We start from the raw sequence: 55,811 nt of genomic DNA on the forward strand, positions 1-55,811 counted from the left end.
CGAGCGCTGCACCGATCGCGAATCCAAGGAAGCTGAATGCTGCCAGCGTTACGACGCGGTGGACAAAGACGTCATTCGGCTGGGCCGCAATCAACGATACGGGGTGCGGGCCGGCATTAACGATCGCCGCAAGCAACCATTCATAGAGCAGATCCGCCCCCAGAAGGAACAGCACGGCGAGCGTGATCGCTGCTGTCAGGGCGAAACTGTTTTTGGGTCGGATCATGGCAATTCCGTAGCGAGGCTATGCATCAGAATCGCAATACCGGAATCTGCGAGGCCAGTTCGCGTTTTGTCTGTTCGATCTGCGCAACGGTGTCCAGCATGACAAGCTCGCGAGTCGTGCTGTTGTACTTCGCCATTGCAGTCGGTACGGATCGCCCACCATTGGTCGCAAGGAAGACGACACGCGGATTGGCATACAGCGTGACGGACGGCAGAGGATCAACGCCCAGTGTGTAGAGCGAGAATGCGTGGCTTGCGTGCTCGTTTGTCAATGCCGACGGCACCAGATGGCCGATTTCTGGCAGTGTCTGTAAGACCTTGGGATATCCGGCATAATCGAGGACCAGCTTGCTTTCACCATTTGGTCGGGTCGTCACGCCGATGCCAAGCGCGCCTTTGGCGCTGTCCCAAAGCGACATATTGTCCGTCACCAGCTTACCGTCAATATCGATATCACTCAGCTGATAAATCTGGAGTACGACGCGATAGATCTGCTTGTTACTTGGGTCGATCGTGTTGGCAAACGATGGTAAGCCAAGTTTCGGAATAATGGCTTCGATGATCAGGTACAGGCCTGTCGGCGTGCCATAGGGTATGGATGCAGTCATGGTTATTTTCCGTCAAGGTTAAAGCATTTAACTCGCCATCGGAGCCCGGAAGTTTTCGATGGCGCTTCTGATCGGCTGCGGATACTTCATTGACACGTAGAGGAATGCTGAAGATATCACCGCATTCATCCCAAAAAAACGCGTTAGTGACAATGATTGAGTCAGTCCCACTGCGTGGGGCGTTTCTTCCAGGTGCTGGGTAAAATGCCTGCGGCTGCAGAGCTGGTTGATCATGCAACGAACCCGCAACCCGACAAACTGGCGGTGCGGGCGATGGTCAACCGGCGCCACTCACATCGGGCGCCGAACCAAGCCGGTCTGCGAGCACGATCAACGGCATGACAAAGATCACCTTGCGCAGGCTGCTGCCTGGTCCATGTGGTTGTGCGCGGAAATGTCCGCGCCGCCAGTGCGTCCGGCGCTCGCCCCCCGTCCTGCTCATGTGTGCCTGTCGAGGTCCCGGCATCATCCGGGTGAGTTGGCAGCACTTCCGGGCCGATGATATAGCGGTCGTACAACCTGTCGATGCTGGCGAGGCGCTCGGCGCGTTTGCGTTTTCCGAGACCCTTGAGCTCGCGCGGCGCTGCGCTCCAGGCATTGTCCGCGCGCATGGCAGCGGTGCCGGTCGAGAGATAGAGGAGGACCTTGATCAGGTAGTTCAGGGTGTGTTGCCAGAAGTGCAGTTCGTGTTCACGGCCAGCCCGGTCCAGATGCCGGCGGACAATGCCGTCGATTGTTTCATCGCCGTTATGTTCCACATGCCGATACACCAGTCCTCAAGCTCGTTTGGGGCCACGGGTGGCTGTCCCGACCAGATGCGCATCGTTACACCCGGCGCGATGTCGCGGCAACGGGCGCAGCCTTGCACGAGTGCTGCAAACAGGCTGAGCCCGAAAGCGACTTCTGTGCTTGGACAGTCCTCGGCCGAGAGCACGTGATGATCACCGGGGTTGAATGTCAGCATGCCTTCCCTCGCTTCGTTATGTCTGTCGCGCCGGATGCCGGCGCGACAGGATCATCGCCACTGTTCCACCGCGATCTCCACGCGACGGTTGCGTGCCCGTCCTTCACGCGTGTGGTTATCATCAAGCGGTGACGATTCGCCACTGCCGCTGACCGTGATGCGCTCGGGTGAGACGCCGGCACTGGCCAGCGCATGCATGACGCTTTGCGCGCGTAGCGTCGAGAGCGCCTGGTTGGAGAGTCCACCGGGTCTTTCAAAGGGCGTGTCGTCGGTGTAGCCGGTGAGATGAACCAGCACGTTTGCGGGCTCTGCCGCGATTGCCGCTCCGACCTGGGTGACTGGCGGTACGGCAGCCGGATTCAGCGTGTACTGTCCGGGCGCAAACATGCCGTCGATGCGGATCGCGAGACGGGAATGATCGTCGTTCTCGTTGAGTGACACCGCATTGCTGTCACCGCTGTGGGCCAGCCGGCTGTGAATTCCCGCAGCAATGACCTGAAGGCTGCCGGCCTGGCTCTTGTCCTGTGCACGTCGTGCGCACAGGCCATAGCCGCCGGCGCCCAGAAGCCCCGTGATGAGGACCGCAGCGAGTGCGCCAGCGACGTAGCGGCGGCGATCGGGGCTCCCCGGACGGGACCGGCCTGGACTGCCGGTGGCGCGCCGTTTGGACGGGCCCATCCTGAACGCCACGTCGGCAACATCATCCGCCGGTGTCCTGCGTGGGGACGCGCCTGGCTCGGAGCGCGCGGTGCGCGGCGTCTCGAAGACGGTGTCCTGCGCGTCATCCGAAGTCGATGCGGCCGCGTTTGGGTCATCCCGCCTGTGTCCTGCCGCGCCTTTGGCGCGCGGGGCTTCCTTTGCCTTGCTGATTGTCTGGTCCAGGTTCCTGAGGACGGCCTTCAGCGTGCGCGCGCCATCCGGTGTGCGACGGTAACGGCCCTTGAAGCCGCACGCGAGGATCTGCTGGAACACTGCCAGCAACTCACCGTTCGAGGTGGGGTGGCGCATGGCGCTGTCGATCAGATGAAAGACGCGGTCCGCTCCCTGACGGTCGTAGCCCAGTGTGGTGGCCAGGCCGTTCGCGCTCCATTCGGTCCCTGTCGCTGCGCCTTTGCCCCACGCTGTCTGCATGGCCGCTTCATCGAGCGCCGTGCACAGGCAGTAGCGCGCGTTGTCCGCATCCGCGCGGGGCAGTTTCAGAGCCGCGCACACGCGCTCAAACATCTTCGCTTCGCTAAGGAGCCATTGCCGGCGCGCGAGGACGTCATCTGCAGCGAGTTCTGCTGGCGTGGTCCGCAGTGCCTGCAGCAGCGGTCTGGCCGCCTCGAGCATGGGGTGAGGCGCGGCGGCGGCCGCCTGCAGCCGCTCGCCGTAGGACAGCGGAATATCGAACGTACCCCCGAACATCTGGGTCTGCTCAGTCTGTCTCATCGCGCGTCCTCAGTGCGCAGCCGCGGGCATCGCGGGTACGGGTGCACCTGCAGGTGGCAGGCCTGTCGGCGGACCGCTGTCCGGCAGGCTGAGCATTGGCATGGAGCTTGGGCAACGGAACGTGGTGAGCACGTCGCTCGTGAGCGGATTGGCCACACTGCCTGCACTCGCCAGATCGAGCACAGCGCGTCGTCCGTCGAAGTCGAAGGCGACGCGCGTGCGCCCGGGTGTGGCTGTCTGGATCGCTTCGCCCTTGTGGATCAGGCGCATCAATGCCCACGGACCGTCGGTCGAGATGGTCGAGGTATCGGGCTTGATGCGGGGGCTGGCCGTGATCTCGGTGTGCACGCCGCCACGCGGGCCCGGCCAGCTGACGCTGAGCGGCGTGACGGGCCCATGCTGGTACAGGGTGCTCTGGCCGTCGATATCGATCGACAGGCTCAGGATGGTCGGATCCATTTCCGGCACACGCACTTCGGCTTTCCACTGCAACTGCTTGCCCTGCTCACCGAAGAAGACATCGCGGATGGCCTTCGCATGCTCGAAGGGCTCGAGATCCGGGCCTTGAACGGGCTCGGTGGCGCCTGGCAGCGTGCGGTATCGCCAGGGTTTCGCGGAGGTATCGACGAAGGGCGCAAGATTCTTGGTGAAAAAGTCGTCGATCACGCCGCCCTGCGCGAACACGCGGGTGAAGTCATCGATGCTTACGTCACGTTTGCTGCTGGGGGAGAACGGATAGTTGCCTTCCACCGTGAGACGGCAGGTGTCGCTCACGACGCTCTGCATCTGACGCGAGAGCAGCTGGCCGATGCCCAGGTTCACTTCGCGCGAGCCCTGCACGGACAGGCCGAGCAGCACCGCCCGGAAGGGCGCGGGCATCGTGTTCGCCGCCATCTTGAGCTTTGCAGCGATGTCGCTCGCAGGTGGCATGCTGTTATTGCTGATCGCGTTATCCGCCACCGTAAGCGCGGTGTAGTAGTCGTTGAGCATGCTCGACACGCCGTCGAGGCCTGTCTTGTCGGCCGGGGTGGCGGATGCGTTCCCGCTGTCCGGACCACTGCCGGAGACTTCCGCGCTACCGGTCACCATCTCCCGCAGTGCGGCGAAGTGGCTGTCGACGAGTTCACGCTCGATGCGCTCTTCCGCCCGGATACCGAAAGCGCCTCCCGTCTTCTGGTTGAGCTTGTCGGTGGTTTTCTGGAGCAGCGAACCGTCACTGGCGATGGGCTGTGTGAGCGTTGTCTCATGCACGACCGCCCGCGCCAGCCTCGCCAGAGGCGAGTCAGGCGCTGCGAGCTGACGCAGCACCTGCAGGTTGAACGACAGGCTCGTGCCCGTCACCGTGCGGATGTCGCCAAGGAACGCATCCCATTGCTGGGCGTACTCGGTGAGGTAGAGCCGGCGGATTGCTGCAGTGACCGCGTCGTCCCCGTCGGCAACTGAACTTACGAGATCAGCTGTTTTTTTTTGAGCCTCGCCCAGATACGAGCGTCCCATCACCCACGCATCGTCATCACGCGCGGCCTGCGCAAACTCGCGCAGGCGCTTGTCGAACAGGTTGCGATAGCCGTCGAACGTGAAGAGGCCCGGCACGCCGCGCGAAAGCGGGGCGCCGCTTGCCCGCGTGAACACGGTACCCGCCTGGGGACCCACGGCGCGCAGCAGTGTGAACTCGTCGGGCGCTTCCTTCTGCATGTCCGCTTTCGCGCGATCGTAAATCCGTTGCGTCGCGTTACTCGAATCAAGGAAAGCGCGTGCCTGCTGGATCAGGCCATCGTTGCGGATCAGCGGCGACTGAACAACGTGCTCACCGGAGAAAAGTTGCTGCAGGTGTTCGATCATCGTGGCCCGGCCGCCGAAGATCGAGGCGCTGTCGGTCTTCGCCCAGTCGTCGAGCACCCAGGCCTTCACGTCGCCGGCATTGAATTTCGCCTTGTCATACAGCATGAGATACACGCGCAGCGCGTCGTAGGTTCCTTTGGCATCTTTCACGGCCATCGACTGCGAGATGACGTCTTCCATGCGACGCACGATCTGTGGCACCAGCAGGTTGTTTTCGAGCGCAAGATAGGTATCGTGGCTCGCGTCGACGATACGTGGCGCAGTGTAGAGACCATACCGGTAGCCGCCGTCAGGGTCGGAAAGATCGAGACCGGTGAGTGTGGGCAGATAGCGTGCCTCGCTGAGCGTATCCGGGACGGTTTCAGGTTTCGGGTCGCGATAGAGCTGCGTCACCTTTGCCGTGAGTGCCTGTGTCTTGCGCTGGATTACCGCCAGGTAGTCGCTGTTGTTGCCAAAGCTTGTGCGCAGACCCATCGCGAGCCACACAAAGAGCAGCACGGCGAGCGCGTGGCCGATCAGTCGCAGCACGCGGAAGCGGTATTCCCAGCGCAGGTTGGGGCTGACCAGGTGCGCTTCCGGGAAGACAATCTTCGTGAACAGGTCGTGCAGGAAATAGCTCAGATGGCCTTCGGCGCGCACCGGATGTGTGGCGAGACTCCGGTTCAGCCCCGTGGCCAGGCGCTCCACGACTGTGAGCGGCTCCGCCACGACGGCTGAACCACCCTGGACGGCGCTCGTGAAATACACGCCGCGCAGCGTCGCATGCAGTTGAGTGTCGTCGTAGCGCGAGTCGATGAAGAGTTGCGAGAGCAGGTCGACAAGTGGTGCCGTGAGCGCGGAGAACGCCTCAGGCAGTGCCGCGAGGCGCCGCCTGCGTTCTGCATCGTATTCATCTTCCAGACGCGTGTTCACGCTGCTGGTCAGGCGGCCCGCGAGCTGGCGCAACTCGCCTTCACAGCGCATGGACAGGTTGGCCTGCGCGGCGCTGCCCGTGAGCGGCAAGGTGAAGCCCCACATCTGGGCGCGCGTTTCCTCGGTGAGCGAGCTGAAGTAGTCGGTAAAGCCCGGCATGCGGTCCATCTGGGTGATGATCAAATAGACCGGAAACCGGATGCCAAGCGTTGCGCGCAGCTCGGCCAGTCTGGCACGCAGCGCTTCGGCCTCTTCCGCACGCGCTGCGGGGTCCGGCGAAGTGAGCACATCGAGGTTGACCGAGACGATGGCGCCGTTGATCGGTGCGCGTGGCCGGTGGCGGCGCAGCAGTTCGAGAAAGCCCGCCCACTCTGCCGCATCGACGCGTGCGACGTCCGTGACGGCGGGCTTGCCGGGCGATGGCGCTGTGAGCGCCGTCGTCGCTGTGGAGGTCGCTGGGAACGATGCAGCCGCGCTGGGCGCCACAGTGGTGGCGATCTGCGCCGGCGCAGCGACGTCCCCTGCCTTTGCGTTCGCGATGCGCTGCGGCTCCAGCAGGCCCGACGTCACGGACATGCCGTGACGTGTATAGTGCCCCGCCGTGTCGATCAGGACCGCGTCATTGGTCAGCCACCAGTCAACGCTCTTCGTCCCTGCGGGTGCACCCGAGGTGCGATGCGTCGCAGCGCCCAGCGGGAAGGGCAGGCCGGCGTTGAGCAGTGCGCTCGTCTTGCCCGACGCGTTCGAGCCAAGCGTGACGTACCACGGCACTTCGTAAAGGTAACGTGTGCCCTGGAAGAGGCGGCCGGGACCACGCGCGCCCGTGCGCATGGCCTTCAGGCGCGCGAGCGCAGCATTGAAGCGCTGCTCGACATCCTTCAGACGATCCGCGGCAGGCGACGGCTCCTTGCGTGATCCGAAGGCCAGTGCCTTCTTCAGGAACGTTTCGTCGCTGCGCATCCGGTTCCAGAGCCACCACAGGCCCCATACTGCGAAGCACGCAAGGACGACCACGATCGCGACAACACGCGCAGCAACGGACGCAAACGGGGAACTCGTGCCGAAACTCAGCAATGGCGCGGCGTACCAGATCAGCAGACAGACGAGCGCACCAACCGCGAAACTGGTGGTGAGTCCCGCGATCCACAGCAGGACCGCTGCGAGCATCAACGCAATGACGATCACGCGCAGGCCGGCACTGGCCAACGGCTTGAGGCCACCAAACGCGACGAACGGTCCGAGAAACCAGATGAGCAGTGCGAGAACCAGCAGCACCAGTAACGCCAGGAACCAGCGCGACCACAGAAACGACAGCTTCTTCATTCCAGCATCCTTCGCATTCAAGGCGTAACGGTAATTTCAACGCGGCGGTTCTGCGCGCGTCCCTGCGGCGTGGCGTTGTCCCCCAGCGGATTGGCTTCGCCCTTGCCGATCGCCTCCAGGCGTGCGACGGGCACGCCATCGGCCTGCAGCATCTGCATGACCTGGGTGGCGCGTTCTTCCGAGAGTTCGTCGTTCGAGGCGAACTGGCGGCTCCTGATCGGAATGTTGTCGGTGTAGCCCGTGACAGTGACCTTGCCTGGCACCTTGAGCACCTCGTTGGCAATCTTTGCGATCAGCGGCCCCATCGACGCGTTCACGGTGACACCGCCCGGTGGGAACATCGAGTCACCACGGAACGTCACCGAGCTATGGCGAGCATCCTCGTCGACGCTCACCGTGCCGGCAGCGATCTCGTTCCTGAGCAGTTCCTTCAGGTGCGGAAGACGCGGCGCCGGCGGGGGCGTGAGACGGCCGATGTCGATGATCTGCTTTTCGACGATGGCGCTCTGGTCGAGCAGGTGGTACTTGAACCAGCCGAAGAGGCCGGCCAGGATCAGGCCGAGCACTACGAATGTGATCCAGACCGGAAAATCGTAGAACGACATGCGCCGGTGGCCGGCGTCCGAAGCGGCCCGCGGTGAAAGCGCAAGGGGGACGCTGCCGCGTTGCGTCTGGAGTTCGGTATAGATTCGCTGACGGATGGCGTCGTGCTTGCGCGGACCGTCGGCATCATGCCGGTAACGCCCCATGAAGCCCAGGCTCAGGATCCGGTAGATGACTTCGAGCAGGTCGAGATGTTCACGTGGTTCGCTCATCAGGCGCGAAACCAGCAGATAGATCTTGTCACCGCCATGCCGGTCTTCGTGAAACTCGGTGGCAAGGCCGTTCTTGATCCAGTCCAGACCTTTTTCACGCTCGCCCCATTCTGTCTGCATGGCTGCGTCGTCCAGCGCCGTGCACAGACAATAACGGGCACCGATCATGTGGTCGCGACGGATGTTGGCCTGCTCACACAGTCGCTGGAATGCACGTACCTCCAGCTTGAGCAACTGGTGCAACTGATCGATACCGCGTTGATCAAGCTCGGCCGGCATGTCGGCGAGCGCGCGCAGCAGCGGGCGCGACGCTTCAAGCAGTGGATTCTGCGCCTGCCCGATCGCGCGAAGCCGGTCGACTGGCGCTTCCCCGGCGGGTATCGAGGACAGCAGGCCCGATGTCACGGGCATGCCGGGTGCCGGATCCAGATCCGGGCGGCCCGGCATGCTCCGGGTTGCCTCTGCGTTCACCATTCTTCCCCCTGATTTTTTTTAGCGTTGCGCGGCAGGCCGGGTATTCCGTCGCCTGCCTTTCTGATTCCGATGGTGATTCAGCGCACACCCCACAATTCAAGTTTCAGCCCCGGGAAGTCACCTGCCACGTGCAGGGCAATGCCACCGTGCGCCACTATCGCGTCCCATAGCGGACCGCTGCGTGCAAGTTCGTAGTAGATGTAGCCCGCATTGAACGGAATCTGGCGCGGCGGTACCGGGAGTGACTGGAGGGGGACACCGGGCAGATGCGCGCGCACGAGATCCGGCAGACGCTCCGAAGGCCCGACCTTTGCCTGCGTGGCGAACTGCTTCTCGAGTGCATCGGCTGGTAGCTGCGCGGCGACGGCGAGCACGACGGCCGTGAAGCTGCGCAGCTCGCCGGGATCGACAACGGCATTGCGCATGCCGTAGCCCGCATCCTTGAGCGGGATGCTCTGCGCGCTGCGCACGAGCACGGCATTGAGCAGCCAGTGCGCGTCGTCAACGAGTGGCTTCAGGCAGATGTGCGGCTCGATGTGCTGATAGGCGGGGTGCGAATCGAGCGGCCGGCGGGTTTCCGGGCGAACGTAGGTGGAAAGCTCGCCCGCCATGCTCAGCAGCACGGCGTACAGTTCCGCGGGCGACGTTGTCGGCACGCGGCGAAGATGTTGCAGGAGCGGCTCGTAGCGGTTCAGCGTCTGCAGCAGGAGATAATCCGACACCTCCGCGACCGAGCCAGCCTTGCCATCGCTGCCGGTGAGCCGTTTGGCGAGTGCATCGGCGCGCAGACGCGTGAGTTCATGAATCTTTGCGAGCCAGCTCACGAGAAGTTCGCTCGCGCCGTAACCCGCAACGGGTGGAATCAGTGCTTCGTCCAGTTCGATGCTGCCGTCAGCACGCAGCGTTCTGACCTTCGTGAGTGGCAGGCCGATCCATGCATCGGTCATTTCCTTCTCGGGGACAAGCCGCAGGCGCAGGTTCGCTAGTTGAACTGCACGCGGTCCCTGGCCGACCGAATTCGTGTCCCGCAGATCCGTTGAGAACACGCTGTAGCGTGCGAGCGAATCCGGAGAATTTTCAAAGCTCGTTTCCTCGCCATTGGGCACACGAATGGGCACGGCCAGATGAATGGTCTGCTCGAGGTGCTCCTGACGGATGGTCAGCGGCGCCGGAGGCGGCGTGCTGCCCGGTGCGTCGAAGGGGGTGCCATCGGCGAAGACGCCGCTCGCGGACTTGACGATCACCTTGCCGAGCGACAGCGCTTCCTGATCGATCGAGTAGTGTGAAAATCCGAAGAAAAACGGCGAGAGCGGCGCGGCCCGCCGGTGGGCGAACTGCTCGAGATAGCGCTCCTGCTGCTGGAAAGCCTGCGGGCGCAGGAACTGTCCTTCGCCCCAGACGACCTTGTTGTGCCAGCTCATGGGATTCTTCCGTTACTTGCTGCTCTGTTGTGCATCGGTAATCTTGATCGCGTTCGCGTCAAGACTGATGATGAGTTTTACCTTTGGGCCGCGGTGATACCACGCGGCGGTCGGTGACGGCGGCAGCGTCCAGGTGGCGCGCCAGACCGAGTTGGGGAGATCACGATAGGCCGCGATCACACCCAGTGTTGTCGTTGCCTGATCTGCATTGCGCGCGATGGCCTTCTGGTCACCCGGGCGCAGCTGGAACTGGTCGCGTATCACCAGATCGTCGGCGAGCACGACCTTGTCCTTCTCCTGCAGGGAGAAAAAATCGGCACTCGTGAAGGCATCCGGATTCTTCAGTTCGTAGATGCGAACCACGATCGGCGCCGCGCGTTGCTGATCATCCGGGTTGACACCCGACGAGGCCTTGATCGACAGATCCAGCTTGACCGGTTCGTGGGCGACTTTCGAGGTGTCGCTGGTGGTGCATGAGGCGAGGCCCAGCACCAACAGACAGGCTGTCGCGGTGGCTCGGATAGACAGGGTCATCGGAAAGAACGGGCGAGTGAAAAGGCGAGAGTGGCCCGAATGTGAGTCCGGGCCACCGACTTCAGGAAGCGATCAGCCTTCCTTGTTGAGCTTGATGTCATAGCCGGCGGTGACTGCGCCGCCGCTACCGCCCTGGGCGTTCTGCACGACGTATTCCTGCTTGACCTTGGCGAACGACAGACGGACCTGCTCGGTAATACCGTTGTCCGCATTGCTGCCCGACGGCGCGACCTGGGTGACGATCACGTCGCTCATGGTGATCTTGAGGTACTCGAGCGGATTGCCGCCGGCCTTGCGGATCGTCAGTACCGCGAGGTCGATGTGCTTGCCGGTCAGGCAGTACTTCATGAGATTCGGGCTTGCACGGTCCACCAGGTGCACGAACGTCAGGTCGTCAACGGTGGCCTTGCCGGCGCCACCGCCCGAGCCCATATGCATGTTGGACTGCTGGGCGATGTGCCAGCTCCAGCTCTTGACTTCGATTTCGTTCTTGTGGGCCGAATCCTGCGATTCGCCATCAATGCCGTTGATCTTGATGAAGATATCCTGCGCCATCTGAAACTCCTTCGTTGGAAAAGTACTGCCTTACCCTGCGGCTGAATGAGCCGTGGTCTGTTGACTACCTTCCTGCAAACAAAACTTCATTTCCCCTGCACCTTGCCGGTCACTTCAGGCGGCTTCCTTGACCGACGGCAGACGCGCCACCAAGCGCAGCGAAACCGTCAGGCCCTCGAGCTGGAAGTGCGGACGCAGGAAGAATTTCGCCTGGTAATAGCCGGGTTTGCCTTCCACTTCTTCCACGACCACCTCGGCTGCCGCAAGCGGCCGACGTGCCTTCGTCTCCTGCGACGAGTTGGCCGGATCGGCGTCCACGTATTCCATGACCCATTCGTTGAGCCAGCGCTGCATGTCCTCGCGCTCACGGAAAGCGCCGAGCTTGTCGCGCACGATGCACTTGAGGTAGTGTGCGAAACGTGAGCAGGCGAAGAGGTACGGCAGGCGGGCAGACAGATGGGCGTTGGCCGTCGCGTCCGGATCGGTGTACTCCGCAGGTTTTTGCAGGGACTGCGCACCGATGAACGTTGCATGATCGGTGTTCTTGCGATGCACGAGCGGGATGAAACCGTTTTTCGAGAGTTCCGCTTCACGGCGATCCGAGATGGCAATCTCCGTCGGACACTTCATGTCGACGCCACCATCATCAGTCGGGAACGTGTGGCACGGGAGGTTCTCGACCGTGCCACCCGATTCCACGCCGCGAATCAGCGAGCACCAGCCATAGAGCTTGAACGAGCGGTTGATGTTCACGCCCATCGCGTAGGCAGCATTGCTCCACGCATAGTTGCGATGATCCGGACCGTTCGTGTTTTCCTCGAAGTCGAACTCGTCGACCGGGTTTGTGCGCGCGCCGTACGGCAGACGCGACAGGAAGCGCGGCATGGCAAGGCCAATGTAACGCGCGTCTTCACTGCCGCGCAGCGAGTTCCAGGCCGCGTATTCGAGGTTCTGGTTGAAGATCTTCGTGAGGTCACGCGGATTGGCCAGCTCCTGCCACGACTCCATCTGCAGCACGGAGGGCGAGGCGCCCGAGATGAACGGCGTGTGCGCCGAGGCCGCGATCTTTGCGATCGAGCCGAGCAGATCGACGTCCGGCGGCGTGTGATCGAAGTAGTAGTCGGCAACGAGGCAGCCGTAGGGCTCACCACCGAGCTGACCATACTCCTCTTCGTAGATCTGCTTGAAGAGGGGACTCTGATCCCACGCGAGTCCCTTGTAGCGCTTCATCGTGCGGCGCAGTTCCTCCTTCGAAACGTCCATGAAGCGGATCTTCAGGCGCTCGTCGGTTTCGGTGTTCGAGACAAGGTGGTGCAGGCCACGCCACCCCGATTCCAGCTTCTGGAAATCGCTGTGGTGAATGATCAGGTTGATCTGCTCAGAGAGCTTGTGGTCGATCTGGGAAATGATCGCTTCGATGCTCTTGTAGGCGTCGTCGCTGATCGTGATGGATTGCGCCAAAGCCTGTTCGGCGAGCGTGCGCACGGCATAGTCAACCGACTCGCGCGCGTGGGCGGTCTTCGGCCGGAATTCCTGCTCAAGCAGTTGTGAAAAGACGTCTGCCGATTGCGCGGCGCCTGCGGCCTGGTGAACCTCTTTTGCTTCCATGATATTCCTTCGTTATCCTGCTTAAGTGAAAGTCGCCCCGACCAGGTGGTACGAGTGGTCCCAGGGATTCAGGTGGCCGGATTTTCAGCGTTCGGATCGTTTTCGATCGTGGGCTTCGGCGCCGAGGCGAGAGAGCGGAGCAGTGCCGGGTCGGCGAGCAGCTTGTTGATGAGCGCTTCGGCTCCCGACTTGCCGTCCATGTAAGTCTGCAGATTGGCGAGTTGCGTGCGCGCGGCGAGCAGCTGGTTGAGCGGTTCCACTTTTTTTGCGACCGCCGCAGGCGAGAAATCGTCAATGCTCTCGAAGGTCATGTCCACCATGAGCTGCCCTTCGCCAGTGAGGGTGTTCGGCACCGCAAAGGCCACGCGCGGCTTGATCGCCTTCATGCGCTCATCGAAGTTGTCGATGTCGATGTCGAGGAAGCGTCGGTCTGCGACCGCGGGCAGCGGTTCGACGGGTTTGCCGGACAGGTCGGCGAGCACCCCCATGACAAAGGGGAGCTCGACTTTCTTTTCCGAACCGTAGACCTCAACGTCATACTCGATCTGCACGCGTGGGGCGCGGTTACGTGCAATGAACTTCTGCGAATTGTTGGTGACGGACATGCATGAACTCCGTAGGCGTGGAAGGGGCCGATCAGACTGGATCGACCGTGGCGTGGGAAAGAACTTCGGGCTCGGTAGTGAACGTCAGTGCCTGCAATGGCGGCGCTGTCTGATCGTCCACATCAATTGCGATCGAGGTGAGTGCCTGTTTCGCTGCCAGCGCGTCCAGCCACAGGCCTGAGAGCCTGGGCAGGATATGCTGCTCGACAAAGCCGATCAGTACACGTGCTCCCGTTTCTTCGACAAGGCAGCGTGACACCACGTAGTCGACGACGCGCTCGCTGTAGGTGAGCACGACCGCCTGGTTGTCTGCCATGCGGCGCACCAGACGATCCATATGCAGGCGCACAATGTCCGCGAGTGTCCCGCGAGCAAGCGGCCGGTAGGGCACGACACTGACGCGCCCAAGAAAGGCCGCGGGGAAAGTCTTCAGCAGTTCAGGCACCAGCGCGCTACGTAGCGCATCCTGGTCAGGCGAGAGCACCTCATCTGCGCATAGGTTCATGATGAGTTCTGCGCCTGAGTTGCTGGTCAACAGGATCGTCGTATTGCGAAAATCAATGAAGCGCCCATCACCGTCTTCCATGTAGCCCTTGTCGAAAACCTGGAAGAACATTTCGTGGACGTCGTGATGTGCCTTCTCGATCTCGTCGAGCAGCACGACCGAGTAGGGACGCCTGCGCACCGCCTCCGTGAGCACACCGCCTTCTCCGTAGCCGACATAGCCCGGCGGTGCTCCCTTGAGCCCGGAGACGGTGTGCGCCTCCTGATACTCGCTCATGTTGATCACGATGAGATTCTGTTCACCGCCGTAGAGTGCTTCGGAGAGCACCAGCGCGGTTTCAGTCTTGCCCACACCTGATGGGCCGGCAAGCAGGAAGACACCCAACGGCTTCCTGGGGTCAGCCAGTCCTGCCCGCGCAGTCTGCACACGTTCGCAGATCTGGAGCAGGGCGCCTGTCTGGCCGATGACCCGCGTTGCGAGCGTGGACGGTAACGCGCGCACCGCAGCGATCTCGTCCTTGACCATGCGGCCGGCGGGAATGCCCGTCCAGTCCGAAACAATCTGTGCGACGATCGCCTCGCTGACCTCCGGGAAGACCATTGGATTTTCCCCCTGCAGCTCACGCAGCGTCTGCTCGAACGCGCGAAGGTTCTCGCGGCCTTCGGCACGCGCCTGTTCACCGTGGCGCGCAAGGACTTCCTCCCGTGCTGCGAGCAAGGCCTGCGCTGCAGAGACCTGCTTCTGCCAGTTGGCTTCAACGGCCTGCTCTTCGGTCACGAGAACATCAATACGAGCCTGCGTCTCACGCACAGCAAGACTCACGTCGAGACCAATTCGTGCCTCCCGCGTAAGCAGTTCAAGTTCGACGCGCGCGGCTGCAGAACGCTGCCGCACATCCTGCAACTCGCCAGGTGCCGTGTGCTGCGAGAGCGCCACGCGAGCGCAGGCGGTATCGAGCAGGCTGATCGCCTTGTCGGGCAGTTGACGCGACGGGATATAGCGGTGGGATAGCGTGACAGCCGCCCGGATTGCCTCGTCGCGCAGGGTCACGCTGTGGTGCGCGGCAAAGATGCCTGCGAGCCCGCGTACCATGTCGATGGCCTTCGCCTCTTCGGGTTCGGCAACCTGCAGAACCTGGAAGCGTCGGGTGAGCGCGGGATCCTTCTCGATGTGCCGCTTGTATTCCGACCAGGTGGTTGCACCGATGGTGCGTATCGTGCCCCGGGCAAGTGCCGGTTTGAGCAGGTTGGCGGCGTCTCCCGTTCCAGCCTGACCACCCGCACCCACGAGCGTGTGGATTTCATCGACGAAGAGGACGATCGGCACCGGCGATCTGGCGGCGGACTCCAGCACATCCTTCAGGCGCTTTTCAAACTCACCCTTCATACTCGCACCGGCAAGCAGCGCCCCAACATCGAGCGCCATGAGACGCACACGTGCCAGTTGCGGCGGTACCTTTCCCTTTGCAATGTCCAGCGCAAGTCCTTCGACCACCGCGGTCTTGCCTACTCCAGCTTCGCCAGTGAGCAGGGGGTTGTTCTGCCGACGCCGCAGGAGGATGTCGGTCATCGTACGGATTTCGTACTCGCGACCGACCACGGGATCGATTTCGCCGGCGCGCGCACGCGCCGTGAGATCCTGGCAATACTGTTCGAATGAGCCGTTGCCCGATGTACTGGCAACGGATTGCGACGCTTCCCCGGGTGTAGCTGAGGAGAAGTCGCTGTTGTCGTACGGGAGCTCCGCCGCCTCGGGCGACCCGTCGATCCACAAAGGCAGTTTGCTCGCGAGATCTTCGGAAGAGATCTGGCCGAACGCAGGCGAGACACCGAGGAGCACTCGCCGCAGTTCGGGCGAGTCGAGCAACGCCGCGATCAGCCACGCGCTCCGAATGCGCCGCTCGCCATACCGGAGCGAGCTGATCACCCACGCGCGTTCGATGGCCTGTTCGATGTCGTAGGAGAAGTCACACATCGATGTGGCGCCAGCGGGGAGTGCAGCGAGCGCGCGCACGATATCCTGTTCAATGACGTCGCGCTTGATTCCGGCATGGTGAAGAATGCGATGCAGGTCACTGTCGGGCAATTGCAGAAGCTGGTTCAACCAGTGCGCAATCTCGATATAACGATTCCCTCTGAGCTTGCAAAACGCACTCGCCGATTCGATGCTGCGATACAGCGTGACGCCAAGTTTGCCGAACAGTGCGCGGCGTGGAATTGCCATAGATTCAGCCTTTTATAGAACCGGTTCTTCAGGTCGGCCGTCACCGGGACTGCCTGCCTGTTAAATCACTCGCGTTCCATGCACGTGCGCTTAGGACTATTCTAGGAGTCCATATCGTTTATGCAGAATGACCCACTTCATGGAAAGCTTTGCGTCGATTATCAACATCAATACTCCGGCCCGTCAATTTCATTTCGATGCGTGCCATAATCAACGCACATCTTGTCCGAAAGCAGGTTATTCGCCGGAAATCGAATTAGAATCCGTGAATCTTGATTTGCACCAAGATGACTTCGATATATTTGAAATAGTAAAAAAGGGCTGATGATAGGTTTCGGCATGGTTATCCGATAACTCTAGCTGGTAATCCCTACGTGAGTGTCGGTGCATTTTCAGAATTGTCCTGGGTATATATCTTCTTCAGTGCCAGATTCCCGAATTTTTACTCTAATAGAACTACGAACCATGTCGTCTCGGAAAATCCACAAGGTGGACGTGATGACTGGAATTATGTATTAATGATCTGGAGTCCTGGAGATTGAATGCCAGTCGACTCAGACGTCGGGGGGCTCCCCGGCTACGGGACGTACGTGACCGGTGAATCAGCTATGTGGATAACCAGGTTCTTTCGCAGCAGGGTCTCGACAATCGAGCGCAACGATGAGCCCACCGGGCTATCGCAGCTTGCTCGCGGCGTTTCTGTCGTATCAGAACCTGCATCACGACGTTTCGATGCAGGTTCTGATGATCCAGCGAACGTGCGTGTCGATGTCGCATCGCGTGGCACAGAAGAAGACCCGATCCTTGATCTCCTTGGATCACATCTGGACGATCGCGGCCGGCAGTTCGATCCCGCATTTGGGCAGAGTGCCTCGCCCGCAGCAGCGTCAATTGATGGCAATGGTCTGCTGGGAACGCTGTACGCAAGCTATTGCAAGGCGCTCGACACGCCCCAGTCACTGATGAGCGGAACATGGGTGCCGTCCAGTCTCGGTACTCCTGTCAGTGAGCCAATCCATGATCATCCTGAGACCTGGGACACTGGAGCTGGTGGTGCAATCAGCGGCCTCTTTTCGGACATCGAACGCATGGAACAGGCCTTCGGTGGTCTCGGAAGCGATAGGGCGCCGGATCCGGGCGAATCTGTTCCTGAGATATTGCGGCTTTTCGCACCACCGGAATACCGAGCAAAGCCGGCCGGTGAACCGACGCGCCCACCGGCACTCACGCAACGCGAACACCACACGCTGGCCATCGACAGTCCGCTCAATGAGCCAGGTGGCGCCTTGAAGAAAACCGATAACCATTCATGACTCATCCAGCAGAATCCAGTCTGTCGTCGCAGGGCAGTGGGCGGCGCACCACAGCGGAGCATATCGCGGCGATCGAGGCGCAGGTCCGTCAGCACCCTGGCGAAGCATCCCATCGATGGGCACTCTTTCAGTGGCTGTGTGTTGCCCGCGACTGGGAGCGCGCCATGCGGCAACTGCAGGTCTTCGGTCAACTCGACAAGGACAGCCTTCCCCAGGTGCTGGCCTGCCGTGACCTGGTGAGGGCCGAACGGTGGCGCGAGGAAGTCATGCTGGGACGCAGGGCACCCGGCTATGTACTTGACGCGATGCCGGCCTGGGTACAGGGGATGGTCCAGGCGCTGGAATTGACAGCACGCGGTGAATTCGCGGCCGCCGATGACGTCCGTGGGCGCTCGCTCGACGTTACACCTTTCACATCGGGACATGCAGGGGACACAGCCTTTGACTGGATCGCCGACAGTGATTCGCGTCTGGGACCAGTCTGCGAAATCATGACAGCGGGTTCGTACCGATGGTTGCCGTTCGACGACGTTGCGTCATGGCAGCTCGCGGCACCGGCGAAGCTCATGGACCTGTTGTGGGTGTCATGTTCGGTCACGCTCCATGACGGAACGCTCGTGCGAGGCTTCATGCCTTCACGCTATCCAATACCGGCAGCTGCGCACGCGGGGAGCAACGCAGCAGCGGATCGCGACGCACTGGATCTTGGGCACCAGACACTGTGGCATGAATGCGGGCGCACTGGCGTGATCGGAGATGGCCGGAAAACCTGGGTCACCAGCATGGGGGACGTTGGCCTGTTCGACTGGCCTGCCTGCACCTTCGCGCGCAAGGGCGACTCGCTGCATGCTCCCGTCAGTGAAACGCGTGGAGCCTCCTCACAATGACACGACGCAAGCACGAGGTGCCGCAGTCAGTCAGGGCGCCACGTCGGCAGGACACTCTTCTCATGCCCACGCTGCTCGACCGGCTGGCCGATCCTGCACCGCACCGGCTGCACGAAGCGCCAGGTGAATACGCCGTCTCACGCACCCAGATGCGCGACATCGTCCAGCGCGACCTCGCCTACCTGCTCAATACGACAAACCTTGGCGACGAGATTGATGCCGGCCTGCACCCTGAGGCCGCCGCCTCGACGATCAACTACGGCGTGCCGCCGCTGGCTGGGGCCTATGTCGCGACACGCAGCTGGCCGGATCTCGAGAGTGCCGTGCGCCAGGCGATCCTCAATTTCGAGCCCAGGCTGATTCCGGACGAACTGGTGATCGTTCCGCTCGAAGGCGAGGGGGCGGGCCACTACGGAAACCTGACGTTCCAGATACGCGGCATGATCCGTATGGATCCTTATCCGCTGGAATTCATGGTGCAGAGCACACTCGATCTGCAGACGAGCCAGCTTCACGCCACACCCAGACGGCCGGCCTGAAGCACGGCCTGATTCCTTGCCGGTGGTTTTTACCCCTATAACAAGAGACCCCTGAATGGATCCACGGTTGCTGGATTATTACACCGCAGAACTCATCCGCCTTCGCGAGGTTGCCGCAGGGTTTGCGCAGCAGCACCCGAAGATCGCCGGGCGCCTGGGCGAGAAGATACCGGAAACCGCGGACCCGTATGTCGAGTTTCTGGTCGAAGCGTTTTGCCTGATGGCAGCGCGTACACACGTCAAGCTTGACGCGGAATTTCCGAGGTTTGCCGCGCGGTTGCTTGACGTGATCTCGCCGGGTTACCTCGCCCCTACGCCTTCCATCTCGGTGGCACGGATCTATCCGCACCACACGCACGGGCTTTCCCCGCAAGGGTATCACGTCCCCCGTGGCGCCACATTCAGATCGCGCGTCGCGCGCGGCGAGAAGACGCCATGCCAGTTCCGCAGTGCCCAGGACGTCGTCCTGTATCCGCTGGAAATCAGCGACGTCAGGCTCACCGGAATTCCCGCGGATGTCGCCGGCCTTGCGCACTACGTTCCGTCGCAGCGTCAGGTGCGCGGTGCCATGCGCCTGAGGCTGCGCACCACAAATGGTGCACGCATTGCCGACCTTCAGGGTCTGGATCGTCTGCCGGTTTACCTGTGCGGCGACGAGCATGTCGCGTCCCATCTGTTTGAGTTATTGCATGCGTCCAGTATCGCTTCCCTGGTTGGCGAACCCGGCAAATTCGGTATCAAAGGCAATGCGTCTGCTGTCGCAGCCGGGCCGCTCGCGCATGAGGGGCTCGGAACCGCACAGGGCCTGCTGCCACTAACCTCGTCAAAGTTTCACGGTCATAACCTGCTGCGCGAGTACTTCGCGTGTCCGTCTCGCTTCTACTTTTTCACACTGACAGGTCTGGCTGAAGGATTCAGGCGCGTGGAGGGCCCGGAGGTCGAGATCATCGTGCTGCTCGACCAGCTCACCACGAAGCATGCCAGCATGGTGGACGCATCGCGCCTGGCGCTTTTCTGCACGCCAGTCATCAACCTGTTCAGTCGGCGCACCGACAAGTTTGAGATCTCAGCGGGCAGCACCGATACCCTGCTGTCTGCCTCCAGACTCGATCCTCTAGACTACGAAGTGTTTTCCGTCGGTAAGGTCATCGCACAGCAAACGCCGACGTCGCTGGGAACCGAATTCCGACCGCTGTTCGAGACCGTGAACAGCGACGGCGCAAACTGCGGACGCTACTTCACGATACGGCGTGAACCGCGCCGGCCATCGGACGCTGCCCGGCATAACGGCACGCGCACATCGTACATCGGCACCGAGACGTTCGTCTCCCTCGTCGACCAGAACGACGCACCCTGGAACGGTTCCCTGCGCTATCTGATGGCCGATGCCTGGGTGACCAACCGCGACCTGCCCATGCTGGTGCCCCGCGATGGGCTCGACGATCTCGATCTGGCGGATGAAGGCGCAGGCGATGCTATCCGGTCCGTGGGACTGGTGCGTCCTCCGAGCATACCGCGGCCGCCGTGCTCAGGTCGCGACGTGCCGTGGCGGCTCATCCGGCATCTGAACTTCAACCAGGTGCCGCTTGCTGGCGTGGATCACCGTGCAGGCGGCAGGAACCTGCGCGACCTGTTGCGGTTGTTCCTCGCGCCCAACGATGCACAGGGACTGCGTCAGGTCGAAGGCCTCATCGGTATGGAAACCCGCATGGTCGAACGTATGCTGCCGGGCAACGGGCCCATGATGTTCGGTCGCAGCCTCACATCTGTCCTGACAGTGGATGAAGCGGGCTTCTCCGGCACAAGTCCCTGGCTGCTCGGGCTCATTCTCGAGCACTTCCTCGCTCATCACGCATCGACCAGTGCGTCTTCTCAGACCGAACTGCATTCCATGCAGCGCGGTCTGATCGCCCGCTGGCCAGCACGCGTCGTGTCGTCGGGCAACGTCTGATCGATCAAATTTCTGGAAATCAGGTAATCATGAGTCGAGAGAAACAGAAACACGCGCAAGCACGTCAACAGTCGCCTCTTACGCACGACTGGATGTCGCCGGTGAAGGAAGATTTGCCGTGCGGGGTCGACCTCGAGTATGACCCGGAATTCGTCGTACTGGGCGCTGCGGTGGCGGCGCGATCGGAAGCGCAGTATGGCGATTTTGTTGGCGTGCCGGATCCGGTGAACTGGACGGACGTCGAGCGCGATTGCAGACGCCTGATGATGCGAAGCAAGGATATCCGGCTGGCTGTCCTGTACACGCGCTGCTGCACGCGCACGAGGGCTGCAGCCGGACTGGCCGAAGGTTTGGCACTTCTTTCCGCGTGGCTCGCGGCCTGGCCGGAGACAATTCACCCGCAACTAGATGTCGACGAGGACCGCGATGCGGCGCTCGAGATTCGCATGAATGCCATGCAGTCGCTGACCGACACGGACGGCCTTCTGTCCGATCTGCGGGAGATTGCACTCACGCGCTCGACCGCAACGCGGTTGCAGGTAAGAGATGTGGAACGCTCGTTTGCATGGCCACGAATGGCCGATGCGCTTGCACCCGAATCGGTCTCACGGCAACTTGGGGAATTGCGTGCCCAGCAACCATCCTTGCTTGCAGGCTTTGATGATGCGCTCAGAAGCCTGGAGGCCATCGAAGCGTGGTGCCACGAACATCTCGGCGCATTCCTGCCGGATCTTTCAGCGCTGAAACGGCTGCTCGCACCGCTCGTGAGAACGCACGGCGAACTCACCCCTGAGCCGGCGCTCGTAATGGAGGAAAGCGCGATGGAAGAGGTTGCCGCACTGTCCGATGAAATCGATGCTGAAGTGCAACCGATCGCACAGGTTTCGGACGTGGTGCCCGTTGTAACACGACCGGCCAGCGCTGTTGTGGATCGTCACACCGCGCTCGGCATGATCCGTCAGGCGCGCACGTGGTTCGAGCAGAACGAACCGAGCAGTCCGATTCCCGTCTTGCTTCACCGTGCGGAACAGTTCGTCGGCAAGCCGTACGCAGAGGTGATCAACGCCATTCCAGCTGATCTGCTTTCGCAATGGCTGAGTGAATCGTAACCGGTGTTGCCTGAATCATGAACCACGCAGAATCTTCACAGGCAGTCGCCAGCGAGCTTTTGCGCTCCCGCAGTCCATACGCACGTCAGCACACCGCGCAGACACAGCGGCGTCGATCGGACGACTTGATGCGTCCTGATTAATTCGATCTACTGATGACATGAATCGCTATCCGGTTCCCATTTTTCGGAATAGTCCTGTAGTGCCTGCGCCCCCTGTCCGTTCAGGATGACGCTGAGGCAGTTCGAGCTGGCATCAAAAGACCTTTTCATGGAGCCATCGCAGATGAGAGTTGCAGTAACGGGACGTGAGGCAGCCCGTCCTGGCGATACGACCGACCACGGCGGCGAAGTCATTGACGCTGCTCCCAACCTGACGCACAAGGGCATCCGCGTCGCGCTCGACGGCCATGGCGTCAAATTCCCGAAGTGCGGCGGCGTCCCCACTATCGCGAAGGGAGCGCGCACCCATGGTGGGGTGCGCGTTGCGTTTATCGGAGACAAAACGGCGTGCGGAGCTACGCTCGTGACGGCATGAGGGTGGCATGAACAACGAAAACCTTGGCAGCTATCGCAAACCCGAACATACGCTGATGATTGGCGGTGCCAATCTGCCAACGTGGACCCTCGTGCGCTACAACGCCATCGGGCAGCGTGAGCGGGTGGAACGGCCGCTTCTCGTTCCCGTCAGCGTGGAGGGTGTGGAGGGCGTCGGCATGCTGTTCCGCTACGAGGTGCTGTGTCGAACGAGTGTCGAGTCACTGGAGTTGGGCGCAAGCATGCCCGCGTTCGACCACAACGCCCTCGTCGGAAAGGACGTGACGCTATACATCGACATACCGGGGAAGGGGGAATTTGTCCCGGGCATGCCAGGCGACACGGGCCGTGGCAACCGCGGCTTCCATGTACGCGAGATTAACGGCCACGTCACGCAGGCGGAATTCCTGCGTGAGGATGCCCGCTCCCGGGTCTATCGCTTCGTGATTGAACCACCGTTCGCGCAGGCGAGACTCGGTCAGGACTACAGATTCTTCAAGGAATGCACTGTCCTTGATGTGCTCGAAGAGCTAATGGGGCGCTACACGTCGTATGAGTTGCGCATCGACGGTCCGCTCATCCTCAAGCACTATCCCACGCGCGACCTGATTCGCCAGCACTTCGAGTCGGACTTCGCCTTTTTTTCCCGCCTGTGCGAACACTACGGCATCTTCTACTGGTTTGAGCACCGCAAGGGTGGGTGCGTGATGATCCTCGCAGATTCGCTGGGTGCGTTCCATCCGCACGGCGAAGCCTACGATTCCATCAGCTATGCTCCGGACAACCGGTTCGACGAAGAACACATCGACCGTCTGGATGTTGCCAGCCGCGTGACGGAAGGCAAGGTGACGGCTGTGGATCATGATCCACAGCGCCCACGACTCGGCAAAAACGTCGAACCGCTTCGGGAGGAGGAGGAAGATCCCCGCGATACGACCGGTGCGGATCAGGAGTTCTTCGCGTACGCAAACGTCAGCCAGCCGCTGCAGGGCGCAACAGGCCTGAGTGCCACGCCGAACGATGTGGAGGCGGAAACCCATTTCGCCGCTCTCGTGCGCATGCAGGCGCTGCGCTGCGTCGGGCTGCGAGGGAACGGCCACGGCAACATGCGCGGGATGCTGCCGGGATTCACATTCCACCTGACCGGCTATCCACTTGATGAAGTGAATACCGAGTATCTGGTGCTGTGCACGAAACTCACCCTCGTCGAGGTCGGCCAGGTAAGTGGAACGGCGCAGGAATTCCGTTGTGAAACGGAATTCGAGATCCAGCCAGCGAACGAATACTACCGCATGCCTCTGGAAACACCCCTCCCGATGGTGGTTACCGAGCGCGCCATCGTGACCGGACCGGACGGCCACATCATCTGGACCGACGCGCAGGGGCGTATCCGCCTGCAGCCAGTGCCTGACCGTAAGGGGAACTTCGACGAAGACTCGTTCATCTGGGTTACCCCCTTGCAGCAATGGCAGAACGGGCAGTTGGGCACGTTCGCTGTCCCGCGTATTGGCTCCGAGGTTGTACTGGGATACATCAACGGGAACCCCGACATGCCCGTGATGTTGGGGAGCCTCGTCAATGCGCACAACCTGCCTGGCTGGGAGTTACCTCATAACCAGTGGCTATCCGGCATGCGCAGCCGCATGGACGGAAGTCTGGCATCGAACCATCTTGCACTCGACGACACGAGGGACAAGCAGCAGGCGCAGCTCGCAAGCGACCATGGCAAGTCGAGCCTGAGCCTGGGCTACAACACGCGTATTGACGGCAACAAGGGACGGCAGGACGCGCGAGGCGAAGGTTTCGAACTGCGGACTGATCTCTGGGGTGTCGTGCGCGCCGCAATGGGCCTTCTTCTGACAAGCTTCACGCGAGGTAAGGCAGCGGGGAAGGTAAAGGAAATCGCAGAAATGCTCGCGCGGCTGACTGCGGCGCGGGGTCTCCATCAAGACATGGCCCAGCTGGCGCTGCAACATGGGGCGCAGGATAGTACCAGCAACCAGAACGATGTCGCAAACGCGATCAAGAGCGCGAATAGCGCATTGCGTGGCAACGGTGGGGCCGACACCCACGACTTCCCCGAATTCGAGAATCCGGATATTGCGATTTCGAGCGCAGCCAATCTGCACGCCTCGGCAGAGCAGATGACGCATATCGTGAGCGGCACGCATACGGCGTTTTCCGCCGGCGGCGATATCAGCTTCTCGACAGGACGTTCGTACCATGCATCGGTGAGGGGATCGGTATCGCTATTTTCGTATCAGCTCGGGATGAAGTTCATCGCAGCGAAAGGGCCGTGGATCGCGCAGGCGCAGAGTGGTCCGATGTCGCTGGCTGCGCTCCAAGACGTGACAATCAGCAGTTCAAACGGGCGTGTCGTCACTACTGCGAGGGATGAAGTCTGGATTGGCGCGGGTGGCTCGTACATCCAGATCAATGGCAGTGGGATCATCAATGGATCTCCTGGGCCAATTCTCGAGAAGACACCTTCGTGGGATGCGCCTCCGGCATCCTCCATGAAAATGCCGCTCCCGGTGATGCCGGTCACACCGCTGGAGCAAAACCCTGCGGAGCTTTTTACGCAGCGATTTGATGTTAGTACGGTCGCGGAAAATTTCGGAGACGGGCAGAGTGTCGCCGACCAACCGTATCGCATTTTTCTTCCTGATGGAACGCTCAAGCAGCAGGGCATGCTAACGAATGGTCAAACGCTGACCGTCTCCACGGCAGAGGCCACAAAAGTCAGGTGCGAAATTGGAGCGGGCGATTGGCAGGTTGCAGAGGATTCGTACGACCATCACGAGCTCGCCAGCGATATCGAACAGGCCTGAGAACGGCCTAACACATTCATCCACTGACAGAACGAACAGATGGGTCAAAAAAATCATTCGAAGAAACCGACAAGCCCGAAAGTGCCACCGTCGCCATATGTGGAAGTCACCTTCGTATTCCGGGATACTCTGCAGAAACCGATCGAGGGATTATCCGTGCAGGTGAAGGCTGGTGCGGGTGCCCCGACAGCACCCGCATGGCAACTGGGGGCGAGTAGTGAGGATCCGTCAACCACTCCGGCATCCATGCCTGCGACCGGTGCTTCACAAGTCACCGGAGCAGTAGCGCCCCCCTCCGTCGACCATCCGGAATCGATGGTCGACAACAAAACGGATCCGGTATCGACGGACAAGGACGGTTACGCCGTAACAATCCGGAACGCTGCGCGCAATCAGCCGATCGATGTCCTGGTGAAAAACCAGCGTGGTGAGTACGTAGTGAAAGCGACTGTTACACCCAAAAAGGACATCAGCGCTTTCACGATCGTCAGTCCCGAGTATCACCTTGAAGCGACAACGAAGCTGACGCCAAAGGAAACCTTTGAGCAAAACCTCGATTTACCTGTGGTGAAGGAAAACGAGGTGATGACCATCGAACGTCTCGTTCAGGAGTTTGGGCCGTACATTGGATGGTCGCAGAAGATTACCGAACAAGGACGCGTAAAGAAGGACTTCCCAGTCACTAAGAGGGAAGTAAGCGAAGACGAAAAAACACATAAGAAAACGACAAAAAATACAATTGAACATCACATTAAAATAGTTGATACCGGAAAACCGACAACAGTTGTCGTTAATGCTCTTGGTTCCAGGTTGAATTACCCAAAACCGGCCAATTTCTCAGAAGAGCAGTATAAAACCATGGCAACCAAATTGAATGTTGAGGTCGCCGCCATCAAGGCGATTGTAATGCAGGAATCATCCGGGCGCCCCTTTCTGGAGAACGGGCTTCCGCCAATACGCTACGAACGGCATATATTCTACAATCTAGCTCAGAAGAAGCTGACTGCAAATGCTGAGCACGTGGGATCTAAAAAACAAAAAGGTCAAAACAATAAGAAACACGTCACGCCGGTTCAGCCATATCCTGGTTATCCAGATCTATGTTTCCCAAAAAGCGGAGGCTACGGACCTGAGGGATTACACCAGTACGAAAAGGTAGTTCGAGCTGCTGAGTTGGATTTGGATCTTGCATTGCAGGCCTGTTCATGGGGTGGATTTCAAATAATGGGCTATTCCTACGCATCCTGCGGATGTTCGGATATTTATGAATTCGCTAATAAATTCATATCTGGAACAGACGGACAAGTGAACATCTTCATCCTTTTTATGCAAAATGAAAAACCGGATGGGATTGCTGCTCTGCGAACTCACAACTGGGAGGGTGTAGCCAGTGCCTACAATGGCGGCGGTTGGAAAACAACGAATCCTGATTATGCAAAAAATCTTGGTGACTATTATGCCAAATTTAAATAAATATCTAGCAATTATTTTTCTCGTATTATATAAAATGGCATTTGCGGGAGATGTGATTATATTCGATAAACCTAGTTTAGTTGCGTATTCCGATAACTTCAAAATATCAGGGTTATACTCGGCATCCGATGGGAAAAGGTCATGTGTATTCCTATTTTTCGCCACCAAATCAGATGTTAATATTGTCGATGACGAGAAATTTTCATCGACTAGAATTTATACATTCCTTCCGGGGGGCAATGGCTCCTTTAAATTTTCAGATCGAAATGGAGATTATGATATTGACGGAATCCTCTTCAGAAGAAGTGACGAGTGGATCATTAAAACACTAAAAACGCAAGCCGGATGTGGTAACGCAGAAGGTGATTTTGCGTTCAATCCCGATGACATTCGCTCTACGAGTTTTTATATTAAAAGTAAAGTTCAAGCCTTTGGAATTCGAATGGTCAAAGCGAAGACTTTCTTTTACGATCGGCGTGCTGGAAAATACATTTCAAGAAAGGGGTATCTATCCACTAGGGACGGAGTAGTTGTATTGCGAACTCATGATGCATATTCATATGTGCGTTACTCCGATCCAGGGCCAAATGCAAATGGCCGCGTAACAACCGGTTGGATTCGCTCTGCTGACCTTGAGAATCCCTATCCACCAATTTCCGAGAAACCTATGCAATGAGCGATCTCACCCGAATTGACGATACCGTCGACAACAGATGAAAGATCTTGGAATTGGATGAAAACGAGAAACTCTCACTATGATGGAATTTTATGACAAATCCAAATAACGTCATTTTTTCCATTCCTTTTCTCATTTTTACGAATACAGCACTCGCCGGCGAGGCAATAATATTCGATCACTCAGAATTGATTGCGTATCAACAGGAAGGTGCATTGGCAGGATACTATAATGCACGCGATAATCGTCGATCGTGCACGTTTGCCTTTTTCAATATTGGCGATGATACTATAAGTAGTCGTGATTCGCCATATTAAAAAATAAATTTAACTACGTTCTTGCCGGGTTATCCTGATTTTAAATTTGATGAGAGAGATAAATCTTACGACATTAAAGGAGAGCTATACAAGAGAGACGAGACATGGATTATTCGAACAAATCAGGCGCAAGCCGGATGTGAGAACGCTTTGGGTTTTTTTGTTTCATTTCCATCTGACAAGGTTGGCGGTGAGATTTTTTCCATAATTGAAAAATTCCCGCGATCGGAATTCGCCTTGTAGATAAAAAATCATACTTCCATGATCTACGTGCTGGAAGATTCATTTCAAGAAAGGGACATGTTTCAAATTTGGACGGGGTAATTGTTCTGCAGATTCATGGGGCATATTCATATGTCCGTTACTCCGACTCTGGACCAAATGCAAATGTCCGTGTAACAAGCGGTTGGATTCGCTCTACCGATCTAAAGAATCCCTTTCCACCTATTAACAAGAAGCCCATTCAATGATCGATCTTATCCGTCTCGGCGATACCACCGATCATGGTGGTGAAGTTGTTACCGCCTCTGAAACGATGCGATACAAGGGCGTACGTGTTGCACGCAAGGGTGACGAACTGAAATGCCCACAACATCCCGACGTGAACCCCAATCGTATCGAAGAAGGGGATCCGAGGATCTCCGACAAAGGCGTCCCTATCGCGCGTGCGGGACATCATGGCACGTGCGGTTGCAAATTGATTTCCAGTATCACGTAGCAATCAAAGCATGCAGACGCCTCGAAATACTTCAAGGTTAGCTCACCGCGGCGCTGAGCCTTAGCTTAAAGCGCATAGCGATGCTTCTGCGGATAGCTTCCAGAGAGGTGATGATGTGCAGGATCCAGGAAACGCATGACACAGAGACGTGGGTGAGCGGAAAAATCACCCGATGTGACTTTCGCAACCGTCACCAGCTTCTGTCGCGGACATGGCGGTATGTCGAACTCGCTATTCGTGATTTCATCCGCGTCCATCGAGCGCTACCGGTAGCGCTGGTGCTGCATCCGGATCAGGTCGAGGAGCTGTTACTCCACGATTGACGCGGGAGCGTGGTATTGGGAAGCGACGCCGATTCGCGGGTTACCACATCTCCGTAGCACCATGAATCGCCACGCCGATTCTGGCATAGCTATCTCAAATATACAGGTTGTAACGACACAGATCAATGGCGGCCAGAATGGTCTGGAGAATCGGACATATCACACACAACGCCTATATAAGCTACTCGGAGATCGCTAATGAGTTTTCTTCGAGAACTAACTCTTTCTCTCATTTGCATTTGTCAATTTATTGGCTCGGTTTGGGCATCCTGTCAAACTGATGTTAAAGTATTTTCGGATGAACATTTGCTATTCTCATATTCAACGCATCGATACGTTACTGTCAGCAGCGCCTTGACTGAACAAAAGGGGGTTTACGAATATTTTCTCAAATTAAAAAATGAAGATGCAGTGGATTCAATTGTGATATGCATGGGTAATATAAAAAAATGTAGCTCAAATACTGATTCGATTCAGCCATATTGGTATAGTGATGATGGGGCACTAATGCTATTTAGTGCGACAACCACGGTTAAAAGCAGGCGAATTGCTTCCGGTGAGATGCTCTACGAAGCCTATCCAGCGTGTCCAGCAACAGACCGAGAGGGTTCATCGGCATACGCCGGTGATTGCTACATGGCAGTTAAAGCAGAGAGAAGTAGAACGCTATCAATAACATACTGGATAGGCCCGGCTGCTCTTCATCGTTCAAAAGTAGACGCCGCAAAGGAGGCGATGAAAATTCTGAACTCCATCAGAATAAAATGAAGAGACGAAAGTCCATTGAACGAATATAATGAAGCAGCATTCGTGCTATGCGATGATCGCTGATGTGGTTGATGTCCGCCAAATCTATTCTGCGCATCGAATAAAAATGAAGAAGCCAAGTAATTTAGAGATGGTAGCCGTGCCTTTCAATATGGTCTTCCGTAAGCATATGCCTGATTTCATCCGACTCGGTGACACCACTGATCATGGCGGTGAAGTTGTCACCGCCTCAAAACACTTGAGCTACGACGACATCGCGCTAGCGCGCAAGGGCGATCAACTGAAGTGTCCGCAGCATCCCGAAGTGCATCCAAACATTATCGAAGAAGGTGATCAGGGCATCACCGATGAAGATGGCGCGCCGGTAGCTAGACATGGACATCACGGCACTTGTGGATGCAGATTGATAACCAGTATCAAGCAACACCCTGGACTTGCAGACGCCTCGAAATACTCCTAAAAATGCGCGGCGCTGCAGCGATCGTTAGTCACTCTCAAACGAATGACAAGGCGGAATTTCTGCGTGAGGATGCCCGCTCCCGGGTCTATCGCTTCGTGATTGAACCACCGTTCGCGCAGGCGAGACTCGGTCAGGACTACAGATTCTTCAAGGAATGCACCGTCCTTGATGTGCTCGAAGAGCTGATGGGGCGCTACACGTCTTTCGAGTTGCGCATCGACGGTCTTCGCGTACGCAAACGTCAGCCAGCCGCTGCAGGGCGCAACAGGCCTGAGTGCCACGCCGAACGATGTGGAGGCGGAAACCCATTTCGCCGCTCTCGTGCGCATGCAGTCGCTGCGCTGCGTCGGGCTGCGAGGGAAAGGCCACGGCAACATGCGCGGGATGCTGCCGGGATTCACATTCCACCTGACCGGCTATCCGCTTGATGAAGTGAATGCCGAGTATCTGGTGCTGTGCACGAAACTCACCCTCGTCGAGGTCGGCCAGGTAAGTGGAACGGCGCAGGAATTCCGTTGTGAAACGGAATTCGAGATCCAGCCAGCGAACGAATACTACCGCATGCCTCTGGAAACACCCCTCCCGATGGTGGTTACCGAGCGCGCCATCGTGACCGGACCGGACGGCCACATCATCTGGACCGACGCGCAGGGGCGTATCCGCCTGCAGCCAGTGCCTGACCGTAAGGGGAACTTCGACGAAGACTCGTTCATCTGGGTTACCCCCTTGCAGCAATGGCAGAACGGGCAGTTGGGCACGTTCGCTGTCCCGCGTATTGGCTCCGAGGTTGTACTGGGATACATCAACGGGAACCCCGACATGCCCGTGATGTTGGGGAGCCTCGTCAATGCGCACAACCTGCCTGGCTGGGAGTTACCTCATAACCAGTGGCTATCCGGCATGCGCAGCCGCATGGACGGAAGTCTGGCATCGAACCATCTTGCACTCGACGACACGAGGGACAAGCAGCAGGCGCAGCTCGCAAGCGACCATGGCAAGTCGAGCCTGAGCCTGGGCTACAACACGCGTATTGACGGCAACAAGGGACGGCAGGACGCGCGAGGCGAAGGTTTCGAACTGCGGACTAAGATCATCGGGCGCGCGCCTGGGCCAGTAGGCGCCCAAGGGCGAAAAGACGCTGTCTACGGCGACCTCTGGTTCTTCGTCCCAAAGGGCACCAAGTTCTTCGCGAATGAGCCGCATCCGTATCGCGAAGACGGCAGCGCGCCAGCCATTGGCTCACTTCACCCACAGGCGCCGGTGGCGGCCGCTGGTACAAGTTGCGATATGGTGGTGCGGATGCACTACGAGAAGGACTGCACACTGACGACCTACCTCAAGAGTGCGGACGACTCATGGTCAGTCTCGGCTGCGATGGCACCGGAGAGCGAGGCCGAGTACAACCTGTACAAGCGTGCTACCGAACTGGCCGGTCGGTACGGCAGTTCAAGCCTGGGCAACATCACAGCAGGGATGGCGGTTCCATCACCGAGCGCAATCTTCGAGATGATCCGGTTTGGGCGCTGCATTCAAGACCAGCTCCCACAGGGCGCTAGTTTTAACCACTGGCGCAAGGTGAAGACACCCGATGGAGACGGATGGATCAACCTGTCGCGGGCCAATGTCCGTGCTTATAGCGATGCTGACTTCCCCGAATGGGCTGGCTGGAGCTTCATTAGCGATGACCCGACACCAGACAGCCTGTGCGATTCGCCAACGGTAAAAAGCTGGCTTGACCTGAACCACACTGGGCATGTTCGCCACGCGGACGCAGTGGGCGCACTCGCCAACGCCACTGTACGTGAGCGCGTAGCACGTGCCGTGTGCAAATTTCCTTCCGAGTGGTGCAAGGCAGGTCTGGAAGCGCGCTATAACTGGCTGAAGAGTCCACATGATGCGCTCAACAATCCGCTCTCCGAGACCGATTTCGTGACGCTAATGAATCACGCGAAAGATCTTGCGTTTTGGGATGAAATTACCGACCCGGACTTCCCCCCGGCAAACGAATGCTGGCATTTTCCGCCTACAGCATTCATTCGGTCCTTTAATTCCTGAATTTGGTTCAACGAGCGTGAATTTAAGCAACTTTTGCCTCGTGAAGTGCTACGTCAGCACGGGAGTGGATACTACTACGAGCCCGTACCGTCCGGAAATGCGAATGGGCCAGTTGCCGTAAACCATCGTGCCGGATTAAACAAGATGATGCGAAAATATCTCATCAATACAACCAAGAGAGTTGCAACGTTCTTTGGAAATGCTATTCAGGAAACCCAGTGGTTTGGAAAGTTACGCGAAAATGATAGTACGCGCTGGTATTATCCGTGGGATGGACGAGGATTCCTGCAGCTAACGCTTGCCACCAATTACATTAAATATTGGGATTTCCGAGGCCGTGCGTCTCAGATATCCGCGGATACGCGGAACAGGCTAAAAGCGGCTGAGGTGCACGCTAACCAAGACCACGCCCATGCCATTCAATATTTTGCCGATACAGTAAGCGGTGTAACGCCTGTCATGCTCGCTTGGAGAGAGAACCTTTGTCCAACCGCTTCGGCTGACGCAACATTTTCAGAAGAGAATAAGCTTTGCGCCGCCGATAGTGCGGGCTTTTACTGGGCAATGATGAGAATGGCACGGTATGCCGACACACCAATGGTGCTCGAGCGCCGAACGGTTATGGCGACTGCTCCTTCGACACCAAATCACGCAGCATCACAAAACCACCCTGTAATCAAAACTTACTACCATAGTAATAACTTTCGCGATGCATCTGCGTCCGTTAATTATCCCGTATCCGTAGGAAACCCGAGCATTTCATTCAACGGGGACGTAGATCGATGCATTCCATTCGCTCAGAGTCTTGCTGTTGTCGGACAGGTGTGGTTTCCGAGTGAAAATGGCCTTATTGATTTTCCTGAAGGCCGATAACCACGACGAGATTAAAATGAAAGCTATATCAGTATATATCTGTTCTTTAGTATTAGTATTTTCGAACTTTTGGATCAACAATGCCGCTTCTGCACAATTCGGGGAGACGCACACTTCAGGTGGAGATGCAGTTGAAGTTGATGATGGTGTCAGTATTCCGGTCGTGCCGTGTACCGTACGCTACGTGCAGGCGCACTCGGTTCATCATCCCGATCTCACGATGCCAATAACGTGTTATCTGATAACCAGCGATTCTCAGCGAGATGGCATATCAAAAGTATTTGGTGGAATATATGATCATACTAAAATGCGTTGGGTTCCTCATTATTTCGATGACGATGCAAGTCTTCTTGCGGCGGGAAGTGCGATCTATCAAATATCTAACGGAAAGATCAATGGTTTTGCAAGAACTGCCAATGAAGTAACCGGTGATTATTATAAAAGAGTTAAATTCTTTGATTTTTGTCTATTTTCATCAGATAAAGCAATTTGTGGACACAGCGAGATCATGAAAGTATCAGATCCGAAACCAAATGAGCTTTCACGTGCACTGAAGGCATTGAGGGGAGTTATCTATATCGGCCCAAAATTGCCTTCCTCAACAGATTGATCGCAATTCCGTGAAAAAGAAAGGATTTGTTAAAATAATAGGTAAATTATTGTGTTTCATATTTCTTCTTTCAGGCAACAGCTATGCCGGCAGTGGGTCAATAGATATCGGGCCACTCCCAAAAATCCAGAACTCTAGCCATCAATTTAGGCGCGCAGTTCTTGATATTCGCAATCGGGTTGGGTTGGACGCAAATGATTGCATTGAAAATGCACGTGGCATGGATTCAGTTGGAAGCTATGTCGCAAGGTTTGCGAAAACAGTTGAAACGGATAAATTGGCGATTCTGGAAGTGTCCGCGACGATGATGTGTGACGGCGTACATACCTCGACGTATCAATACGGAATTTCATTGGATAAAAAGACGGGGAAAAGATTCGATTTATCTACCGTTTATGATATCGCGATTCATCACGATGGAAAGATATTCCTACGTCCCGAACTTGTTCCGGAAGCAAAAGCAAGTTATCGCACGAAAAATTCAAGGAATTATTCTTGTTTGAATGTATCTGACATTCAACAGACATTGAAAAACTCTCCCTTGACATTCTCACAAACGGAGGTGGATCCATTGCAATTTACTATGATGTGGCAGATATCTATTCGTTCTGTTTTTCGACGCTGAATCTCAATCGCGACAGCATTCGGCAGTATAGGAATAGTGGCCGTGCCTTTCAATATGGTCTTCCGTAAGCATATGCCTGATTTCATCCGACTCGGCGACGCCACTGATCATGGCGGTGAAGTTGTCACCGCCTCAAAACACTTGAGCTACGGCGACATCGCGCTCGCGCGAAAGGGCGATCAGTTGAAGTGTCCGCAGCATCCCGAAGTGCATCCAAACATTATCGAAGAAGGTGATCAGGACATCACCGATGAAGATGGCGCGCCGGTAGCTAGACATGGACATCGCGGCACTTGTGGATGCAGATTGATAACGAGTATCAAGTAACGCCATGGACTTGCAAGCGCCTCGAAATACTCCTAAAAATGTGCGGCTCTGCAGCGATCGTTAGTCACTCTCAAACGCATGACAATGAGATAGCGACTTATTCTCCAGAGAGGTGAAGATGCGCAGGCTCCGGCAAACGCAGGTTAGGGATACGTGGGTGAGCGGAAAAATCACCCGATGTGACTTTCGCAACCGCCACCAGCTTCTGTCGCGGACATGGCGGTATGTCGAACTCGCTATTCGTGATTTCATCTGCGTCCATCGTGCGCTGCTTGCCGGTAGCGCTCGTGCTGCGTCCGGATCAGGTCGAGGAGCTGTTGCTGATCTTCGACTCGCTGGATGCCGAATTTCCGCTGTTTGAAGCTATTGCAATCCAGCCAGACATACGGTGTGTCAATCCGCACCTGCTTGACTCAGCCGGTACATCTCATGTGATGTACCCTGACATCCTGTCGTTCCAGGAATCCATCGTTCGAAAGAGCCAACACGAAGGAGGCAGCGCGCCGGGTTCGCGCTAGCCCAAACGTGCGGACAACTGCCATGTTGCCTGGATCAGCGGCGTGGCCATTGCCCGGACGTCGCGTTGTGTATCAAAGCACACGGCCATGGCCGCTAGCGGCTTGCCACGCCGGTTCAACACAGGCGCCGCGAGCGTGAACACGCCCGCAAGCGTTTCGGTTTGCGTGAGCGCATAGCTTCTGGATCGCCAGCGGACGCATGCTCATCATCGCCTTGCCAGCGGCCGTGCGGTGCAGGACGTTCGACAGGCCAACATATGCTCCGTAGCTAGGCGAGAAAGGCCACGGGACATGGGCGACCACGAGCGTATGGGTATCAGCGAGTGCGCTCAGGTTGACTGCCTGATGCAGTTCGTTTTTCAGGACGTCAGCAATCGAGTGGAAGTGCGGCACGATGGGCTGCTGGAAATAGGCCGCGGATGCCATCTGGAACAGCGTGGCGCCGACGCAATTCTTCTCAACAGCAAGATGTGGCTGCAAATCTCCACGAAAAACGCAGGCGGCCTGCGACCAACCGGATCAGATCTGCAGCCGCTCGAGCACCTCAAGGAACAGCAACACGGCAATGAGGATGCCGATCCATCGTAAAGTCAATCGCAGATTAAGCAGCGTCGGTCCCAGGGAGCTCACGGCATCGGCGACGAGCTTTGCCGCGACCGCTTCGTCGCCACTCGCTGCGGAGCCGCGCAATGAAGCCGTTGCAAAGTCGATCCGAAGGTTGGTGACAAAGCCAGTTGCGATACTCGGCCATTCGATCGTGTCGTCGCTGTCGCTGGGCCGGAGAAAGAGCCGAGGCTGGCGCGCGGGGTTCGCCGCCGGACTTTCTGCCGTGTAGATATGCCGCATTGTCAGCCCCAACTCCACCGCGCCAAGCTGGCCTTCCGAGATCGCTTGCGCAAGCACCTGCAGGCAGGCGGGAGGGATGTGGCAGGCGAGCCACCACTGCTCGGGTTCGCCGGTCTCGTCGTCGGCAGAATTGAAGCCTAGTCGGGCCGTGCCGAGCGCCACATCGGACAGCGAGTTACCGAGTTCGTCTTCTAGCGTGCGCAAACCAAGCCGGTCGGCCGTGCTGACGTCGCGGGCTTCGAAGGATACCTGGAGCGTGCGTGTCGCTTGCTCAGGAATGCCAATGATCGAGAGTTCCTGGCCGTCCAGGTGTGCCACACCGTGTAGCGATGTGGACAGTATCGGTTGCCGGTCTTCGTCCAGGGGCTCGACGAGTTGTTGCGCTACCTGAAGCTGCTCCAGCTTCAACCACATCGACATGGCCGGGTAATACGTCCGCTTCTCGTGATCTCGCCCGACAAATTCAAGGACGTGATCTTTCCGCTCAACGAGATTCAGCACGGCCTTCTTTTCCAGATAATCCATGACCCACCCCCGCCGCCAAGTACGCCAAGTCCCTCGCCGGTAAAGAAACCAGGAGGTGAGTGTCGCCCGTTTGACCTCGTGTTCGAGATGCGTCTGCGGTTTTCGCATTTTCGCGCCGGACGTGAATACGCGGGATTGTACCCATCCGGAAGTCACCGCTATATGCCACAGAACACATAAGAACGACGTTTCAATCCTCAGATTTATTCGACGAGCACAAGCCGGATCGCCCGCGTGGTCGCCGAAACCGAAACGAAACGTAATGAAGCCGTGATGTCATTGAAACATAAATGAAAGCAAAGGCGCACCCCCTTGGACCATTTCGCTGCCGGAATCTTGGCATGACACGTTGCTTGTGTTGGCCAGGACACACTCGGTTGTTCGTCAGGAGGGCAACCGCACAAGGCGCTGGGTTTGCCCTACTGCAAGTGTAGGGAGGTGACCCATCGCAGGTCCCGTTGCCCAAATCCAAAATCCTGATACGGGTCAGTGTGACGGTTGCATGGGCCCGCATTGGCAGTAGAACGCGCCGTACAGCGCGTAACGCGCTGGTTGACCCCAAGGACGGAGGTCATATGTTCAGCATCCGCATGTGTCGCAATAGCGTGGCAGCACTGCTGTTCACGATGTTTGCGATTCCCTCATTCTCCCAGTCGTTCATGGTTCAATGCCCGCCGACCACGCCGTCCCATCCGACGGCGCTGGCGGCCGGCGCCGGCGAGCCGCCGTACACGGGACCGTCCTTCACAGGCCAGACCTCGGCGTCGACCGGTGTCGTCAACGGTGCGATCAAGTGCCAGCAGATCTCGGGCGGCGACGGTTACGCGACGATGGCCAATGGCGTGCAGACTTATCTGTTCGCTTTCGGGCCGCTGTCCGGCCTCGCCGACATCAAGGCCGGCCTGCCGGGCACGGAGTTCGCCTCGGTGTTCAACACCGTCGGCGACCCCAGAACGGATCCGACCTATAACGGCGCGGTCGGTCTCACGCCCGATCCGGAATCCGTTCCGCCTGGTCAGCTCACCGGCCATGTCGACCCGCGGCCGATCATGGACATTGGCGTGATGAACGGCAACGAGCCCGCGCCGATGATGGCGATCGACGAGGACGACGAGTTCTTCCTCACGCTGACCAACGTCGGCATGATCATGCGCCCCGACCTGTTCGAGAGGCATACGGTCCACTTCCACGGCTATCCGAACGCCTCGTCGTTCTATGACGGTGTGCCGGACGCCTCGGTCGCGATCAATATCGGCGCGAGCTTCACGTACTACTACCTCGCGCCGGATGCGGGCACCTACTTCTGGCACTGCCACATCACGCCGCCGGAGCACCTGCAGATGGGCATGGTCGGGCAGATCTTCGTGCGGCCGCGCCAGAACCGCGTGCCGGCAGGCCAGTCGCTGTACCAGTCGCTGGTGTCGCAGCAACAGGATCTGCGTACGCGGTGCGGTACCGACATCCTGTGCTCGACGCCGCTGCCGGCGCAGAACGGCGTGCTGCATGCAAACAACCTGAGCGGCACGCCCACGCTTTACGCCTACAACGACGGCGACGGCTCAACCGCCTACGACGTCGAGTATCCGGTGCAGATTCATGGCTTCGATCCGAATTTCCACTTCGTCGGCATGACGTTCAATCCGGAACCGTTCACCGACATGAAAGACAAGTTCTTCATGTTGAATGGCCGCAGCTACCCCGACACCGTGAATCCGAGTGCGCTTTCCACGCCCGCGTCGGACGGCGTGCCGCGTTTCTCGCAACCGCTGCCGTCGCTGATCAATATTCCTGTTGGCGGCAAGGTGCTGCTGCGGATCTCCGATCTCGACGTCACCGAATATCAGACGCTCGCCTCGCTCGGCATTCCGATGCACGTGGTCGCCGTCAATGCGCGGCTGCTGCGCGACATGTCCGGCAACGACATGACCTACTACACGAACTCGATCACGCTCGGTGGCGGGGAGTCGCTCGATCTGATCCTCGACGCGAGCGACACGACGAAGTATCAGTCCGGGCAGGTCTTCTATCTGTACACGCCGAATCTGGACCATCTGGCGAACGACCAGGAAAACTTCGGAGGCCTGATGACCGAGGTGCACATCTGCAGGTCGGTGGACCCGAAAACGAAGGTCTGCACGCTATGAGACGCCTCTTGCAGTCGATGAAAACAGTTCACGGCTGACCCGCCATGGACTCGGCCAGAAAGTCCTGCACTTAGGAGAAGAGCCGTGGGACATATCACTTACCGCTTAGGAACCGCGACCCTCGCGCGCCTCGGACGGCTTGCACGGTTCGGCGTGGCGGCGCTCGCTGCGCTCTTCTACATGCCGGTGCATGCGGCCGCGCCCGGCATCACGGGCACGCATTTCGACCTGCGCGCCGAGGCGAACCGCATCACCCAGCCGGACGGCAATAGCGTCTATTCGTGGGGCTATGGCTGCAATACCGCGCCGGCCGGCTTTTCGCCGCCCAACATTGCCGGTGCGAACTGTCCCACCATGCAGATTCCCGGCCCGACGCTGATCGTCAACCAGGGCGACATCGTCACCGTGACGCTCACCAACAATCTGCCGGCGGCGGCGGGCAACACGTCGATTCTCTTTCCCGGCTTTGACGTATGCCTGGGCACCATCGATCCGACGACGAAGGTCTGCTCCGGCACGCCAACCGGCGTGCAGGGGCTGCTCACGCGCGAGGCGTCCCATACCGTCACGGTCACCTATAGCTTCGTTGCCGCCACACCCGGCACGCATGCCTACTACAGCGGCACACAGGGCGATCTGCAGATCGAGATGGGCCTGTATGGCGCGGTCATCGTGCTGCCGACTTCGTCGCCCGGCACGCTCGCCGTACCGACTGGCTGCAACCCGATCCAGGGCGCGCGCAAGCTGCTCGACGGCCAGCCCGATTTCCGCAATGCCGCCGCGGCCTACAACCACAGCGCAGCGTGCTACGACCGCGAGTATCTCTTTCAGTTCTCCGAAGTGGATCCGCGCATTCATGCCCAGGCGGAGCAGCAGGCCAGCAACGCGTGCACGAATCCGACCGGCTGCATGACCGTGGAGACGGAACCCTATCACCCGGCGTACTTCATGGTGAACGGGCGCTCGATGCCGGACGACATGGACCCGAACTACGCGGCGCAGTATCCGAATCAGCCGTACAACGGCAATCCGCACATGCATCCGGGCGAGCTGGTTCTGCTGCGGATCATCGGCACGGGCCGCTGGCAGCATCCGTTCCACGAGCACGGCAATCACGTGCGCGTGCTCGCGCGCGACGGCAACATGCTGCTCTCGAAGACCGACGCGACGAAGGTCGCGGGCCCGCTGCTGTTCACGACCACCACGACGCCGGGCCTTGCGATGGACGGGATTTTCTACTGGACGGGCAGGGGCCTGAACTGGGACGTCTACGGGCACTATCCCGGCGACGGCAGCGTTTGCATTCCGGACGCGAACGGCTACTACACGCAGGATCCGACGGCGCCGAACTACTACGAGTGGTGCGCGGACCACAACAAGGCGCTTGAAGCGCATCCGTTCGGCAAGGTGGGCAGCGGCGGCCCGGTCACGTTGCCCGACTCGCACGTGCTGACCAACGGCTTCTGGTACGGCGGCAGTCCTTATCTGGGACCGGACGCGACCATACGCGCGACCGCGCCCACGGGCACGACGCCGCCAAGCGGCACGGTGGTGAATCCGCCGCAAACGGAAGCCGGTTTTGCCTTCATGTGGCACTCGCACAACGAGCGCGAGATCACCACGAACAACATCTTCCCTGGCGGAATGATGATGATGATGCTCGTTGATCCGCAAGCGTTCCTGATCGACGAATCGAATTAGAGGCGGGGAGAACGGCGATGAGATCCACCACACTCAAGGCAAACCTGTTAGGTATGCTTAAGGTATCGATTGCGGCTTGCCTGCTGCTGGGCGCAAGCGAGATGGCATTTGCCCAGGCGACCGTCAATCTGACTGCGAAAGCCACCACTGCCGTGATGCCTGACGGACAGAGCGTGCCGATGTGGGGCTACGCGTGCTCGACGGCGGCCGTTGCGCCCGCCGCGTGCGCGGCGGCGAACCCCGGGGCGGGTACGAACTGGTCCCCCGTGGTGATCACGGTGCCGCCCGGGCAACTCACGATCAATCTCACCAACAGCCTGCCGGGCTCCGTGCCGACGTCGCTCGTGATCGTCGGGCAACTGGGCGGTGGTCTGGGCACGACGGCGACGAGCATGCCGAGCCCGACGCATCCCACCCAGACCGCGACCACGTGGCCGACCGCTGCGCCCGCGCCCGGCGGTGCGTCGTTTACTCCGCCGACACAAGTGGCCCGCGTGCAGTCGTTCTCGACCGAAGTGGCGCACGGCAGCACCACGGCGCTCTCGTGGAACAACCTGAACCCCGGCACCTACCTGATCGAGTCGGGCACGCATCCGTCGATCCAGGGGCCGATGGGGCTGTATGGCGTGCTGGTGGTGAGAACGGCGGCAAACGGCACGACTCCGGCGCAAGCGTATCCGGGCGTCAGCTACGACACCGACGTGCCGCTCGTGCTGGGCGAAATCGATCCGGTGCAGAACACGGCGGTCGCCGCGGCGGTCGCGACCCCGGGCTTTAGCGAAACGATGGCCTGGTCCGCTCAGCCAGGCGGCTGTGGCGATTCGAAGTCGACCGCGTTTGGCACCTGCTATCCGCCCACGGTGAACTACGACCCGCGTTATTACCTCATCAACGGTGTCTCGTTCGACCGCACCAATCCGGGCGCTTCGACGTTCGCCGCGACGAGCGCCGCGACGACCGGGCCGATCATGCTTCGCTTTGTCAATGCGGGTCTGCGCATGCACGTGCCTGCCGTGGTGGGCGCGCAAACCGGCGCCTCACCGGTTTCCGGCTTCGCGTTGATCGCGGAGGACGGCAACCTGCTGCCCGGCAATCCGCGGGTCCAGTCGGAAGTGTTCATGTCTGCCGGCAAGACTTACGATGCGCTGGTGAACATGCCGGCGGCGAGCACATCCGCGTTGCCGGTGTTCGACCGCGAGCTGAGTCTGTCGACCAACAATGCGCGCGATGGCGGCATGCAGGGCTACATCAGCATCAACAACTCGAGTGCGGCTTCCGCTGCCGCCGTGGCGAACGCGACGGTCACCGGCTCCACCTATTTCTTCGTGCCCGGCAAGACGCTCACCGTGTCCGATCCGGCGAGAGGCGTGGCGGCGAAGGACGCCAATGTCTACGGCGTGCAGGTGAAGACTCCGCCAACTGGCGGCGCGCTCACGCTGAACCCCGACGGCACGTTCGTGTACACGCCGAATCCAGGCACGACGGCCGACAGCTTCCAGTATCAGGCGAACGGCAATCCGAACGCCGCCGCCACCGTGACGCTCACGGCGTGCACATCGGGCAACGGCTGTCTGTCCGGGCCGCCCACGGCCGGCAACGCCGCTTATACGAGCAACATCGCCTCGCGCCTGCAGATCGCCGAACCCGGCGTGCTCACGTACGCGAGCGATCCGAATGGACTGCAGCTCACCGCCACGCTCGTCGGCACGCCGACCGGCGGCTCCGTTACGCTGAATCCGGACGGCTCGTTCACGGCTAGCCCGGCAACGGCGCCAATGGGCAGCACGGCGTCCGCCAGCGTGACGTTCCGGTACCAGGCGGTGAATGCGCAGAACACGGCGAGCAACACGGCGACCGTGACCGTGACGTTCAAGGGCGGCAGCGGACTCGTCGTCAACGTGCTGGATGCGCCCAGCACGCAACCGGGCAAAACGCCGGTGAAGATCAGCGACTACCGCTGGATCATCGAGGAAGACAGAACGTTCCAGATCGATCCGGCCTGCCAGGTGAATTCGTCCACGCGTCCGGCGACTTGCCCGCCGCTGCCGGTGCCGAGTCTTGGCGCGAACTTCCATACGAGCTACATGCCTGTGGTGGCGGCGGGCTGTGTCGGCGTCGCCGCATGCGAAGCGGGCCAGACGGTCTACGATCCCGCGAGCCAGACCCATAAACCGGCCGTGTGCGATATCGGCAACGGCGTGTGCCGGACAACGGCGGCGCAGCAGGTGCCGGTGGATCCGTCTCAAGTGGCGCTCGATCCGAAGAAGCGCTATTACATCTCGATCTTGCCGGGCAACGCCTACAACTCGTTCACGAACGGCGGCGGTGCGCCGCAGCCGGTCGATCCGTCCAACCCCACAGGTGCGCAGCGGCAGTTCGATATCTCCAAAGACTGTCCGACCGTTGCGAACTTCGCGCCAGGCACTGGCAAGTGCGGCAACGGCATGGGCGGCGCGCCGATCTCGGCCGGCCAGACCTCGGTCAACGTGTTGCTGGAGGAAGCGCCATTCCCGACGGCGAAGGTTTCCGTGTTCGTGTTCGAGGACGACGCACCGCTGAACGGCGAAGTGGACGTGAGCGGCGGCACCGACACCTTCGGTTCGGCCCGCGAGCCGGGACTCGGCGGCTTCGAAATCAAGCTGTGGGACGACGCCGGCGGCAGCGGTAGCCCGACCGGTCAGATGACCTACGACATGTTCAACATGCCGCTGTCCAATTCGCTGGCAGGCACGATCGATCCGGTCACCCAGCTCAACGCGTGCCCGATTTCGACGAACCCGGACGGCCTTGTCGGCATGATCCCGACCTGCCCGAAGTACGAGTCGGACGGCAAGACGATATCGCCGCTCGTCGGTCAGGCCATCATCGCCAATCTGATGCCGGGCCGGTATGGCATTATCGCGACGCCCGCTGCCGACCGCATCTCACGAGGCGAGGAGTGGCTGCAAACGAACACGCTGGACGGACAGAAGGCGCACGACTCGTTCATCAAGGTCGGCGGCCCGGCGTACTTCCAGGAGTTCGGCCCGGCGGGCTTCCACGTCTCGATCGGCTTTGCGAACCCGAAGATCGTCAACGCTCGGCTGCCTTTGCTGTGCGCCACCTCGACCTGCAACAACGGGCTCAAGGGCCGCGTGACGAACCTGCACTACAGCCGTCCGCCTGACGAGCACCTGTACGGCAGCCAGTCGCGTAAGCCGTTGAGCTTCACGCAGTGCTACGTGAGCGTGGGCGATCCGGACGGCGAAGACTACGCGTTCACCAAGTGCAACGCGGACGGCACGTTCAGCTTCTCGGGCCTGCCGGCCGGCATTACCCGCATCACGGTGTTCGACCAGTGGAACGACCAGATCGTCGACGGGCTCGCCTCGGCCGTGACGCTCGGAGGCGGCGCGGTAACGGACGCCGGCGATCTCGCGGTGCTGCAGTGGCAGACGAATCTCTATACGCGCACGTTCCTCGACACGAACGGCAACGGCATAGGAGATCCGAGTAAGCCAGGGCTAGCGCTGCTGTCGACCAACATCCGCTTCCGCGACGGCAGCTATTCGGATTTCAACAACACGGACATGAACGGCTATGCGTCGTTCAACGAAGAGTTCCCGTTGTTCAACTGGTACGTCGTCGATACCGACCAGACCCGCTTCAAGCAGACTGGCGTGCACGTCGTCTATGACGCGGGCGGTCCGCCCGACGGCACGCCGGGCGGCGGCAAGTCGACCATCGCCGCGAACTACGCGAACACGCTGGAATCGATCCATCTGCCGACGAACCTGCGGGTGCCGGGCGCGGTGTACTGCAACGACGCGGACTGCAACGACCGCTCGGGCTCGAGTCCTTCGACTGGCCGTGTCGATCCGCCGTGGGTGACCACCATGGGCTGGCAGGGCTTCTCGGGCCAGAGCTCGTTCATCGAGTTCGGCAAGGCGCAGTTCGCGCCGAACGAGAATGGCGGCATCCACGGCGAAGTCATCTACGCTTCGACGCGCCCGTTCGACGATCCCACGTTGCTGATTCACACGAAGTGGACGCCCGACGTGCCGAACGTCACGGTGAATCTGTACCAGGAAGGCGTCGCGGCGGACGGCTCCACGAGCCTGAAACTCGTCGACTCGACGAAGACCGCGAGCTGGGACGACTGGGCCCAGGGTTTCCGTTCGGACGGCATTCCGAACATGAACTGCCCGGGCCAGAGCACGAGCGATCCATTCTTCTTCACGCTGCAGAACACGAAGATGTGGCTCGACCCGCAGCAGCGCGCGCTGCCGAATAATTCGCAGTTCAAGTGCTATGACGGCATGCACGTGTTCAACCAGGTGCAGCCGGCGCCGTACGATGGCATGTACCAGTTCCCGAGCGTGACGAGCCGCAACCCGCAAACCGGCTTGCCGACCGGCACGAACTGCACGATCTGCCAGGCGAATCCCACGAAGGACGGCACGCAGATGCTGCCCCCCGGCAAGTATGTGGTCGAGATCATCGTGCCGCCGGGCTACGAACTCGTGAAGGAGGAGGACAAGAACATCCTGATCGGCGATAACTACATCGCACCGGTCACGCAGCAGTTCGGCGGCATCGGCGACATTTTCATCCTGCCCGACCAGGCCGCGATGAACTCCACGTACAACCAGAACAACGCGCAGAACCCGACCACGAATCTCGGCTCCACGCCGCACGGCGAGGGCGATACCGGGTCGGTCGAACGCTTCTGGCCGTGTGTGGGTGAGCTGCGCATCGTTCCGGACTACATCAGCCTGTTCCCGGGCTCGCAGGAAGTCTCGCCGTTCGCGGGGGCTTCGAGGAATCTGTGCGACCGCAAGGAGGTGGAACTCACCGACCAGAGCTCGGTGCTGGCGAAGTTCTGGATCTTCAGCTCGACGCACGTTGCCGCGCACTACACGGGCTTCATGCTGGACGACTTCTCGTCGGAGTTCGATCCGTACTCGCCGCAGTTCGGCGAAAAGTTCGCAGTGCCGAACGTGCCGGTGTCGTTCAAGGACTTCGCGGGCAACGAAATCTCGCGCACCTATTCGGACCAGTGGGGCATCTTCAACGGGCTGACCTACTCGACATGGGAAGTCAATCCGCCGAACCCGACGGGCTACGCACCGACGATGATGGTCGCCTGCATGAACGACCCGTACATGCCCGATCCGGCGCACTCGGGCCAGACCATCAAGGACCCGCTCTACAACCCGGCATACAGCCAGTTCTGCTACGAGATTCCGTTCATGCCCGGACAAACGCAGTACATGGATACACCGGTGGTGCCCGTTGCGGCGTTCGCGGACGGGTATAACCAGGTCGACTGCGCCTATCCGGACGGCACGCCGGGCATTGCGAGCGTGACCGGCGACGCGATTGCCGGCAACACGTCCGCGGGCAGCAACGGCGGCGCGGGCCCGTGGGTCAGTTCACCCTTGAAGACGCTGACGATCACGTCGGTCGGCCAGCAGCAGGTGCCGAACCACGCCTACACCGGTCCGAGCGCAACCAAATCGCCGTTCAACCAGAAGTTCATCACGCGCAATTACGGCTTTGGAGCGCAGCGGGGTGCCGTGACGATCGGTGGCTTACCGGCTCTCGTGACATCGTGGAGCGACGCGAAGATCACGGTGGTCGTGCCGCCGCTGATCGGCGCCGGCGGGGCCTGCACGATCCAGCAGCGCGGGGTGGCAACGCCTACCCAGTGCGGCGAGCTCGTCGTGACCTCGGCCAGCGGCAAGCGCTCGATCGACGCGGTCACCGTGACGATCGGCGGCAAGGCGCCGACCTACGTGGGCGCCGAGAACACCGCGGGCAACGCGATCCAGGCCGCGATCGACCACGCTACCGCGGGCGACATGATCGTCGTCGGCCCGGGCACCTACAAGGAGATGCTGCTCATGTGGAAGCCGGTGCGGCTGCAGGGCGTGGGTGCCACGTCCGTCACGATCGACGCGAATCCGCATCCGTCGGGCAAGCTCGACCCGTGGCGCAGGCAGGTAGGATGCCTGTTCGGCGATGCACTGAACGGCGCCCTGATCTCGGCGGGCAATCCGTACGATCCGACCGGCACGTACAGTTGCCTCGCCTCGATGCAGCGCAAGATCGACGGCATACCGTTCGAGCCGACTGCCGGCTGGGATTTCAACCTCAACGGCAACCTTGCGGAGACGCTGATCGAACCGACGCTGATGGGCGCGTACGAAGGCGCGGCCATTACCGTGCTCGGCAAGGGCGTAAAGGACGTGCTCGTGGGCGGTGTGCTGACACAGGACCAGAATTGCGTTGCGAACGGTATCTGCACGCCGCTGACCAACAGCGCCGCGGACTGCAATACCTATCAGAGCAACTTCCTGTGCAACCCGTCGCGCATCGACGGCATGTCGTTCACGAACAGCTCGCAAGGCGGCGGCGGTATCTACCTGCACGGCTGGAACCACTACACGGAGGTGTCGAACAATCGCGTCTTCTCGAACGCGGGAACGCTCACGGGCGGCATCATCGTCGGTCAGGTCGAAGTTCCCGACGGCACGATCGCGGGGGACAACGTGACCCAGCTGCCGTTCCTGTTCAACGCCCACGTCAACGTGCATAACAACCAGGTCACGTCGAACGCTTCGTACGGCGACGAGATCAATTCGACCACGCCGTCTTCGGCCGGCGGGGTGACGTTCTGCTCGGGCGCCGACTACTACAGGTTCAACTACAACTGGGTTTGCGGCAACATCAGCAGCGGCGATGGCGGCGGTGTCGCGCACTTCGGCTTCAGCTACAACGGCGACCTGTCGCACAACTGGATCCTGTTCAATCAAAGCAACAACCCGACGCTGCCGACGTACGGCGGTGGGCTGATCGTTCAGGGTGTGCCGCCGGATGGCACCTTCTGCGAGAACGCAACCGAGGACGTCGACTGCGCGCCGCAGCTTTCGGACGGCGCGGGCCCGGGCATCACGATCGACGGCAACCTGATCATCGGCAACACGGCGGAAAGCGGCAAGGGCGGCGGCCTGCGGCTGCAGAACGTCAACGGCACCGATGTGCAACGCAGTCCGAACAGCAGCGCAAGCTGGTACCGCGTGAACGTGACGAACAACATCATCGCGAACAACGTGGCGGGCTGGGCCGGCGGTGGCGTGTCGCTGCAGGATGCGGTGGCCGTGAACTTCATCAACAACACGGTCATCTCCAACGACTCGACCGCGACGGCCGGCGTGCTGTTCAACACGTCCGCTGCGACCCAGTCCAATGTCGGGCCGCCGAACTGCACGACCTCCGGTTCGGAAACGACGTGCCAGCCGACCACGACGTCGCAGTACGAGCCGGCCGGGCTCGAGACCGCGCGCCATACGCAGAACCTGGTGGCCGCGTTCACCAACCTGAACGTAACGTGTCCGGCGGGCAACCCGAGCTGCGCGACGTTCTCGAACCCGGTGCTCACGAATGACCTGTTCTGGCAGAACCGCACGTTCTACATCACAGTGGGAGGACTCGATCCGGGCATTGCCGGGCTGCAGAACGTCGTCACGCTGGTCCCGACGCTGAATCAGGCCGGGCAGGCCACGGGCTACTGCGATCCGAAGGCGGTCTACTGGGACATCGGCGCGTTCGGCGACACCGGGGCCGCCAACCACGGGTCGGGTCTGACGATGAACCCGCGCTACTCGATCCTGACCGACGCCGGCGACTATCCGAACGCGAACAACAGCGGATCGAATCCGACCGTCGTGCATCAGTACTGCAACGGTTCGCGTGTGCCGCCGGAGGCGGGTGGCATCGGCATCACGGTGCCTCCGGGCATTGCGGACACGGTGCTGCCGAATCCGTTGTTCAGCCTGTTGCCGTCGGCAACGCCGGACGAGGGCAACAACTGGATCAACATGGCGTACGGTCCGCTGTCGCTGTTCAACGAGGCGAGCACGGGCACGCAACTGAACGTGCTGCTCGGGAACTACACGATCCCGGGCACCTCGCCGGCGCTCAACCATGCCACGGCGGCGGGCGCACCGAATCGCGACATCTTCGGCACGCCGCGGCCGCAGCTGGGGGCCTACGACATCGGCGCAGTGGAGTTCGTGCGGCCCGGCACGCTTGCCTCGCAGCCGTACCCGCTTGCGCTGGGGGTCAACAACCCGGTGACGCTGCTCGGCTTGCTGCAGGGGATCTTGCCGGCCGCCACGACGACTGCGCCTGCCACGCCCGCACCGGCGGCACCGGCGGGTGCGAAGACGCTGGGAGCGTTGCCGTGAGCGGGCGCAGCCTCCGGCCACCGCGGGCAGTGCTGATTGCCGGCGCTGTGTGCCTCGCCGCGGCCTGGCTGCAGCCGGCCGCGGGCGAGGAAAGCGCGAATGCGGCGCACAAGCCAGCGGGAGCGGCGGCGAAGCAGTCGCCGTACTCGCCGGCGAGCCTGCCGCAGCGCGCGAAGGGGTACTACGAGCTGGCACAGGGTATCGACCACCTGAGCGTGCGCCGCACGGCGTCGGGCAACCTGATCCGCTTCAGCTATCGCGTGACGGACCCGGTAGCGGCGCGGCCGCTCGGCGAAAAGACCGCGACGGCGTTGATGTTCGGGCGAACGAGCCATGCGCTGCTCGAAATCCCGGTGATGGACAAGGTCGGCGCGCTGCGCCAGAGCGGTCCGCTGGAAACCGGTCAGGAGTACTGGATGGTGTTTTCGAACAAGGGTGGAGTGATCAAGGCCGGAGAGCGTGTCGACGTTTTCGTGGGGTCCTTTCACGTCGACGGGCTGATAGTCCAATGATTGCGCAACCGCTTTGCGTGCGCCGATAAAGAGGAGATGACTCATGAACCGCTTTCTTTCGCTGGCAATCCAGACCGCGTCGGTGGCGACCCTTCTGGCGAGCGCTCCCGCCGCGCTTGCGGGGTCTTCTGCGGCAAGCGCGCAGACGGCGGGAGCGGCGCATATGGGCGCGGCGCAGATCGTCGAGCGCAACGCCGCGGCACGCGGCGGCCTGCAGGCATGGCACGCGGTCAACACGATGACGATGTCGGGGCAGCTCGAGGCGGGCGGCACGAAGAACACCAGGCTGCCATTCACGATGACGCTCAAGCGCCCGCGCAAGAGCCGCATCGAGGTCCGCTTCAACGACCAGACAGCATTCCAGGTCTACGACGGCGCGCAGGGCTGGAAGGTCAGGCCGTTCCTCGGCCGCAACGAAGTGGAGCCGTACTCGCCCGCCGAGGCCAAAGCGGCCGCATCGTGGGCCGAGCTGGACGGTCCGCTCATGGACTCTGCGGCAACGGGCACGAGAGTCGACGTGCAAGGCATGGAAGTGGTCGAAGGCCACCGCGCGTATGTGCTGAAGCTGACGATGAAAGACAACACGTCGCGCCGCGTATGGGTCGATGCGTCCAGCTTTCTCGAACTGAAGATGGACGGGGACGCGCGCAAGCTCGACGGCAAGATGCACAACGTCGCCATCTTCTATCGCGACTACCGCAAGGAGGGCGGCCTCGTCATGCCGCATACGCTCGAGACGGTGGTCATCGGCGCGAGAGGCTCGCACAAGCTGATCGTCGATAAGGTCACGCTGAACGCCCCGGCGGACGACACGCTTTTTGCCAAGCCGCAGCTCACGGTGGCGAAAGTGACGCACCCGGCGCCGGGCGTCGGCGCCAACCCGGTTCTGAGCCCGAGCCCGAGCCCGCACGCGGCGGCGAACCCTGGCGCCAGTCCCAATGCAAGCGCGAACGCCGGCGCTCACCCGAGCCCACGCCAGAGCGCAAGCCACTAGCCAGCGAGCGCCCCGATGAGGTTCACGGCCATGAAACCAGTCGCAGTGTGGGTGCTCGCCGGCAGCGTTGCGGCGGTCGTGTTCGCGGGCGAGCAGCTACCCGCGCGGGATTTGAGCGTCGATCAGATCGTCGAGAAGAACGTCGAAGCGCGAGGCGGTCTAGACGCCTGGCGCAAAGTCCAGACCATGATCTGGTCCGGCCACGTAAATAGCGCCAATGCGCCTGCACCGGATCTGCCATTCGTCCTCGCCATGAAGCGCCCGAACAAGACACGCTTCGAGGTCACGGTGTACAACCAGAAGTCGGTGCGCGTATTCGACGGCAAACAAGGGTGGAAACTGGGCCCGAACGGCGTGGGCAGCGCCACGCCGCGGCCGTACTCGATGGATGAGGCGACGTCCGCGCGCGACGAGCAGGTGATCGACGGGCTCTTGATCGACCATCAAGCAAAGGGCGTCGCCGTCACGCTCGAGGGCACCGATCAGGTGGGCGGCCGCGATGCGTATCGTCTCGCCGCGAAGCTGCCTTCCGGCGTGACCCGCCACGTGTGGATCGACGCGCAAACCTTTCTCGATGTACGGGTCGACCACCAGGTGCGCACGCCGCTCGGGCAAACGGTCGTGGTGCTGGTGGATTACAGCGACTTCAGGAGCGTCGAGGGGTTGCAAATACCGCTGGAGATCGAAAGCGGCGCAGCTGCGTCCGACAACAAGGACAAGCTGACGATCGACAAGGTGTCGGTCAATCCGGCGCTCGACGATGGCATCTTCACGCGACCCGCGCCGCCGCAGATGCATCGCAAATCGGTTTCAATCGACGTCGATGCTTCACCGGCGCTGCCTGGCGCCGGACAGCCGTTGCCCTGACCATGAAGCGCGCGGCAAGCAGGCCACGAGGCCGGGCATGGACACCTTCGCTGGCGTGGCGAGGGTTGGCTCCCTGCGCGCGGCTCGTCGCGCTACTCGTCACGCTGCTCGCCGCGCTGATCGTGCCTGTGGGCGAGGCGCGTTGCGCCCCGGTGGCGCAGTCGATCACATCGGGCGGCGCAGGTGAGGCCCTCTACCAGCAGGGCATCCTGAGTTCGGGCGAACCGCTCGAGGCGATGCACGAGGGGGGCGTGCACCTGCAAGGCGGAGCCGCGGCCTGCGTGAACTGCCATCGCCGCAGTGGTCTGGGCGCGCGGGAGGGCAACAGCAGCATCCCGCCGATCACGTGGCGTTACCTCGTCGAGCCGCGCGCACAAAACCCGGAAGACACCGACTTGCCGTATGTTCCCGGCATGCGCGCCGAGCGCGAACCGTACACCGATGCGACGATCGCGCGAGCCATTCGCGAAGGGATCGACTCGGAAGGCAAGCCGCTGAGCAGCCTGATGCCGCAATACGCGCTGAGCGACGCCGATATGCAGGCGCTGATCGGCTACCTGAAACACCTCGATCGGCGCAGGCCGACGGGCGTAACGGATACCGTGCTGCACTTCGCGACGATCGTCACGCCCGATGCCGATCCGGTCAAGCGCGCGGGCATGCTCGATGTGCTCACGCACTACTTCGCCGACAAGAACGTCTTTCCACTCGGTGCGGTGCCGCCGCTGCGTTCGTCGCGCAAGATGATGTTCATGGTGAATCGCCGGTGGGAGCTGCACGTATGGGAGCTTAAAGGTCCGCCGGACACCTGGCGCGGCCAGCTTACGCAGTTTCTCGCCCGGCAGCCCGTGTTCGCCGTGGTGTCGGGTATCGGAGGCAAGAACTGGGCGCCGATTCACGACTTTTGCGAGCAGGAGGCGGTGCCGTGCCTCTTTCCCAACGTGGAAGTGCCGGTCGAAACCGATCACGATTTCTACTCCGTGTACTTCTCCAAAGGCGTGCTGCTCGAATCGGGCCTGATCGCGGCGCGCATTGTCGATGAAGCCCACGCGCGGCAGGCGCAGGGAACGAAAGACGCGAAAGCGCTGCACGTCTGGCAGGTCTATCGTGCCGGCGACAACGGCGAGCGCGGCGCGCAAGCGCTCGCCACTGCGCTGAAGGCTCACGGCATGGCGGTGTCGGACCGCGCGCTTGCCCCCGGCGAGAGCGTGGCGCACGCCATGCAAGGGATACCGCGCGCAGACGTGCTCGTGCTATGGCTGCGTCCACCGGACGTCGCGGCGCTTGCGCGCATCCCCCCGGCGACACATACCGTGTTCATGTCGGGCCTCATGGGCGGGCTCGACGGCACCCCCTTGCCGGCGAGCTGGCGCGGCGTCACGCGCCTCGCGTACCCGTTCGATTTGCCGGAAGGACGGCGCGTGCGCGTCGACTATGCGTTTGGCTGGTTCTCGATCAGACAGATTCCGATGGTGGCTCCCCAGGTGCAGGCAGACACGTATCTTGCCTGTGGTCTGCTCGCTGAGACGCTGAGCCATATGGTCGATGCGTTCGTGAGGGACTACCTGGTGGAGCGCATACAGGACATGCTCGAACGCCGCATCCTGACGGGTTACTATCCGCGCCTGACGCTGGCGCCGGGGCAGACATTCGCGTCCAAAGGCGGCTATATCGTCCGCTTTGCCGGGCCGGATCACATCAAGCTCGTGGCCGACGGGGACTGGATCGTGCCGTGAGGTCAATGGCGTGTGACAGGAACGTGTCACGCGCCTTCAAGCTCATGTATTGATTAATTAACATACCGAAGGAATTTTTCGTGCGCAGCTTCGTTTCGAAGAGGCCGCGGCGCTCAATGCTGTGCGCCAAACGATGAACGGGCAATTGACACACCGCGACATCTAGCGCAACGCCTACCGGAAGAGGAGGGCATTAACCCATGCCGATCCGGATTGCGCGTTTGCACAATGAAGTTATCGCGTGAGGTACGAGAGGTTCATCGTGAACGCAGCCATGGCAAGAACACGTGTCAGCCATGCAGCATTTCACAACTTGCTGCGCGGCGGCTGGATAGTCGCCTTAACCATGCTGGCATTGCTGCAGGCAAGCACCGCATACGCGTTGCCGATCTTCGCGCGTCAAACCGGGCAAAGTTGCGTGGCCTGCCACGCCGGAGGGCAATTTCCTGAGCTCACGCCTTATGGGCGAATGTTCAAGCTCACCGGCTACACGCTTGGCGAGCGCACGATCCCGATCGCCGCCATGGCAGTCGGCGATCTGAGCCAGACGAGGGTCAACAACGACGCGAGCGGCAATATCATCAACCCGAAGAACGGTCTGCCCATATTCGACTTTGCGAGCATTTTCCTCGCCGGCAAGATCACCGACAAGATCGGCGCGTTCGCGCAGTTCACCTATACGAACTATGACCATCAGAATGGCGTGACGAACAAATGGGAAGGGCACTGGGGGTCCGACAATACCGACATCCGGTTCGTGGACCGGATCATCGGGGAGGCGAACGATCTCATCCTCGGCGTGACGGTGCACAACAATCCGACCGTGCAGGACGTCTGGAACTCCGCGCCGGCATGGGGCTATCCGTACATCGCCTCGACGATCAGTCCGGTTGCCTCAATTCCGAGTTTGCCGGTCATTGAAGGCAGTCTCGCGTCGCAGGTGGCAGGCGTCGGCGGCTATCTGTACTGGAACAAAACGGTCTACGCCGAACTGACCGCGTACAGCACGGCCGACGGCATCTGGTCGTTCATGAGTCACGGCAGTGCAGAAGGGAACTCGGCTCACCCGCAAACGTATCTGCGCGGCTACAACCCGTACGCGCGCATTGCGTTGACGAAAGACTGGGGGCCCCATAGCGCAATGGTCGGCGCGTTCCTGTTGAACGTGAACATCTATCCGAACGACTCGAACCAGTTCCCGATCTTCACACAGGGCGTAACGCGCTTTCGCGACTACGGCATGGACGCGCAGTACGAGTACCTGCTAGAGCCGCACACGATCACCGCACAGGCCCGCTATGTGCGTGAGAACATCCACGATCCGAACAATTTCGTCCTCGGCGACAGCACGTCGGGAAACCTCGATTCGCTGAGATTCAAGGCATCGTACGTCTACCAGGCCAAGTACGGTGTCAGTCTTTCGTTCTTCAATACGACAGGCAGTCCCGACAGCGTAGCCTACGCGGGTAGCGCGAACTTTCACACGAACACGCAGGGCTGGATGCCTGAAATATTCTGGATACCGAATCAACGTATCCGGATAGGCTTGCAATATACGCATTACACCAAGTTTCTCGGCGCCACGTCCAATTACGACGGCGCCGGGCGCAACGCGAGAGACAACGACACGCTATTCATCTATCTGTGGGCCGCTTCGTGGTGATGCTCCACGCGCTGTTGCCTGTGCGTCGAAGTGGCTGCGCTTTGACGCGCAGCGCACGAAGTACAGATACAGAGACTGCAGCAAGGAGGTTGGCAACATGGAAAAAATGGCGCAATTCGTTTCCATCGCGATGCTGCTGGCCGGGTCGGCCTGCCAGGACCTGGAGCATTCGCGGCAGGTCGACAACCCGCAGGTTCCGGGGAAAACGATCGCCTTGCAGGTGTGCTCGAACTGTCACGGTGTGAACGGCGTCTCCGTGTCGCCTGGCTTTCCGAAGCTCGCCGGGCAACAAAAGGAATACCTGGTCGATCAACTGACGGACTTCAAGACTCACTCGCGAGCCGATCCGAACGCGCAGCGTTTTATGTGGGGCTTCACGCATTTGACCGACACACAGATCGACGAGCTTGCCACCTATTTTTCGAGTCAATCCGTGGTTCTCGGCGATGCGGGCGAACTCGATCTCATCAACGAAGGCAAGGCGATCTATCATTCGGGCCTGCCTGACAAGGGCGTCGCGGCGTGCGTTGCGTGCCACGGGCAGCATGGCGAAGGCATGAATCAGTTTCCCCGGCTCGCGGGCCAGCACGCGGACTACGTCATGAAGCAACTGGAGGTGTTCCAGCAAACCGACACCCGGCCTCGCGGTGCAGCCATGAAGGCGGTGTGCGCCAACATGTCGGACCGGGACATGCGTGCGGTGGCGGCGTTCGTCGAGGTGTTTCCGCCAGAAGAGGCAGTATCCGCCAGCCCGCCAGGCAATCAATGAGGCGGCAGCGTTGCACGTGGCGCGGCTTGCGCTCAACGGCTTTGGTGCCCGCCTCCTCATCGGGCATCTTTCATGGTGCGCCGTCCCCCCCGGAGCGGGCACCCTTTTTATGCCCGGCGGCAGGCGCTGCGCCATGCTGTCTGCTTCGTCATTGAATGGTGAATGCCATGAAATCAGGCTCATCTTCAGCTGATGCCGCGGTGCCACTACCAGCGGCACTGCATCGATCCAGGCCCGCGCGCAGCGCGAGTCAAACGAGCGTGCTGGACGACGAGCGCCCCTTCATGAGGCGTCTCGACGCCCCTGACTGGCTGTTTGCCCTCGCCATGGTTGCGGGCGCGGCCTTTGCCCTGTCGCGCTACCACGCGCACATGAACGACTACGACAAGCTCGTGCTCTGCGGCACCACGCCGGCGCTCGTCGTGCTGGGCTGGCGCTGGAAGCCTGCGCGCCTGTTGATCGCCGGGATCGCGGCGCTGTCGTTGTTCGCAATCCAGCTGTATCAGGGTGATTTGTCGCGCGCCGACAGCACGTTTTTCCTGAAGTATTTCCTGTCCAGCCAGTCGGCCATCCTGTGGATGAGCGCGCTGTTCGTGCTCGCCACGCTGTTCTACTGGATCGGACTGCTCTCGCGTTCGCCCTCGGGCGGCTCGATCGGCTCGAAGCTCACTTGGGCGGCGGTGCTCATGGGCTTCGTCGGGCTGATGGCGCGCTGGTACGAGTCCTACCTGATCGGCGCGGACGTCGGCCACATTCCCATCTCGAATCTGTATGAAGTGTTCGTGTTATTCAATCTGATCACGGCGCTCTTCTACCTCTATTACGAGCAGCACTACGACACGCGCGCACTCGGCGCGTTCGTGCTGCTC

At 60.2% G+C, this 55,811-nt stretch carries 43 protein-coding genes and 2 pseudogenes (1 of these 45 cut by a window edge); 30 read left to right on the forward strand and 15 right to left on the reverse strand.

Translation table 11 applies throughout. From position 1 onward, the window contains the following. From U5A58_RS25385 to tssH, 12 genes are all read right to left on the reverse strand, one after another. Positions 1 to 226, reverse strand: partial view of a hypothetical protein gene (locus U5A58_RS25385; protein WP_321963534.1) — the 5' end (the start) only. It extends 269 nt beyond the left edge of the window; 226 of the gene's 495 nt are visible here — the first part of the coding sequence; it begins with the start codon at positions 224 to 226; the stop codon falls past the left edge of the window. A gap of 25 nt (positions 227 to 251) precedes the next feature. Next, positions 252 to 833, reverse strand: a complete 582-nt coding sequence (locus U5A58_RS25390) for a hypothetical protein (RefSeq protein WP_321963535.1) — start codon at positions 831 to 833, stop codon at positions 252 to 254. 230 nt (positions 834 to 1,063) lie between these two features. Beyond that, on the reverse strand, positions 1,064 to 1,591 hold the full coding sequence (locus U5A58_RS25395; RefSeq protein ID WP_321963536.1) for a hypothetical protein: 528 nt from the start codon (positions 1,589 to 1,591) through the stop codon (positions 1,064 to 1,066). Between the two features lie 257 nt (positions 1,592 to 1,848). Further along, on the reverse strand, positions 1,849 to 3,228 hold the full coding sequence (gene icmH, locus U5A58_RS25400) for a type IVB secretion system protein IcmH/DotU (protein ID WP_321963537.1): 1,380 nt from the start codon (positions 3,226 to 3,228) through the stop codon (positions 1,849 to 1,851). A gap of 9 nt (positions 3,229 to 3,237) precedes the next feature. After that, positions 3,238 to 7,305, reverse strand: coding sequence for a type VI secretion system membrane subunit TssM (gene tssM, locus U5A58_RS25405; RefSeq protein ID WP_321963538.1), 4,068 nt, complete (start codon positions 7,303 to 7,305; stop codon positions 3,238 to 3,240). A gap of 17 nt (positions 7,306 to 7,322) precedes the next feature. After that, positions 7,323 to 8,531: a type VI secretion system protein TssL, long form gene (gene tssL, locus U5A58_RS25410; RefSeq protein WP_321963576.1), complete on the reverse strand. Its 1,209-nt coding sequence runs from the start codon at positions 8,529 to 8,531 to the stop codon at positions 7,323 to 7,325. 140 nt (positions 8,532 to 8,671) lie between these two features. Continuing rightward, the gene (gene tssK, locus U5A58_RS25415; RefSeq protein WP_321963539.1) at positions 8,672 to 10,015 is read right to left on the reverse strand and encodes a type VI secretion system baseplate subunit TssK; all 1,344 of its coding nucleotides are present in this window, start codon (positions 10,013 to 10,015) and stop codon (positions 8,672 to 8,674) included. A gap of 12 nt (positions 10,016 to 10,027) precedes the next feature. Continuing rightward, a complete protein-coding gene (tssJ, locus tag U5A58_RS25420) occupies positions 10,028 to 10,549 on the reverse strand; it encodes a type VI secretion system lipoprotein TssJ (protein ID WP_321963540.1) in 522 nt (173 codons plus the stop codon). Between the two features lie 72 nt (positions 10,550 to 10,621). After that, on the reverse strand, positions 10,622 to 11,104 hold the full coding sequence (locus U5A58_RS25425; protein WP_321963541.1) for a type VI secretion system tube protein Hcp: 483 nt from the start codon (positions 11,102 to 11,104) through the stop codon (positions 10,622 to 10,624). Positions 11,105 to 11,218: 114 nt separating this feature from the next. Beyond that, positions 11,219 to 12,712 (reverse strand): type VI secretion system contractile sheath large subunit, encoded by a 1,494-nt coding sequence (tssC, locus tag U5A58_RS25430; RefSeq protein ID WP_321963542.1) that lies wholly within the window; start codon positions 12,710 to 12,712, stop codon positions 11,219 to 11,221. A gap of 68 nt (positions 12,713 to 12,780) precedes the next feature. After that, on the reverse strand, positions 12,781 to 13,317 hold the full coding sequence (gene tssB / locus U5A58_RS25435; protein WP_321963543.1) for a type VI secretion system contractile sheath small subunit: 537 nt from the start codon (positions 13,315 to 13,317) through the stop codon (positions 12,781 to 12,783). Between the two features lie 31 nt (positions 13,318 to 13,348). Then, on the reverse strand, positions 13,349 to 16,045 hold the full coding sequence (tssH, locus tag U5A58_RS25440; protein WP_321963544.1) for a type VI secretion system ATPase TssH: 2,697 nt from the start codon (positions 16,043 to 16,045) through the stop codon (positions 13,349 to 13,351). A gap of 139 nt (positions 16,046 to 16,184) precedes the next feature. Between tssH and U5A58_RS25445 the strand changes: the two genes are divergently transcribed. From U5A58_RS25445 to U5A58_RS25505, 13 genes are all read left to right on the forward strand, one after another. Beyond that, positions 16,185 to 16,370, forward strand: coding sequence for a hypothetical protein (locus U5A58_RS25445; RefSeq protein WP_321963545.1), 186 nt, complete (start codon positions 16,185 to 16,187; stop codon positions 16,368 to 16,370). A gap of 217 nt (positions 16,371 to 16,587) precedes the next feature. Beyond that, entirely contained in the window at positions 16,588 to 17,358 is a 771-nt protein-coding gene (locus tag U5A58_RS25450) for a TagK domain-containing protein (protein WP_321963546.1), read from the forward strand. Beyond that, entirely contained in the window at positions 17,355 to 18,245 is an 891-nt protein-coding gene (locus U5A58_RS25455; protein ID WP_321963547.1) for a type VI secretion system accessory protein TagJ, read from the forward strand. The genes U5A58_RS25450 and U5A58_RS25455 overlap by 4 nt, the downstream gene beginning before the upstream one ends. A 62-nt stretch (positions 18,246 to 18,307) precedes the next feature. Then, positions 18,308 to 18,784 carry a type VI secretion system baseplate subunit TssE gene (tssE, locus tag U5A58_RS25460; RefSeq protein ID WP_321963548.1) on the forward strand — a complete coding sequence of 159 codons (477 nt, stop codon included), beginning with the start codon at positions 18,308 to 18,310 and terminating at the stop codon, positions 18,782 to 18,784. A gap of 55 nt (positions 18,785 to 18,839) precedes the next feature. Beyond that, entirely contained in the window at positions 18,840 to 20,735 is a 1,896-nt protein-coding gene (tssF, locus tag U5A58_RS25465) for a type VI secretion system baseplate subunit TssF (protein ID WP_321963549.1), read from the forward strand. 29 nt (positions 20,736 to 20,764) lie between these two features. Continuing rightward, a complete protein-coding gene (locus U5A58_RS25470) occupies positions 20,765 to 21,844 on the forward strand; it encodes an ImpA family type VI secretion system protein (RefSeq protein ID WP_321963550.1) in 1,080 nt (359 codons plus the stop codon). A 285-nt stretch (positions 21,845 to 22,129) separates the two neighbouring features. Next, on the forward strand, positions 22,130 to 22,381 hold the full coding sequence (locus U5A58_RS25475; RefSeq protein ID WP_321963551.1) for a PAAR domain-containing protein: 252 nt from the start codon (positions 22,130 to 22,132) through the stop codon (positions 22,379 to 22,381). 7 nt (positions 22,382 to 22,388) lie between these two features. After that, complete coding sequence (locus tag U5A58_RS25480; protein WP_321963552.1) at positions 22,389 to 25,211, forward strand: type VI secretion system Vgr family protein; 2,823 nt, start codon at positions 22,389 to 22,391, stop codon at positions 25,209 to 25,211. 39 nt (positions 25,212 to 25,250) lie between these two features. Continuing rightward, positions 25,251 to 26,684, forward strand: coding sequence for an N-acetylmuramidase family protein (locus U5A58_RS25485; protein WP_321963553.1), 1,434 nt, complete (start codon positions 25,251 to 25,253; stop codon positions 26,682 to 26,684). Then, positions 26,644 to 27,360, forward strand: coding sequence for a hypothetical protein (locus U5A58_RS25490; RefSeq protein ID WP_321963554.1), 717 nt, complete (start codon positions 26,644 to 26,646; stop codon positions 27,358 to 27,360). Before U5A58_RS25485 ends, U5A58_RS25490 begins: the two co-directional genes overlap by 41 nt. 783 nt (positions 27,361 to 28,143) lie before the next feature. Continuing rightward, positions 28,144 to 28,395 carry a PAAR domain-containing protein gene (locus U5A58_RS25495; protein WP_321963555.1) on the forward strand — a complete coding sequence of 84 codons (252 nt, stop codon included), beginning with the start codon at positions 28,144 to 28,146 and terminating at the stop codon, positions 28,393 to 28,395. A 521-nt stretch (positions 28,396 to 28,916) separates the two neighbouring features. Beyond that, positions 28,917 to 29,486: a hypothetical protein gene (locus tag U5A58_RS25500; protein ID WP_321963556.1), complete on the forward strand. Its 570-nt coding sequence runs from the start codon at positions 28,917 to 28,919 to the stop codon at positions 29,484 to 29,486. Between the two features lie 169 nt (positions 29,487 to 29,655). Next, positions 29,656 to 29,946: a PAAR domain-containing protein gene (locus U5A58_RS25505; RefSeq protein ID WP_321963577.1), complete on the forward strand. Its 291-nt coding sequence runs from the start codon at positions 29,656 to 29,658 to the stop codon at positions 29,944 to 29,946. On the opposite strand, the gene U5A58_RS25510 is transcribed toward U5A58_RS25505, so the two are convergent. Next, positions 29,943 to 30,275, reverse strand: coding sequence for a hypothetical protein (locus U5A58_RS25510; RefSeq protein ID WP_321963557.1), 333 nt, complete (start codon positions 30,273 to 30,275; stop codon positions 29,943 to 29,945). The two genes, U5A58_RS25505 and U5A58_RS25510, sit on opposite strands and share 4 nt — an antisense overlap. On the opposite strand from U5A58_RS25510, the gene U5A58_RS25515 reads away from it, so the two are divergent. The 6 genes from U5A58_RS25515 (at position 30,274) to U5A58_RS25540 (ending at position 34,954) form a co-directional block, all read left to right on the forward strand. Beyond that, positions 30,274 to 32,001 carry a type VI secretion system tip protein VgrG gene (locus U5A58_RS25515; protein WP_321963558.1) on the forward strand — a complete coding sequence of 576 codons (1,728 nt, stop codon included), beginning with the start codon at positions 30,274 to 30,276 and terminating at the stop codon, positions 31,999 to 32,001. The two genes, U5A58_RS25510 and U5A58_RS25515, sit on opposite strands and share 2 nt — an antisense overlap. A 144-nt stretch (positions 32,002 to 32,145) precedes the next feature. Continuing rightward, positions 32,146 to 32,874, forward strand: coding sequence for a hypothetical protein (locus U5A58_RS25520; RefSeq protein ID WP_321963559.1), 729 nt, complete (start codon positions 32,146 to 32,148; stop codon positions 32,872 to 32,874). Between the two features lie 16 nt (positions 32,875 to 32,890). Beyond that, positions 32,891 to 33,484 carry a hypothetical protein gene (locus U5A58_RS25525; protein ID WP_321963560.1) on the forward strand — a complete coding sequence of 198 codons (594 nt, stop codon included), beginning with the start codon at positions 32,891 to 32,893 and terminating at the stop codon, positions 33,482 to 33,484. Between the two features lie 10 nt (positions 33,485 to 33,494). Next, a complete protein-coding gene (locus U5A58_RS25530) occupies positions 33,495 to 34,109 on the forward strand; it encodes a hypothetical protein (protein WP_321963561.1) in 615 nt (204 codons plus the stop codon). 72 nt (positions 34,110 to 34,181) lie between these two features. Further along, complete coding sequence (locus U5A58_RS25535; RefSeq protein ID WP_321963578.1) at positions 34,182 to 34,436, forward strand: PAAR domain-containing protein; 255 nt, start codon at positions 34,182 to 34,184, stop codon at positions 34,434 to 34,436. Between the two features lie 224 nt (positions 34,437 to 34,660). Next, positions 34,661 to 34,954, forward strand: a complete 294-nt coding sequence (locus U5A58_RS25540) for a hypothetical protein (protein ID WP_321963562.1) — start codon at positions 34,661 to 34,663, stop codon at positions 34,952 to 34,954. Here U5A58_RS25540 and U5A58_RS40885 read toward each other — a convergent pair. Beyond that, a pseudogene (locus U5A58_RS40885) lies at positions 34,951 to 35,133 on the reverse strand (hypothetical protein); the annotation flags it as partial. The gene U5A58_RS25540 and the pseudogene U5A58_RS40885 overlap by 4 nt on opposite strands. A gap of 112 nt (positions 35,134 to 35,245) precedes the next feature. Here U5A58_RS40885 and U5A58_RS25545 point away from each other — a divergent pair. Beyond that, positions 35,246 to 35,542: a hypothetical protein gene (locus U5A58_RS25545; RefSeq protein WP_321963563.1), complete on the forward strand. Its 297-nt coding sequence runs from the start codon at positions 35,246 to 35,248 to the stop codon at positions 35,540 to 35,542. Here U5A58_RS25545 and U5A58_RS25550 read toward each other — a convergent pair. Continuing rightward, positions 35,474 to 36,325 (reverse strand): hypothetical protein, encoded by an 852-nt coding sequence (locus U5A58_RS25550; protein ID WP_321963564.1) that lies wholly within the window; start codon positions 36,323 to 36,325, stop codon positions 35,474 to 35,476. The genes U5A58_RS25545 and U5A58_RS25550 overlap by 69 nt on opposite strands. 575 nt (positions 36,326 to 36,900) lie before the next feature. On the opposite strand from U5A58_RS25550, the gene U5A58_RS25555 reads away from it, so the two are divergent. The 10 genes and pseudogenes from U5A58_RS25555 to U5A58_RS25600 all read left to right on the forward strand — a co-directional run. Then, entirely contained in the window at positions 36,901 to 38,469 is a 1,569-nt protein-coding gene (locus tag U5A58_RS25555; protein WP_321910896.1) for a multicopper oxidase family protein, read from the forward strand. A gap of 84 nt (positions 38,470 to 38,553) precedes the next feature. Continuing rightward, positions 38,554 to 40,170 (forward strand): multicopper oxidase domain-containing protein, encoded by a 1,617-nt coding sequence (locus tag U5A58_RS25560; protein WP_415774023.1) that lies wholly within the window; start codon positions 38,554 to 38,556, stop codon positions 40,168 to 40,170. A 17-nt stretch (positions 40,171 to 40,187) separates the two neighbouring features. Beyond that, positions 40,188 to 48,401, forward strand: coding sequence for an Ig-like domain-containing protein (locus tag U5A58_RS25565; protein ID WP_321963565.1), 8,214 nt, complete (start codon positions 40,188 to 40,190; stop codon positions 48,399 to 48,401). After that, positions 48,398 to 48,913: a hypothetical protein gene (locus U5A58_RS25570; protein WP_321910893.1), complete on the forward strand. Its 516-nt coding sequence runs from the start codon at positions 48,398 to 48,400 to the stop codon at positions 48,911 to 48,913. The genes U5A58_RS25565 and U5A58_RS25570 overlap by 4 nt, the downstream gene beginning before the upstream one ends. 43 nt (positions 48,914 to 48,956) lie before the next feature. Continuing rightward, positions 48,957 to 49,907: an outer membrane lipoprotein-sorting protein gene (locus tag U5A58_RS25575; RefSeq protein ID WP_415774290.1), complete on the forward strand. Its 951-nt coding sequence runs from the start codon at positions 48,957 to 48,959 to the stop codon at positions 49,905 to 49,907. 30 nt (positions 49,908 to 49,937) lie between these two features. Beyond that, positions 49,938 to 50,774, forward strand: a complete 837-nt coding sequence (locus tag U5A58_RS25580; protein WP_321963566.1) for a hypothetical protein — start codon at positions 49,938 to 49,940, stop codon at positions 50,772 to 50,774. 2 nt (positions 50,775 to 50,776) lie between these two features. Further along, positions 50,777 to 52,510: a c-type cytochrome gene (locus tag U5A58_RS25585; protein WP_415774291.1), complete on the forward strand. Its 1,734-nt coding sequence runs from the start codon at positions 50,777 to 50,779 to the stop codon at positions 52,508 to 52,510. 469 nt (positions 52,511 to 52,979) lie between these two features. After that, the gene (locus tag U5A58_RS25590) at positions 52,980 to 54,173 is read left to right on the forward strand and encodes a cytochrome C (protein WP_321963567.1); all 1,194 of its coding nucleotides are present in this window, start codon (positions 52,980 to 52,982) and stop codon (positions 54,171 to 54,173) included. A gap of 130 nt (positions 54,174 to 54,303) precedes the next feature. Next, positions 54,304 to 54,942: a c-type cytochrome gene (locus tag U5A58_RS25595; protein WP_321963568.1), complete on the forward strand. Its 639-nt coding sequence runs from the start codon at positions 54,304 to 54,306 to the stop codon at positions 54,940 to 54,942. Positions 54,943 to 55,109: 167 nt separating this feature from the next. Further along, positions 55,110 to 55,811: pseudogene (locus U5A58_RS25600) on the forward strand (c-type cytochrome biogenesis protein CcsB); the annotation flags it as partial.

The organism is Paraburkholderia sp. J7, from assembly GCF_905220155.1.
Classification (GTDB): Bacteria; Pseudomonadota; Gammaproteobacteria; order Burkholderiales; family Burkholderiaceae; genus Paraburkholderia.

What these genes read in the sequence shown, in the direction of transcription:
- U5A58_RS25390 (WP_321963535.1), bottom strand. Translation starts at nt 833, where the DNA reads ATGACTGCATCCATACCCTATGGCACGCCGACAGGCCTGTACCTGATC.
- icmH (WP_321963537.1), bottom strand. Translation starts at nt 3,228, where the DNA reads ATGAGACAGACTGAGCAGACCCAGATGTTCGGGGGTACGTTCGATATT.
- tssM (WP_321963538.1), bottom strand. Translation starts at nt 7,305, where the DNA reads ATGAAGAAGCTGTCGTTTCTGTGGTCGCGCTGGTTCCTGGCGTTACTG.
- tssL (WP_321963576.1), bottom strand. Translation starts at nt 8,531, where the DNA reads ATGCCCGTGACATCGGGCCTGCTGTCCTCGATACCCGCCGGGGAAGCG.
- tssK (WP_321963539.1), bottom strand. Translation starts at nt 10,015, where the DNA reads ATGAGCTGGCACAACAAGGTCGTCTGGGGCGAAGGACAGTTCCTGCGC.
- tssJ (WP_321963540.1), bottom strand. Translation starts at nt 10,549, where the DNA reads ATGACCCTGTCTATCCGAGCCACCGCGACAGCCTGTCTGTTGGTGCTG.
- U5A58_RS25425 (WP_321963541.1), bottom strand. Translation starts at nt 11,104, where the DNA reads ATGGCGCAGGATATCTTCATCAAGATCAACGGCATTGATGGCGAATCG.
- tssC (WP_321963542.1), bottom strand. Translation starts at nt 12,712, where the DNA reads ATGGAAGCAAAAGAGGTTCACCAGGCCGCAGGCGCCGCGCAATCGGCA.
- tssB (WP_321963543.1), bottom strand. Translation starts at nt 13,317, where the DNA reads ATGTCCGTCACCAACAATTCGCAGAAGTTCATTGCACGTAACCGCGCC.
- tssH (WP_321963544.1), bottom strand. Translation starts at nt 16,045, where the DNA reads ATGGCAATTCCACGCCGCGCACTGTTCGGCAAACTTGGCGTCACGCTG.
- U5A58_RS25445 (WP_321963545.1), top strand. Translation starts at nt 16,185, where the DNA reads ATGGAAAGCTTTGCGTCGATTATCAACATCAATACTCCGGCCCGTCAA.
- U5A58_RS25450 (WP_321963546.1), top strand. Translation starts at nt 16,588, where the DNA reads ATGCCAGTCGACTCAGACGTCGGGGGGCTCCCCGGCTACGGGACGTAC.
- U5A58_RS25455 (WP_321963547.1), top strand. Translation starts at nt 17,355, where the DNA reads ATGACTCATCCAGCAGAATCCAGTCTGTCGTCGCAGGGCAGTGGGCGG.
- tssE (WP_321963548.1), top strand. Translation starts at nt 18,308, where the DNA reads ATGCCCACGCTGCTCGACCGGCTGGCCGATCCTGCACCGCACCGGCTG.
- tssF (WP_321963549.1), top strand. Translation starts at nt 18,840, where the DNA reads ATGGATCCACGGTTGCTGGATTATTACACCGCAGAACTCATCCGCCTT.
- U5A58_RS25470 (WP_321963550.1), top strand. Translation starts at nt 20,765, where the DNA reads ATGAGTCGAGAGAAACAGAAACACGCGCAAGCACGTCAACAGTCGCCT.
- U5A58_RS25475 (WP_321963551.1), top strand. Translation starts at nt 22,130, where the DNA reads ATGAGAGTTGCAGTAACGGGACGTGAGGCAGCCCGTCCTGGCGATACG.
- U5A58_RS25480 (WP_321963552.1), top strand. Translation starts at nt 22,389, where the DNA reads ATGAACAACGAAAACCTTGGCAGCTATCGCAAACCCGAACATACGCTG.
- U5A58_RS25485 (WP_321963553.1), top strand. Translation starts at nt 25,251, where the DNA reads ATGGGTCAAAAAAATCATTCGAAGAAACCGACAAGCCCGAAAGTGCCA.
- U5A58_RS25490 (WP_321963554.1), top strand. Translation starts at nt 26,644, where the DNA reads ATGCAAAAAATCTTGGTGACTATTATGCCAAATTTAAATAAATATCTA.
- U5A58_RS25495 (WP_321963555.1), top strand. Translation starts at nt 28,144, where the DNA reads ATGATCGATCTTATCCGTCTCGGCGATACCACCGATCATGGTGGTGAA.
- U5A58_RS25500 (WP_321963556.1), top strand. Translation starts at nt 28,917, where the DNA reads ATGAGTTTTCTTCGAGAACTAACTCTTTCTCTCATTTGCATTTGTCAA.
- U5A58_RS25505 (WP_321963577.1), top strand. Translation starts at nt 29,656, where the DNA reads ATGCCTGATTTCATCCGACTCGGTGACACCACTGATCATGGCGGTGAA.
- U5A58_RS25515 (WP_321963558.1), top strand. Translation starts at nt 30,274, where the DNA reads ATGCAGTCGCTGCGCTGCGTCGGGCTGCGAGGGAAAGGCCACGGCAAC.
- U5A58_RS25510 (WP_321963557.1), bottom strand. Translation starts at nt 30,275, where the DNA reads ATGCGCACGAGAGCGGCGAAATGGGTTTCCGCCTCCACATCGTTCGGC.
- U5A58_RS25520 (WP_321963559.1), top strand. Translation starts at nt 32,146, where the DNA reads ATGATGCGAAAATATCTCATCAATACAACCAAGAGAGTTGCAACGTTC.
- U5A58_RS25525 (WP_321963560.1), top strand. Translation starts at nt 32,891, where the DNA reads ATGAAAGCTATATCAGTATATATCTGTTCTTTAGTATTAGTATTTTCG.
- U5A58_RS25535 (WP_321963578.1), top strand. Translation starts at nt 34,182, where the DNA reads ATGCCTGATTTCATCCGACTCGGCGACGCCACTGATCATGGCGGTGAA.
- U5A58_RS25540 (WP_321963562.1), top strand. Translation starts at nt 34,661, where the DNA reads ATGTCGAACTCGCTATTCGTGATTTCATCTGCGTCCATCGTGCGCTGC.
- U5A58_RS25545 (WP_321963563.1), top strand. Translation starts at nt 35,246, where the DNA reads ATGGGCGACCACGAGCGTATGGGTATCAGCGAGTGCGCTCAGGTTGAC.
- U5A58_RS25550 (WP_321963564.1), bottom strand. Translation starts at nt 36,325, where the DNA reads ATGGATTATCTGGAAAAGAAGGCCGTGCTGAATCTCGTTGAGCGGAAA.
- U5A58_RS25555 (WP_321910896.1), top strand. Translation starts at nt 36,901, where the DNA reads ATGTTCAGCATCCGCATGTGTCGCAATAGCGTGGCAGCACTGCTGTTC.
- U5A58_RS25565 (WP_321963565.1), top strand. Translation starts at nt 40,188, where the DNA reads ATGAGATCCACCACACTCAAGGCAAACCTGTTAGGTATGCTTAAGGTA.
- U5A58_RS25575 (WP_415774290.1), top strand. Translation starts at nt 48,957, where the DNA reads ATGAACCGCTTTCTTTCGCTGGCAATCCAGACCGCGTCGGTGGCGACC.
- U5A58_RS25580 (WP_321963566.1), top strand. Translation starts at nt 49,938, where the DNA reads ATGAAACCAGTCGCAGTGTGGGTGCTCGCCGGCAGCGTTGCGGCGGTC.
- U5A58_RS25585 (WP_415774291.1), top strand. Translation starts at nt 50,777, where the DNA reads ATGAAGCGCGCGGCAAGCAGGCCACGAGGCCGGGCATGGACACCTTCG.
- U5A58_RS25590 (WP_321963567.1), top strand. Translation starts at nt 52,980, where the DNA reads ATGTTCAAGCTCACCGGCTACACGCTTGGCGAGCGCACGATCCCGATC.
- U5A58_RS25595 (WP_321963568.1), top strand. Translation starts at nt 54,304, where the DNA reads ATGCTGCTGGCCGGGTCGGCCTGCCAGGACCTGGAGCATTCGCGGCAG.